49 protein-coding genes, 2 tRNA genes and 1 riboswitch (1 of these 52 running past the window's edge) are annotated in these 57,671 nt (G+C 68.5%); of the genes, 18 read left to right on the forward strand and 33 right to left on the reverse strand.

All coding sequences use genetic code 11. From position 1 onward, the window contains the following. Both L942_RS30395 and L942_RS30400 read right to left on the reverse strand, forming a co-directional pair. A partial coding sequence (locus tag L942_RS30395; RefSeq protein ID WP_037367379.1) for an HU family DNA-binding protein occupies nucleotides 1–252 on the reverse strand: 252 nt, incomplete at its 3' end. A gap of 1,226 nt (nucleotides 253–1,478) precedes the next feature. Then, nucleotides 1,479–2,180, reverse strand: a complete 702-nt coding sequence (locus L942_RS30400; protein ID WP_009074079.1) for an IclR family transcriptional regulator — start codon at nucleotides 2,178–2,180, stop codon at nucleotides 1,479–1,481. Nucleotides 2,181–2,325: 145 nt separating this feature from the next. Between L942_RS30400 and leuC the strand changes: the two genes are divergently transcribed. From leuC to L942_RS30435, 7 genes are all read left to right on the forward strand, one after another. Then, entirely contained in the window at nucleotides 2,326–3,750 is a 1,425-nt protein-coding gene (leuC, locus tag L942_RS30405) for a 3-isopropylmalate dehydratase large subunit (RefSeq protein ID WP_037367154.1), read from the forward strand. 23 nt (nucleotides 3,751–3,773) lie between these two features. After that, nucleotides 3,774–4,376: a 3-isopropylmalate dehydratase small subunit gene (leuD, locus tag L942_RS30410; RefSeq protein WP_037367155.1), complete on the forward strand. Its 603-nt coding sequence runs from the start codon at nucleotides 3,774–3,776 to the stop codon at nucleotides 4,374–4,376. Between the two features lie 242 nt (nucleotides 4,377–4,618). Beyond that, nucleotides 4,619–5,242 carry an HU family DNA-binding protein gene (locus L942_RS30415; protein ID WP_037367156.1) on the forward strand — a complete coding sequence of 208 codons (624 nt, stop codon included), beginning with the start codon at nucleotides 4,619–4,621 and terminating at the stop codon, nucleotides 5,240–5,242. A 731-nt stretch (nucleotides 5,243–5,973) separates the two neighbouring features. Continuing rightward, entirely contained in the window at nucleotides 5,974–7,200 is a 1,227-nt protein-coding gene (locus L942_RS30420; RefSeq protein ID WP_200862975.1) for a quaternary amine ABC transporter ATP-binding protein, read from the forward strand. Continuing rightward, nucleotides 7,193–8,077, forward strand: a complete 885-nt coding sequence (locus tag L942_RS30425; RefSeq protein ID WP_037367157.1) for an ABC transporter permease — start codon at nucleotides 7,193–7,195, stop codon at nucleotides 8,075–8,077. The genes L942_RS30420 and L942_RS30425 overlap by 8 nt, the downstream gene beginning before the upstream one ends. Before the next feature lie 33 nt (nucleotides 8,078–8,110). Then, on the forward strand, nucleotides 8,111–9,019 hold the full coding sequence (locus tag L942_RS30430) for a glycine betaine ABC transporter substrate-binding protein (protein WP_037367158.1): 909 nt from the start codon (nucleotides 8,111–8,113) through the stop codon (nucleotides 9,017–9,019). Between the two features lie 146 nt (nucleotides 9,020–9,165). Then, nucleotides 9,166–9,666, forward strand: coding sequence for a MarR family winged helix-turn-helix transcriptional regulator (locus L942_RS30435; RefSeq protein WP_051166363.1), 501 nt, complete (start codon nucleotides 9,166–9,168; stop codon nucleotides 9,664–9,666). Here the strand turns inward: L942_RS30435 and L942_RS30440 are convergent. Next, a complete protein-coding gene (locus L942_RS30440; protein ID WP_037367159.1) occupies nucleotides 9,663–10,151 on the reverse strand; it encodes a TetR family transcriptional regulator in 489 nt (162 codons plus the stop codon). The two genes, L942_RS30435 and L942_RS30440, sit on opposite strands and share 4 nt — an antisense overlap. A gap of 84 nt (nucleotides 10,152–10,235) precedes the next feature. On the opposite strand from L942_RS30440, the gene L942_RS30445 reads away from it, so the two are divergent. Further along, nucleotides 10,236–11,285 carry an FAD-dependent monooxygenase gene (locus L942_RS30445; protein ID WP_037367160.1) on the forward strand — a complete coding sequence of 350 codons (1,050 nt, stop codon included), beginning with the start codon at nucleotides 10,236–10,238 and terminating at the stop codon, nucleotides 11,283–11,285. 62 nt (nucleotides 11,286–11,347) lie between these two features. Here the strand turns inward: L942_RS30445 and L942_RS30450 are convergent. From L942_RS30450 to L942_RS30460, 3 genes are all read right to left on the reverse strand, one after another. Then, a tRNA-Glu gene (locus tag L942_RS30450) sits at nucleotides 11,348–11,420 on the reverse strand. 90 nt (nucleotides 11,421–11,510) lie between these two features. Continuing rightward, nucleotides 11,511–11,582 (reverse strand) — tRNA-Gln (locus tag L942_RS30455). 49 nt (nucleotides 11,583–11,631) lie between these two features. Then, nucleotides 11,632–12,468: an HAD family hydrolase gene (locus L942_RS30460; protein WP_037367161.1), complete on the reverse strand. Its 837-nt coding sequence runs from the start codon at nucleotides 12,466–12,468 to the stop codon at nucleotides 11,632–11,634. Between the two features lie 1,351 nt (nucleotides 12,469–13,819). On the opposite strand from L942_RS30460, the gene L942_RS30465 reads away from it, so the two are divergent. Further along, complete coding sequence (locus L942_RS30465) at nucleotides 13,820–15,058, forward strand: FAD-dependent oxidoreductase (protein ID WP_037367162.1); 1,239 nt, start codon at nucleotides 13,820–13,822, stop codon at nucleotides 15,056–15,058. Nucleotides 15,059–15,643: 585 nt separating this feature from the next. Here L942_RS30465 and L942_RS30470 read toward each other — a convergent pair. From L942_RS30470 to L942_RS30510, 9 genes are all read right to left on the reverse strand, one after another. Beyond that, on the reverse strand, nucleotides 15,644–16,414 hold the full coding sequence (locus tag L942_RS30470; protein WP_037367163.1) for a fumarylacetoacetate hydrolase family protein: 771 nt from the start codon (nucleotides 16,412–16,414) through the stop codon (nucleotides 15,644–15,646). Between the two features lie 248 nt (nucleotides 16,415–16,662). After that, nucleotides 16,663–18,327, reverse strand: a complete 1,665-nt coding sequence (cimA, locus tag L942_RS30475) for a citramalate synthase (RefSeq protein ID WP_037367164.1) — start codon at nucleotides 18,325–18,327, stop codon at nucleotides 16,663–16,665. Between the two features lie 210 nt (nucleotides 18,328–18,537). After that, a complete protein-coding gene (locus L942_RS30480; protein WP_037367165.1) occupies nucleotides 18,538–19,542 on the reverse strand; it encodes an ABC transporter substrate-binding protein in 1,005 nt (334 codons plus the stop codon). Further along, the gene (locus tag L942_RS30485; protein ID WP_037367166.1) at nucleotides 19,535–20,323 is read right to left on the reverse strand and encodes an ABC transporter ATP-binding protein; all 789 of its coding nucleotides are present in this window, start codon (nucleotides 20,321–20,323) and stop codon (nucleotides 19,535–19,537) included. Before L942_RS30485 ends, L942_RS30480 begins: the two co-directional genes overlap by 8 nt. Further along, complete coding sequence (locus L942_RS30490; RefSeq protein ID WP_037367382.1) at nucleotides 20,324–21,364, reverse strand: iron ABC transporter permease; 1,041 nt, start codon at nucleotides 21,362–21,364, stop codon at nucleotides 20,324–20,326. It lies immediately after the preceding gene. 877 nt (nucleotides 21,365–22,241) lie between these two features. Continuing rightward, nucleotides 22,242–22,367: riboswitch (cobalamin riboswitch) on the reverse strand. 7 nt (nucleotides 22,368–22,374) lie between these two features. Next, nucleotides 22,375–23,415 carry a 3-isopropylmalate dehydrogenase gene (locus tag L942_RS30495; RefSeq protein ID WP_037367167.1) on the reverse strand — a complete coding sequence of 347 codons (1,041 nt, stop codon included), beginning with the start codon at nucleotides 23,413–23,415 and terminating at the stop codon, nucleotides 22,375–22,377. Nucleotides 23,416–23,677: 262 nt separating this feature from the next. Beyond that, nucleotides 23,678–27,010, reverse strand: coding sequence for a S8 family peptidase (locus L942_RS30500; protein ID WP_037367168.1), 3,333 nt, complete (start codon nucleotides 27,008–27,010; stop codon nucleotides 23,678–23,680). A 251-nt stretch (nucleotides 27,011–27,261) separates the two neighbouring features. Continuing rightward, nucleotides 27,262–28,860, reverse strand: a complete 1,599-nt coding sequence (gene serA / locus L942_RS30505; protein ID WP_037367169.1) for a phosphoglycerate dehydrogenase — start codon at nucleotides 28,858–28,860, stop codon at nucleotides 27,262–27,264. Nucleotides 28,861–29,011: 151 nt separating this feature from the next. Next, a complete protein-coding gene (locus L942_RS30510; protein ID WP_200862976.1) occupies nucleotides 29,012–29,401 on the reverse strand; it encodes an SbtR family transcriptional regulator in 390 nt (129 codons plus the stop codon). 270 nt (nucleotides 29,402–29,671) lie between these two features. Between L942_RS30510 and L942_RS30515 the strand changes: the two genes are divergently transcribed. The 3 genes from L942_RS30515 (at nucleotide 29,672) to L942_RS30525 (ending at nucleotide 32,787) form a co-directional block, all read left to right on the forward strand. After that, nucleotides 29,672–30,454 (forward strand): DUF1345 domain-containing protein, encoded by a 783-nt coding sequence (locus tag L942_RS30515; protein WP_235079514.1) that lies wholly within the window; start codon nucleotides 29,672–29,674, stop codon nucleotides 30,452–30,454. Continuing rightward, on the forward strand, nucleotides 30,454–31,800 hold the full coding sequence (locus tag L942_RS30520) for an ankyrin repeat domain-containing protein (protein WP_037367170.1): 1,347 nt from the start codon (nucleotides 30,454–30,456) through the stop codon (nucleotides 31,798–31,800). The genes L942_RS30515 and L942_RS30520 overlap by 1 nt, the downstream gene beginning before the upstream one ends. Before the next feature lie 90 nt (nucleotides 31,801–31,890). Next, a complete protein-coding gene (locus L942_RS30525; protein WP_037367171.1) occupies nucleotides 31,891–32,787 on the forward strand; it encodes a nuclear transport factor 2 family protein in 897 nt (298 codons plus the stop codon). 615 nt (nucleotides 32,788–33,402) lie between these two features. Here the strand turns inward: L942_RS30525 and L942_RS30530 are convergent. The 6 genes from L942_RS30530 to L942_RS30555 all read right to left on the reverse strand — a co-directional run bounded on the left by L942_RS30530 (nucleotide 33,403) and on the right by L942_RS30555 (nucleotide 39,325). Next, nucleotides 33,403–34,434, reverse strand: a complete 1,032-nt coding sequence (locus tag L942_RS30530; RefSeq protein ID WP_037367172.1) for a HEAT repeat domain-containing protein — start codon at nucleotides 34,432–34,434, stop codon at nucleotides 33,403–33,405. After that, a complete protein-coding gene (locus tag L942_RS30535) occupies nucleotides 34,428–35,108 on the reverse strand; it encodes a HEAT repeat domain-containing protein (RefSeq protein WP_037367173.1) in 681 nt (226 codons plus the stop codon). The genes L942_RS30530 and L942_RS30535 overlap by 7 nt, the downstream gene beginning before the upstream one ends. A gap of 412 nt (nucleotides 35,109–35,520) precedes the next feature. Continuing rightward, a complete protein-coding gene (locus tag L942_RS30540; protein ID WP_037367174.1) occupies nucleotides 35,521–35,784 on the reverse strand; it encodes a DUF397 domain-containing protein in 264 nt (87 codons plus the stop codon). A 95-nt stretch (nucleotides 35,785–35,879) separates the two neighbouring features. Next, entirely contained in the window at nucleotides 35,880–36,893 is a 1,014-nt protein-coding gene (gene ilvC / locus L942_RS30545; RefSeq protein ID WP_037367175.1) for a ketol-acid reductoisomerase, read from the reverse strand. Nucleotides 36,894–36,935: 42 nt separating this feature from the next. Then, nucleotides 36,936–37,442, reverse strand: coding sequence for an acetolactate synthase small subunit (ilvN, locus tag L942_RS30550; RefSeq protein ID WP_037367176.1), 507 nt, complete (start codon nucleotides 37,440–37,442; stop codon nucleotides 36,936–36,938). Continuing rightward, entirely contained in the window at nucleotides 37,439–39,325 is a 1,887-nt protein-coding gene (locus L942_RS30555; protein WP_037367177.1) for an acetolactate synthase large subunit, read from the reverse strand. The genes ilvN and L942_RS30555 overlap by 4 nt, the downstream gene beginning before the upstream one ends. A 324-nt stretch (nucleotides 39,326–39,649) precedes the next feature. Here L942_RS30555 and L942_RS30560 point away from each other — a divergent pair, with 324 nt between their 5' ends. Both L942_RS30560 and ilvD read left to right on the forward strand, forming a co-directional pair. Further along, nucleotides 39,650–40,216 (forward strand): PH domain-containing protein, encoded by a 567-nt coding sequence (locus tag L942_RS30560; RefSeq protein ID WP_051166376.1) that lies wholly within the window; start codon nucleotides 39,650–39,652, stop codon nucleotides 40,214–40,216. A gap of 73 nt (nucleotides 40,217–40,289) precedes the next feature. Beyond that, a complete protein-coding gene (gene ilvD, locus L942_RS30565; protein WP_037367179.1) occupies nucleotides 40,290–42,134 on the forward strand; it encodes a dihydroxy-acid dehydratase in 1,845 nt (614 codons plus the stop codon). A gap of 706 nt (nucleotides 42,135–42,840) precedes the next feature. Here ilvD and L942_RS30570 read toward each other — a convergent pair. Both L942_RS30570 and L942_RS30575 read right to left on the reverse strand, forming a co-directional pair. After that, nucleotides 42,841–43,413, reverse strand: coding sequence for a DoxX family membrane protein (locus L942_RS30570; RefSeq protein WP_081655296.1), 573 nt, complete (start codon nucleotides 43,411–43,413; stop codon nucleotides 42,841–42,843). 105 nt (nucleotides 43,414–43,518) lie between these two features. Further along, the gene (locus tag L942_RS30575; RefSeq protein WP_037367180.1) at nucleotides 43,519–44,427 is read right to left on the reverse strand and encodes a 2-hydroxyacid dehydrogenase; all 909 of its coding nucleotides are present in this window, start codon (nucleotides 44,425–44,427) and stop codon (nucleotides 43,519–43,521) included. A 58-nt stretch (nucleotides 44,428–44,485) separates the two neighbouring features. On the opposite strand from L942_RS30575, the gene L942_RS30580 reads away from it, so the two are divergent. Beyond that, on the forward strand, nucleotides 44,486–45,694 hold the full coding sequence (locus L942_RS30580) for a PQQ-dependent sugar dehydrogenase (protein ID WP_037367386.1): 1,209 nt from the start codon (nucleotides 44,486–44,488) through the stop codon (nucleotides 45,692–45,694). Between the two features lie 687 nt (nucleotides 45,695–46,381). Here L942_RS30580 and L942_RS30585 read toward each other — a convergent pair. The 4 genes from L942_RS30585 to gatC are packed head-to-tail and all read right to left on the reverse strand — an operon-like array spanning nucleotide 46,382 to nucleotide 50,216. Continuing rightward, nucleotides 46,382–46,900, reverse strand: a complete 519-nt coding sequence (locus L942_RS30585) for a hypothetical protein (RefSeq protein ID WP_037367181.1) — start codon at nucleotides 46,898–46,900, stop codon at nucleotides 46,382–46,384. Then, entirely contained in the window at nucleotides 46,901–48,406 is a 1,506-nt protein-coding gene (gatB, locus tag L942_RS30590; protein WP_037367182.1) for an Asp-tRNA(Asn)/Glu-tRNA(Gln) amidotransferase subunit GatB, read from the reverse strand. Beyond that, nucleotides 48,403–49,920: an Asp-tRNA(Asn)/Glu-tRNA(Gln) amidotransferase subunit GatA gene (gene gatA / locus L942_RS30595; RefSeq protein ID WP_037367183.1), complete on the reverse strand. Its 1,518-nt coding sequence runs from the start codon at nucleotides 49,918–49,920 to the stop codon at nucleotides 48,403–48,405. Before gatA ends, gatB begins: the two co-directional genes overlap by 4 nt. After that, nucleotides 49,917–50,216, reverse strand: a complete 300-nt coding sequence (gatC, locus tag L942_RS30600) for an Asp-tRNA(Asn)/Glu-tRNA(Gln) amidotransferase subunit GatC (protein WP_037367184.1) — start codon at nucleotides 50,214–50,216, stop codon at nucleotides 49,917–49,919. Before gatC ends, gatA begins: the two co-directional genes overlap by 4 nt. 221 nt (nucleotides 50,217–50,437) lie before the next feature. On the opposite strand from gatC, the gene L942_RS30605 reads away from it, so the two are divergent. After that, nucleotides 50,438–51,091, forward strand: coding sequence for an amino acid-binding protein (locus L942_RS30605; protein WP_037367388.1), 654 nt, complete (start codon nucleotides 50,438–50,440; stop codon nucleotides 51,089–51,091). Nucleotides 51,092–51,351: 260 nt separating this feature from the next. Here the strand turns inward: L942_RS30605 and L942_RS30610 are convergent, their stop codons facing one another. From L942_RS30610 to L942_RS45060, 6 genes are all read right to left on the reverse strand, one after another. Then, the gene (locus L942_RS30610) at nucleotides 51,352–51,780 is read right to left on the reverse strand and encodes a PASTA domain-containing protein (RefSeq protein ID WP_235079515.1); all 429 of its coding nucleotides are present in this window, start codon (nucleotides 51,778–51,780) and stop codon (nucleotides 51,352–51,354) included. Between the two features lie 282 nt (nucleotides 51,781–52,062). Next, entirely contained in the window at nucleotides 52,063–52,557 is a 495-nt protein-coding gene (locus L942_RS30615; RefSeq protein ID WP_037367185.1) for a GNAT family N-acetyltransferase, read from the reverse strand. Then, the gene (ligA, locus tag L942_RS30620; RefSeq protein WP_037367186.1) at nucleotides 52,550–54,709 is read right to left on the reverse strand and encodes an NAD-dependent DNA ligase LigA; all 2,160 of its coding nucleotides are present in this window, start codon (nucleotides 54,707–54,709) and stop codon (nucleotides 52,550–52,552) included. Before ligA ends, L942_RS30615 begins: the two co-directional genes overlap by 8 nt. A gap of 11 nt (nucleotides 54,710–54,720) precedes the next feature. Next, on the reverse strand, nucleotides 54,721–55,431 hold the full coding sequence (locus tag L942_RS30625) for a hypothetical protein (protein ID WP_037367187.1): 711 nt from the start codon (nucleotides 55,429–55,431) through the stop codon (nucleotides 54,721–54,723). Between the two features lie 72 nt (nucleotides 55,432–55,503). Then, entirely contained in the window at nucleotides 55,504–56,538 is a 1,035-nt protein-coding gene (locus tag L942_RS30630; protein WP_037367188.1) for a methionine synthase, read from the reverse strand. Continuing rightward, on the reverse strand, nucleotides 56,531–56,686 hold the full coding sequence (locus tag L942_RS45060) for a hypothetical protein (RefSeq protein WP_200862977.1): 156 nt from the start codon (nucleotides 56,684–56,686) through the stop codon (nucleotides 56,531–56,533). The genes L942_RS30630 and L942_RS45060 overlap by 8 nt, the downstream gene beginning before the upstream one ends. A 73-nt stretch (nucleotides 56,687–56,759) precedes the next feature. Between L942_RS45060 and L942_RS30635 the strand changes: the two genes are divergently transcribed. Then, nucleotides 56,760–57,383, forward strand: coding sequence for a hypothetical protein (locus tag L942_RS30635; protein WP_200862978.1), 624 nt, complete (start codon nucleotides 56,760–56,762; stop codon nucleotides 57,381–57,383). A 104-nt stretch (nucleotides 57,384–57,487) separates the two neighbouring features. Next, nucleotides 57,488–57,671: the 5' portion of an MBL fold metallo-hydrolase gene (locus L942_RS30640; RefSeq protein WP_037367190.1), read on the forward strand. It continues 860 nt past the right edge of the window; the window shows 184 of its 1,044 coding nt (coding positions 1–184); it begins with the start codon at nucleotides 57,488–57,490; its stop codon lies off the right edge, out of view.

The raw sequence follows: 57,671 nt of genomic DNA on the forward strand, positions 1-57,671 counted from the left end.
CGTGGTGCCCGCGCGGAACGCCGGAACGTTCGTCTTCTTCACTCGCACGGCTTCGCCGGTGCGAGGGTTGCGCGCGGTGCGGGCGGCACGAGCGCGCTTTTCGAAGACACCGAAGCCGGTGATGGTGACCTTTTCGCCCTTGTGGACGGTGCGGATGATGATGTCGACGAGACCGTCGACGGCTTCCGCGGCTGCCTTCTTGTCGCCGATGCGCTCCGACAGAGCTTCGATCAGCTGGGCCTTGTTGGCCATTCCAGTTCCTCCAACCAGAACTTGTTTTATACGGCCATACAGGCCGAACGCAGTCATTATCACCCATAGACTTGGCAAGTCCAATCGGGACCTGCCTATTTCGTTGCCGTGTCGGGCAACCGGAGAGGCGGCGAGGGGCCGCGGCGGCCGGATTCTTTCACTGGCCGGAAGACCGGCGAGAGTGCTTGCGGCACCGGAAAAGTCGCATGTAGACACCCGCTGTCCTGCGGTTTTGCCTCTTTTTGAGGTGCTGTGGCGGGCTCGCGCGGGCCTGCCCGGACGACTCGCGAAGCGGCCGGACGGTCTACTGAGGACGATCGAAAACCTCGCGAAAATGACTGCCTCGCACGGGCGTGGCGGGACGCGGGCCGGGGTGGGTGCGGCGGGAGCGGGGTGGGCGGAGGCGTTGCCGGGCGGGGCGGGGAGACGGGCTGTCGGGTGGTGTGCCGGGTTCGCGGTCGGTCAGGCGGTGGGGGTTGTGTTGGAGGAATCGGGTGTGGGGAGGGAAGGCTCGTGGGGGCGGGTTCGGGGTTGGTTGGGTCGGTGGTGTGGTGGCGGTCGCGGCGGAGGAATCGGAGGCGGCGAGGGAACGCTCGCGGCGGAGGAATCGGAGGCGGCGAGGGAACGCTCGCGGGGAGCGCGCGGGTTCGGGCTCGGCGATGGTTGGGGTTCGCTCGCGGAGTGCTTCATGCGGAGCGTGTTCGGTTTGTCGGCGGCGAGGGGGTCGGGGCTGATGCGTTCGGTCGAGGGGCGGTGGAAATCGGGCGCGGGGCACGGGCGCTTGCGGTGCTGGGCTCGGGTTCGGGGCGCGCTTGGGAGTCCGTTCGCGGCGGAGTTCGTTATGCCGGTAGCGGGGATTGGTCGCCTGCCGGGTTTGGGGTTCGGCCGGGTCGGCGGTGGAGGGATCGGGTGCGGGCGGGGCGCTAGCGGTGTCGGGGTCGCGTGGGGCCGGTGGGGGCGGAATTCGTTACGGCGGCGGTGGGGATCGGCCGCTCGCCGCGTTGGGAGTTGATGGGTTCGGTTGGACCGGTGGTGCGGCACCGGAGGAATCGGGCGCGGAGGCGCTGACGACGCGGTGCTCCCGTTGAGCGGCGTGGCGCGTCCAGGAGAGGCGTGCGTCGAGCCGGTTGTGAAGCCGGGCAGGGAACCGGGGGTGCGAAAAAGGCCGCCTCCCGCCGGGGTGGCGGAGAGGCGGCCTGGGGTTGGCGCGTGGTGGGAGCGGGACGTCAGAGGCGTTCCTGGAGCGCGTCGGCGGCGGCGAGGAGGTCGGCCGCCCATCGGGCGCCGGGCTTGCGCCCTATGCGTTCGATCGGACCGGACACCGAAACCGCGGCCACGACGGTGCCCGAGGAATCGCGCACCGGCGCCGAAACGCTCGCGACGCCGGGTTCGCGTTCGGCGACGCTTTGCGCCCAGCCGCGGCGGCGGACTTCGAGCAGGGTGCGTTCGCCGTAAACCGCGTCGGCGAGGATCGTCCGCTGCGTGTGCGGATCCGACCACGCGGCAAGGACCTTCGCGCCCGAGCCGGCCGTCATCGGCAGGCGCGAGCCGATCGGAACCGTGTCGCGCAAACCGCTCGGCGGTTCCGCGGTCGAAACGCACACGCGCTGCACGCCGTCGCGCCGGTAAAGCTGAACGCTTTCGCCGGTGATGTCCCGAAGCTTCGGCAGCACCGAACTCGCCGCGTCGAGCAACGGGTCGGTCGAGCCGCCGGCGAGTTCGGCGAGCGCGGTGCCCGGCCGCCAGCGCCCGTCCGGCCCCCGCCGCAGCAGGCGATGCACTTCGAGCCCGACCGCGAGCCGGTGCGCGGTCGCGCGCGGAAGCCCGGTGCGCGTGCACAGTTCCGCCAGCCCGCACGGGTCCTCGGCGACGGCCTGCAGCACGGCCACGGCTTTGTCCAGTACTCCGATACCGCTATGCTGTCCCACGACGCGATACTATCTTCCCGCACTGTGGGAAGTCCAGAATCTGGGAAAAACGAAACCCGGAGCCGCGGACAGCCGCGGCTGCCCCCTCCTCACCGGCATCGTCCGGGTTCCGTGCTCCCGGCCGATCCCGAGGAAGGAGCCGGAGATGACCAGCCCCACCGGCAAGGCTCGCACGCTGGCGGAGAAGGTGTGGGACAGCCACCTCGTGCGCCGAGGCGAAGGCGCCGAACCGGATCTGCTCTACATCGACCTCCACCTGGTGCACGAAGTGACCAGCCCGCAGGCGTTCGACGGACTGCGGCTGGCCGGGCGGAAGGTGCGCCGCCCCGACCTCACCATCGCCACCGAGGACCACAACGTCCCCACGGTGGACATCGACCTCCCGATCGCGGACCCGGTGTCCCGCACCCAGGTCGACACGCTTCGCCGCAACTGCAAGGAGTTCGGCGTCCGGCTGCACCCGATGGGCGACGCCGAACAGGGCATCGTGCACGTGATCGGGCCGCAGCTCGGGCTGACCCAGCCCGGCATGACCGTGGTGTGCGGCGACAGTCACACCTCCACGCACGGCGCGTTCGGCGCGATGGCGTTCGGCATCGGCACTTCCGAGGTCGAGCACGTGCTCGCCACCCAGACGCTGCCGCTGCGGCCGTTCAAGACGATGGCGATCAACGTCGACGGCACGCTGCAGCCGGGCGTCACCGCGAAGGACGTGATCCTCGCCGTGATCGCCAAAATCGGCACCGGCGGCGGGCAGGGCTACGTCCTGGAGTACCGCGGCAAGGCCATCGAGGCATTGTCGATGGAAGCCCGGATGACCATCTGCAACATGTCGATCGAGGCGGGCGCGCGCGCCGGCATGATCGCGCCGGACGAAACGACCTTCGCCTACCTCAAGGGCCGCCCGCACGCGCCGAAGGGCGACGAGTGGGACGCCGCCGTCGCCGCCTGGCGCGAGCTGCGCACCGACGAGGGCGCGGAATTCGACGCCGAGGTCCACCTCGACGCGGACCAGCTGACGCCGTTCGTGACCTGGGGCACCAACCCCGGACAGGGCCTGCCGCTCAGCGAATCGGTGCCCGACCCGGCCGCCATCCCGGACGAGAACGCGCGCGTCGCCGCTGAGAAGGCCCTGTCCTATATGGATCTGAAGCCGGGCACCCCGCTGCGCGAGATCGCGGTCGACACCGTGTTCCTCGGCTCGTGCACCAACGGCCGGATCGAGGACCTGCGCGCCGCCGCCGAGGTGCTGCGCGGGCGGAAGGTGGCCGATTCGGTCCGGATGCTCGTCGTGCCCGGTTCGATGCGGGTGCGCAAGACCGCCGAGGAGGAGGGCCTGGACAAGATCTTCGCCGAGGCGGGAGCCGAATGGCGGCAGGCCGGCTGCTCCATGTGTCTCGGGATGAACCCGGACCAGCTCGCCCCCGGCGAGCGCAGCGCGTCCACCTCCAACCGCAACTTCGAGGGACGGCAGGGCAAGGGCGGGCGCACGCACCTCGTCTCGCCGCTCGTGGCCGCCGCCACCGCCGTGCGCGGGACCCTGTCCTCGCCCGCCGACCTGCCCGCCTGACTTCCCCGAGAGGAGCCACCCCCATGGAACCGTTCACCCAGCACACCGGGATCGGGGTCCCGCTGCGCCGGTCCAACGTGGACACTGACCAGATCATCCCGGCCGTCTACCTCAAGCGCGTGACCCGCACCGGATTCGAGGACGGGCTGTTCGCCGCCTGGCGCGCGCAGGAGGACTTCATCCTCAACCAGGAGCCGTTCAAGAACGGATCGGTGCTCGTCGCCGGGCCGGACTTCGGCACCGGATCGTCGCGCGAGCACGCTGTGTGGGCCTTGATGGACTACGGCTTCCGGGTCGTCATCTCGTCCCGTTTCGCCGACATCTTCCGCGGCAACTCCGGCAAGGGCGGCCTCGTCGCCGCGCAGTGCGAGCAGTCGGATGTCGAACTGCTCTGGAAGCTGCTGGAGAACGAGCCCGGCACCGAGGTGTCGGTGGACCTCGAGGCCAAGACCGTGCGGGCCAAGGACTTCACCGCGCCCTTCCAGATCGACGACTACGTCCGCTGGCGGCTGCTCGAAGGGCTCGACGACATCGCGCTGACCCTGCGCCACGCGGGGGACATCGACGCGTTCGAGTCCCAGCGGCCCTCCTGGAAGCCCGCGACCTTGCCGGCCGCGGCCTCCTGACCTGCGCCGCCGGGGCCGGATTCCCTGCTCGGAAAGGGAATCCGGCCCCCGCGGGCCCCCTCTTCGCCCACGCCAAACGGAGCCTCCCGAACCCGGAATCGGGTCCGTCGGGAGGGCGGAACCGTTCCCGTCGCAAGGGAAAATTTCGCCTGCCGTTTGGAATTTGTGCTGTCTTGGTAATACCGTGTGCGTTAGCCGGCCGACCTGGCCGTGGACGAAGAGTTCTTCTTGGAGGGACTGGAATGGCCAACAAGGCCCAGCTGATCGAGGCGCTGTCGGAGCGTCTGGGCGACAAAAAGGTTGCTTCGGAGGCCGTCGACGGTCTCGTCGACATCATCATCCGGACGGTCAACAAGGGCGAAAAGGTGAACATCACCGGCTTCGGGGTGTTCGAGAAGCGCGCTCGTGCCGCCCGCACCGCGCGCAACCCGCGCACCGGCGAAGCCGTGCGAGTGAAGAAGACGAACGTTCCGGCGTTCCGCGCGGGCACCACGTTCAAGGACGTCATCTCCGGCTCCAAGAAGCTGCCGAAGGCGACGGCCGTGAAGCGGGCGACCGCCAGCACCGCGAAGGCGACCGCCACCCGCGCCACGGCGACGACCACGCGCAGCACCCGTGCCACCGCGGCCAAGCCGGCCGCCACCCGCACCCGCGCCACCGCGGCCAAGGCTCCCGCCAAGGCCACCGCCGCGAAGGCCACCACCACCCGCGCCAAGGCGACCGCCACCAAGGCCACCGCGGCCAAGGCGGCCCCGAAGGCCACCACCACGCGGGCGAAGGCCGCCGCCAAGCCGGCCGCCAAGAAGACCACGGCGACCGCGAAGAAGGCTCCGGCCAAGCGCACCTCGGCCGCGAAGAAGAAGTAACTCCGGTTTTCCGGAACATCCGACAAGCCCCGCCCGGCTTCTCCCCGGGCGGGGCTTGTCGCATCTCTGCCCTTATCCTCCCCGCCCGCGCGGGCCCGCCTCCGGAGCGGACGCGGCACCCGCGCCGCTGATTTCCGAAGCGGCAGCACACCGTTCGGCCGACCGCCTTCAAGATCCGTTGGCCCGCTTGCCCGTCCGGCCTCGCGGACCGCGAAGCCGTCACCCGGGTCTCAAGGGCGGGCATTGTCCCCGCGGGATCGCATCCGCGCAGCGCGAAGGAAATCGAGGGGCGGCCCCGCCGTTTCCCTGAGCCCACCGGTCATCTCGCATCCGCGGCCAGTCGATCACCTGTTCCCCCAAGCAACTGCGCGCGCCCGCGCGAAGCGTTTTCTTGCCGTGTCCGGTCCGGCACCATGCGTGGCCACTGGGTGTCCGCGATCACCCAGGCCACGCACGGTCCACAACAGACTTTCGGGTTGTTATGCGAACGTGACAACCACGCACCGTGGCCGCCGGTAATCCAGTCGGGCGAACAGTCGAATCCGGACTGGTTTCGCCAGCGCACACCCTCTTTTCCCCGCTGCCGCACCGGCGTCTCGCGCCCGCGCGCACGGCGCCGGCGAAAGTGGGGGCCGGGCCACGAAAACCGGCCGTCGCCGGTGAACGGGTCGCGCGATCGGCTCCGATCAGTGTTGGTCTATGCAATCATGTCGCCCGGCAAAGGACCCCGAATGCGAGAACATGAGACGACTGTGCCGATAGTTCGTGTGGAGAAGCTGTACAAAGTGTTCGGCCGCCGGGCGGAAGAAGCGGTCGGCAAGCTCGAGAACGGCGCCGACCGCGCCGAATTGGACCTGCCCGGCGTGACCGCGGCGGTGATCGACGCCTCCTTCACCGTGGAGCGCGGCGAAATCTTCGTGGTGATGGGACTGTCCGGTTCGGGCAAGTCGACCCTGCTGCGCACGCTGAACGGATTGCTCCCGGCCACGTCCGGCCGGGTCCTGGTGGACGACATCGACCTCACCGACAAGTCCGCGGCGCAGGTGCGCGAGCTGCGCCAGCGGCGGATGAGCATGGTGTTCCAGCACTTCGCGCTGTTCCCGCACCGCACGGTCGCGGAGAACGTCGCCTACGGCCTGAGCGTGCAGAACGCGCCGCGCGACCGGCAGCGCCAACGCACCGCCGAAGCGCTGGAGATGGTCGGCCTCACCGGATGGGAGGACCGGTTGCCCGGTCAGCTTTCCGGCGGGATGCGCCAGCGCGTCGGCCTCGCCCGCGCGCTGGCCGCGGACACCGAGATCCTGCTGATGGACGAGGCGTTCAGCGCGCTGGACCCGTTGATCCGCAAGGAGATGCAGGACCAGCTCCTGATGCTGCAGCGGCAGCTAGGCAAGACGATCGTGTTCATCACGCACGACCTCAACGAAGCGATGCGCCTCGGCGACCGGATCGCGATGATGCGCGACGGCCGCATCGTGCAGGTTTCGACCGCGCAGGAGATGCTGACCCGCCCGGCCGACGAGTACGTCGCGAAGTTCGTCCGCGACGTCGACCGCTCCCGGGTGCTCACCGCGTCCGCCGTGATGGCGCCCGCGGAAGTCTCGTTCACTTCGGCGACGACCGTCGCCGAAGCGCTGGAAACGATGCGCCGGAACGAACTCCCCGGAGTGCTGGTGACCGAGGACGGCAAGTTCGCCGGCGCGGTCGACCGGCGCGCGGTGAGCGAGGCCGCCGACCGGGGCACGGAAACGATCGCCGAACTTGTCGACCGGTCCGCCGCGCGCACCGGCCCGGAAACCCAGATGGCCGAACTGTTCGGCCACGCCGCTTCCGCGCCCGCGCCGCTCGCGGTGGTCGGCGCCGACGGCGTGCTGCTCGGCGCGGTGACCCGCGAGGCGCTGCTGAACGCGCTGAGCAATGGCGAAAACGACGCGCAGGAGGCGAGCGCCCGTGGCTGACAACGTCCTCGTCGGCGACCTGCCGCAGGTTCCCGTCGGCACCTGGTTCAAGGCGATCATCGACTGGCTGCAAGGCAACATCGGCCCGTTCTTCGATTTCGTCGACAAGATCGTCAACGGCGCGGTCACCGGGCTCGCCTCGGGGCTGACCTGGCTGCCGTGGCCGGTGCTGCTCGTGGTGTTCGCCGGGCTCGGATGGTGGCTGCGCGGCTGGAAATTCGGCGTCGGCTCGGCGATCGGCTTCGCGCTGATCGACAGCATGCGCGAATTCCCGTCCGCGATGCAGACGCTTTCGCAGGTGCTGATTTCCGGCGTGGTCGCGGTGGCGATCGCGGTGCCGGTCGGGATCGCGGCCGCGCGCAACGAAACGGTGAGCCGGATCGTGAAGCCGGTCCTGGACTTCATGCAGACGCTGCCCGCGTTCGTCTATCTGATCCCGGTCATCTTCTTCTTCTCGATCGGCCCGGTGCCGGGCGTGGTGGCGACCGTCGTGTTCTCGCTCCCGCCGGGCGTCCGACTGACCGAACTCGGCATCCGCCAGGTCGACCCGGAAATGGTCGAAGCCGGCGAGGCGTTCGGCTCGCCGCCGCGGCGGATCCTGCGGGAGATCCAGATCCCGCTCGCGATGCCGTCGATCATGGCGGGCATCAACCAGATCATCATGCTGTCGCTGTCCATGGTCGTGATCTCCGGCATGGTCGGCGCCCCCGGGCTCGGCGCCGAGGTCTACGCCGCGGTCACGAGCCTGAAGCTGGACCTCGGTTTCAACGCCGGTCTCGGCGTTGTCGTGCTGGCCATTTATCTCGACCGGCTCACTTCCTCGCTGGGGGCGCGCTCCGCGGTGGGCCGCGCCCTCCGCCGGGCCGACGCGGCCTGATCCACCTCCACCGCAACGAGAAAGGACGAACGAGTGCGCACTTCGAAACGGCTCAGCCGGATCCTCGCCGTGGGCGCCGCCGTGACGGCCCTGGTCGGCCTCACCGCGGCGTGCGGCGGCCGGGAATCCCAGTCGAACAACAGCCAGCAAGCCAAGAGCGTCACCATCGGCTACATCAACTGGGACGAGGACGTCGCCCTCACCAACCTGTACCAGGCGGTGCTGGAGGAAAAGGGGTACCAGGTCAAGACGCAGATGCTCGACGTCGGCCCGATCTACGCGGGTCTCGCGAAGGGCGACGTCGACCTGTTCCTCGACTCGTGGCTGCCCGCGACGCACAAGCAGTACTGGGACCAGTACCAGAACCAGGTCGAAGACCTCGGCGTCTGGTACGACAACGCGACCCTCAACCTCGCCGTGCCCGACTACGTGAGCGACGTCAACAGCATCGCCGACCTCAAGGACAAGGCGAGCATGTTCGGCGGCAAGATCACCGGCATCGAGGCGAGCGCGGGCGAAACCGGCATCGTGCAGAAGACCGCGATCCCGCAGTACGGCCTCGACGGCGCGATGACGCTGCAGAACTCGTCGACCACCGCGATGCTGGCCGCGCTCGACAGCTCGATCAAGGCGAAGAAGCCGATCGTCGTGACGCTGTGGCACCCGCACTGGGCGTACTCGCGCTACCAGCTCAAGGACCTCAAGGACCCGAAGGGCGCGATGGGCAAGGGCGAGCAGCTCCACGCTCTGGGCCGCAAGGGCTTCGGGAAGGACTTCCCGGCGCTGGCCGCCGTGGCCAAGAAGCTGAAGATGTCCGACGCGGACCTCGGTTCGCTCGAGGACGCGATCCAGAAGGCTCCGAAGGGCCAGGAGAAGACCGCCGCCAAGCAGTGGGCGGATCAGCACAAGCAGTTCGTGGACCAGGCTTTCGCCGGTCTCTGAACCAGCTTCGGACGACCCCGCCTCCCGTTCGCCGGGACGCGGGGTCGTTTCTTTTCCCACTGGCGAGACAGTGGAGGCGGCCCGATTCCGCCTCATTCGTTGGCCAGCACCCGGAATCCGCCGCTCGATTACGGCACACTGGACCCATGTCTCGCGCGCCGATCTCTGCCCGCACCGACGGACCCGACGACGTCGACGCGGTCACCGAAGCCGTGCTCACTGCTTCGCGACTGCTCGTCGCGGTGTCCGCGCGGTCCATCGCCTCCGCGGGCGACCTCATCACGGTGCCGCAATTCCGGCTGCTCGTGGTGCTGCATTCCCGCGGCCCGCTGAAACAGGCCGCACTCGCCGAGCATCTCGGCGTCACGCCGTCCACCGCGAGCCGGATGATCGATCGCCTGGTCGCCGTCGCACTGGTCGCCCGGTTGGGCAATCCGTCGTCCCGGCGCGAGGTTGTCATCGAACTCACCCGGGAAGGCGACCGGATCGTCCGCACCGTCACCCAGCGGCGGCGGCGCGAAATCGCCTCCATCGTGGAGAAAATGCCCGAATCGGCGCGCCGCGGCCTGGTCGACGCGCTGACCGCGTTCGCCGAAGCCGGCGGCGAACCGCCGGCCGGAAACCCGGACGACGCCGTCTGGGTCTAGAGTTCCGCCGCTACCGCACGGATGCCGTCAGCCACTTCCTCCGCCGACGGGGCCTCCTCCGGGTCGAGCAGCCACTGCACCATCAACCCGATCACCAACGCGCTCTGCACCGCGCCGCCGACGCCGGCCCGAGCCTCCCGCAGCCCCTGTACGAGATGCCGCCGCACGTCCGCTGAGCGCTCCGCCTGCACGAGCGCCTCAAGCTGCGCGACCCACAACGCCCGGTGCTCGCCGAAGCTGTCGATCAGCCGCTTCAGCCCGTCCTCGGACAGGTCGAACGAAGAATCCGCGACCTGACCACCCAGCTCGTCCACCGCCGCGACGAGCGCCTGCGTCAGCAACGCGTCCCGCGACCCGAAGTGGTACCCGATCGCTGCGTGGCTGACGCCCGCCGCGGCTGCGATGTCGCGCACCGTCGTGTTGCCCCAGCCCCGTTCGGTCAAGCAGCGCTTCGCCCCGGCCAGCAGATCCTCGCGATTGCCCATGGCGCACACCCTAGCCGACGTCTTGCCCAGATGGTTTATCCAAACGGTTTGACCAAATGGACAAACACTGGCTACGTTCTCCCCATGAACGTCCTGATCTCCGGCGCCGGCGTGGCCGGCACCACCCTCGCCGAACTCCTCACCCGCTCCGGCCACCGCGTGACGCTCGTCGAACGCGCCCCGGCCCTCCGGCACACCGGTTATGCCGTGGATTTCCGCGGTGCCGCCTTCGAGGTCCTCGCCGAACTGGGCATCCTCGACGACGTCCGGCAGCACGACACCGAAATGACCGGAACCGCCCTCGTCGACCGCGACGGCGTCCAGGTGGAGCTGCTGCCCGCCGAGGCTTTCGCGGGCGAGCTGGAGGTGCCGAAGCACGTCCTGAACGAGCTGCTGTACGACGTGACTGTCGATCATGTCGAGTACCGCTTCGGCACCTCGATCACGTCGCTGAGGCAATCTGAGGACGCCGTGACCGCTGAATTGACCGACGGCTCGACGGAGACCTACGACCTGGTCTTCGGTGCCGACGGCGTGTACTCGAAGGTCCGCCAGCTGGCCTTTGCCCCGCACTCCGCGGTGCTGCAGCACCTGGGCCTCTCCGGCGCGGGCTTCACCATGCCGAACTTCCTGGGCCTGGACCACAGCGGGCTCCTCCGTGCCTCCGACGGCACCGCGAGCTACCTCTTCAGCGCAGCTGACCCGGACCGCATGACCGTCAGCCTGACCTTCGGGACGACCTCCGGAGCCCTGGACCGGCTGCCGCGAGCCGACCAGGAAGCAGCGGTGCGTGCCGCTTTCGCCGGTGACGCTTGGCACACGCCTCGGCTGCTGGAGGCGATGTCGGAAGCTTCGGATTTCTACTTCAGCTCGAGCACCCAGGTGCGGGTGGACCGCTGGTCGACCGGCCGGATCGCCCTCGTGGGAGACGCCGGATACTGCGCCGCGCCCACGGCGGGCATGGGCACCTCGCAGGCCCTGCTCGGCGCTCGTGCGCTGGCGCGGCATCTGGCGGACGCGGCGTATCCGGAGGCTTTCGCCGAGTACGAGGCCGAACTGCGGCCGTATGTGACGGAAAACCAGGCGAATGGCCGTTCGGCGGCCGCGATGTTCGGGGGCGTTCAAGAGGATTGATCGTTTCCCCGCCGAATACAACAAAGCCCGGTCGATCCGGAAAAGATCAACCGGGCTGGCTGTACCCCCGATGGGATTCGAACCCACGCTACCGGCGTGAGAGGCCGGCGTCCTAGGCCGCTAGACGACGGGGGCTTAGGAACTTCCCCGTTTCCGGGGCTTTTCTTGCGAGAGAGAACTTACCAGAAGCGATTTTCGCACTTCCGAGAGGGGTCCTCTCTGCAGCTGGGGTACCAGGACTCGAACCTAGACTAACTGGACCAGAACCAGTCGTGCTGCCAATTACACCATACCCCAGTGAGGTACTTTCCCGGTTGCCCAGGTCAGTGCCGCACGAGAAGAAATACTAGAACATCCCGCCGCGGACCGTCGCAGCGGGGGTCCCCGCCGCGCGCGGGGCGGGCACGCCGACCGTCGCGTACTCCGAAACCAGCAGCTCAGGAAGCTCGTCGAGCCCGGTCACGGTATGCACCCCCTCGGGCGCGCGCTCGCCGGTGCGCCCGGTCCCGTCGCGGTCGAGCCAGACCGCGCCGAGCCCGGCGTCGAACGCGCCGATCGCGTCGGTGTCGAGCTTGTCGCCGACGTGCACGGTGCGCTCCGGCGGGCAGTCGAGCGCGAGGCACACCGAGTGGAACATCACCGGATCGGGTTTCGCGACCCCGACCTCGCCCGCGATCGCGACGTGGTCGAAAAGCGGCGCGAGCCCGAGATCCGCGATTTTCCGCCGCTGATGAACTCCTGAGGCGTTCGTCACGGCAGCGATCCGAAGCCCAGCGGCGCGCAGCCATTCCAGGCACGGAAGAACGTCGTCGAACAACCGCCAGGACCGCGCCAAAATCTCCCGCCGGCGCGCCTCGAAGGCACTCACCTGCGCGGAGTCCCCGAGGATCCCCAACTCGGCGAGGAAACATTCGGTGCGCCGGTGATGCATCACGTCGTAGCCGAGCTTCCCGGCGACCACGAGCGCGACGTGCTCCTCGGTGATCAAATCCCACAACGGCCAAAGATCGTCGCGCCCGGTGAGCGCGTGCAGAGTCCGGCGGATCGCGGCGGTGCAGTCGATCAACGTGTCATCGATGTCGAGGCAGACCAGGCTCAGCTCAGGAGGCGCCCACGGTTCACGACCGGCAACGGCCGGCGGGGCAGTACGAGCACGCGACAGAGCGGCCGGGGCGAAATCCACCCCGTGAGGCTAGGACACTCGCCGCGTTCGCAACGCGGCCAAAAAGGTGATTACCGCGAAGCCGTTGCCGCTGACCGGCTCTACTGCCGGTGCGCAAAGTGTCCGCGCGGTGACGTTCACCACCGCCAGAGAGGGCCGAGCGGATGAAGCGCCCTTACTCCACGCTCCCCGCCAACCTTGCCAATTCCGAACGATCTCCGCCGCCGTTCACCCAGCTGGTTCTTCCCGGTGCCGCCGAGAAACCCTGGTGCCACAAGCCTTTCCCGCCCCCGAGCCTGAACCTCCCGACCCGCGCTCTCCTCACGCAACAACAACCACGCATAAGTTCCGCCGCAGAACTAACCACCCGAAATCCTTTCCGGAAAAATGCCGCCACTCCACACTTTCCGACCGGATGGCGGAGTCCTGCCCGAGATCCACCTACGTGAACTACGCGCCATTACGCGAACTCCACATTCTGGTCCCGGCGGGGCGAGATCGACTCCGCTGCCGGGACCAGCCAGTCGGACTTCCCGCTTCTTGATGCCCCCACCAAGCCTTCCAGCGGTCCCCGGCGGGCGACTTGCTCACGAGGACTCCTTTGCTGCCCTTCTCTTCGGATCCGTCCCGCCCGCGCTCGCCCCTCGGCGTCTCACCCGCCCGCACACTTCGCCTCCCGGACCTCACCCGCCCGCGCACCCCGACTCTCCGGGCCGCATCTGCTCCGCGCACTCCGTTTCTTGGGGCCTCACCTGTCCCGCGCACTCCGCCCCAAGCCTCGCCCGCCCCGCACACTCCGTCCGGCCGGGCCGTGCCGCTCCTCCCGCTCCCCCACTTCTGCGAGCATCCTCGCCCCAGGCGGTCCCGACATCCCTTTCTCCACCTCACTCGCCCCGGCACTCCCTGTTTCTCCGTCCCCGTGCCCGGGCTTCCGGGTCCAGCCCGCCCCACGCACCAGGTCTCCCGCACCTGGCCTCCAGCCCCACTCACTCCCCCCCTGCCGACCTTCCCTTGCCCTCCCACCGCCTTCCACGCTCCCGGCTTCGACCCACCTCCCCCTGTACCCCCGGACGCTCGCTGCCCTCCTGCCGCAGCCCGGCACCCCGAATTCCCGGTTCCCACTGACCTCGCCAGCCCTCCGCACCCCAGGCCCACGCACCAGCTTCTCTCGAGCCGGAACCTCTCCCACCCCACCCATTTCCACCACCCCGCCTCACCAGCCGCCCGCAGTCCTCCCCGCAGTGCCCACGCGTGCCCGCTCATCCCGCCCCGGAACCACGACCCACCCCATCGGCCGACTTGACGCACCCTCCGCCCAAGGTGCATCCTCAGGTTATTCAACATGCGATGAATAAGAGGGGAGCTAGGGAAGATGACCGAGCACACGAGCTGCGTCATCGTCGGCGGCGGACCGGCTGGCATGGTGGCGGGCTTGCTCCTGGCCCGAGCGGGCGTAGAGGTGACCGTGCTGGAAAAGCACGCGGACTTCCTGCGCGACTTCCGCGGCGACACCGTCCACCCGTCCACCCTCACGCTCCTGGACGAGCTGGGTCTCGGCGAGAAGTTCGAAGCCCTGCCGCACACCAAGGTGACCACAGTCGGAATCCCGACCCCAGACGGCGACGCGCTGACCATCGCCGACATGTCGATGCTGAAGGTCCCGCGCCCCTACGTTGCGATGGTCCCGCAATGGGATCTCCTGGACCTGCTCGCCGAGACAGCGCATAAAGAGCCAACCTTCACCCTGCGGCTCGAAACGGAAATGACCGGTCTCCTCCGGTCGGGCCGCCGAGTCACCGGTGTGCGCTACCGCACCGCCGACGGCACCGAAGGCGAACTCGAAGCCGACCTGGTCATTGCCGCCGACGGCCGCTGGTCTCTGGCCCGCCGCTCAGCCGGCCTCACCCCGCGCGAGTACTACACCCCGTTCGACGCCTGGTGGTTCCGTCTCTCCCGCAAGCCCGAAGAGCAGGACGCCACGTTGATGCCAAGGATGCGCAACCACCGCTTCGCGGTGCCGTTGCCGCGCAATGGCTACTACCAAATCGCCTACCTGGCACCGAAAGGCAAAGACCTCAACGCCGCCGGCCTCGAGAGCTTCCGCCGCGACGTCACCGAGGTCTGCCCAGAATTCGCCGACCGGGTGCACGAACTGAAGTCCATGGACGACGTCAAATTCCTGAACGTCCGCCTCAACCGCCTGCACCGCTGGCACGTCGACGGTCTGCTGTGCATAGGAGACGCCGCCCACGCGATGTCCCCAGTCGGCGGCGTCGGGATCAACCTCGCAGTACAAGACGCAGTCGCCGCCGCGAGGCTACTGGCCGGCCCGCTCCTCCGAGGCAGGCCGACCGAAAAGGACCTCGCCGCAGTCCGCAGCCGCCGCCTCTTGCCGACCGTTGCCGTCCAAGGACTGCAACGCCTTCTCCACCGCCAGGTGATGGGCCCGGTGATGACCGGCCGCGCCGACGGTCCCCCGCCGCAACTGATCGCCCTGCTCAAGCGCTTCCCGAAACTCTCCCGAGTCCCGGCCTACCTCATCGGCGTAGGCATCCGCCGGGAATCCGCACCAGCGTTCGCGCGTCGCCCCGCGGAACCGGTCAGCCGCTGACCCATCGCCGATTCGCCACCGAACACATCTCCCCATGCCCACCGGCAAGCCCCGCCGGTGGACGATGCCCGACAAAGCGACCCGGTCTCGCCGCCACCCGGCAACAACACCGCCGACCACCCGGCGACAACCCGCGTCGCCATCAAACGGCAACCCGAGCCGCCCCAACAGCTGAACTCCCCGCCACTAAACGGCACGCTCCCCACCGCTCAGCAGCCAAGTCCACGTCGTTCGCCACTCAGCGGCAACAACGCCCTGCCACCACCTGCTGAAGCGGCAATCACCTGTCGCCACTCAGCGGCAACGACGTCGTCAGCCCGCCAGCCGAACGCCGAGCCGCCTTTCGCCGCTAAACGGCAACAGCGCCGACCGCGCTCCGCCGAAACGCCAGCCACCATTCGCCACTGAACGGCGAGACCACCAACCCGGCACTAGCTCACCGTCCGACGGCAACCGGCTCGCAGCAACCGCCCGGAACCACCCCGAGGGACCATAAAACCGGCCCCGACCAGAGATTCGCCACTGAACGGCAACACTCGAACCCACCGGCCAAACCGCTGTCGCCGCAAAACGGCAACGGCCAGCTCAGAGGTCCTGAACCGGATTCGTCAGAGTCCCGATGCCGTCGATCGTGATGGACACCGACTGCCCGGCGACGATCGGCCCGACCCCCTCCGGCGTGCCGGTGAGGATCACGTCGCCGGGAAGAAGCGTCATCACCCGCGACACGAACTCGACCAGGTCGGGCACCTTGTGCACGAGGTCCGAAGTCCGGCCGTCCTGCTTCAGTTCGCCGTCGACCTCGCTGCGGAGCGCCAAGTCGGACGGGTCGATCGACGTCTCGATCCACGGACCGAGCGGGCAGAAGGTGTCGAACCCCTTCGCCCGGCCCCACTGGCCGTCGGACTTCTGCAGGTCGCGCGCGCTCACGTCGTTCGCGACCGTGTAGCCGAGGATCGCGCTGGCCGCACGCGCCGCGGGCACGTTCTTGACCGGCTGTCCGATGACGATCGCGAGTTCGCCCTCGAAGTCGACGCGCCCGACGTCCGCCGGACGGCGGATCGGAGCGTTCGGCCCGACGACCGTCGTGGACGGCTTGATGAACAGCATCGGCTCGGACGGCACCTCGTTGCCGAACTCCGCCGCGTGCTTCGCGTAGTTCCGGCCGACGGCGATCACCTTCGACGGCAGGATCGGCGCGAGCAGCCGGACATCGGCGAGCGGCCAGCGCTTGCCGGTGAAGTTCGGCTGGCCGAACGGGTGTTCCGCGATCTCCAGGACCTGGGCATCGTCGCCGTCCCCCTCGATCGAAGCGAACGCGACACCACTGGGATGAGCAATACGAGCTAGACGCACGACACCAGTCTACGTACCCCCATCGACAGTCGCGCACCCCGAGCGGGCACGACAGTCCCCCTCGCTCCATTCCGCACGGACGGACCCCCTCGCACCAGCTGACCGGTCACGACCGGCCTCGCCCGACGGGCCCCTTCACACCAGCCGGAAACACCCGCGCGAACACACGACCAATCGAGCCGCACTACCCACCGCACGAAGCACACCGCGCGCGACTGTCCCAACGCAGCGCTCCGGTAAGGCCGGAATCACCCGCCCACAGCCGACACCTCCAGCCCAGGCACCGCCTGCCCGGACGCGACCGCCAGGCTCTTGTGGACCAGCGCGTCACACAACGCCAGCCAGCTCGCCTCGACGATGTTGCCGTGCACGCCCACCGTCGTCCATTCGTGTTCGCCGTCACTGGACTCGAGAAGCACCCGCGTGACAGCGTCCGTCCCGGGGTTCGACGGCAGGATCCGCACCTTGTAATCGGCCAGCTCCACGCTGTCCAACCAGGACAGATACGGCGTCAACGCCTTGCGCAGCGCCGCGTCGAGGGCGTGCACCGGGCCGTTCCCTTCCGCCGTCGTGATGACTCGCTCGCCCGCGACGTGCACCTTCACCGTCGCTTCGGAGACGACTTCGCCGTCCTGCCGGTGGTCCAGCACCACCCGATACGACTCGAGCTCGAACGGCGGCGGATCCGACTTCTCGCCGGAGTCCTCCTCGACCTCCCGGCGGAGCAGGAGCTCGAGCGAAGCGTCGGCCGCTTCGAACGACCAGCCCTCCGATTCGAGTTCTTTCACCTTCTGCACCGCGTTCGTCAGTGCGTCGGGCCGGCCGGCAAGGTCGACCCCGAGTTCACGTCCCTTGAGCTCGAGGCTGGCCCTGCCGGCCATCTCCGTGACCAGTACCCGCATGCCGTTGCCGACGGAAGACGGATCGATGTGGTTGTACAACAACGGATCCACCTTGATCGCACTCGCGTGCAGCCCCGCCTTGTGAGCGAAAGCGGACGACCCGACGTAAGCCTGGTGGGTGTCGGGCGCGAGGTTGGCGATTTCGGCCAAAGCATGGGAGACGCGAGTGAGCTCGGCGGCTCCTCCGGTCGGGAGGACGTCCATTCCGAGCTTGGTCACGAGGTTTCCCGCTACGGCGAACAGGTCGGCGTTGCCCGCCCGTTCCCCGTAGCCGTTCGCGGTGCACTGCACGTGCGTCGCACCGGCCTGCACCGCGGCGACCGAGTTCGCCACGGCACAGGAAGTGTCATCCTGGCAATGGATCCCGAGCCGGAATCCGGTCTTCTCCTTGATTTCGCCTACGGTTTCGGCAAGCCCCAACGGCAGCTGGCCACCGTTGGTGTCGCACAGCACGAGAACGTCCGCGCCAGCGTGCGCCGCGGCGTCGAGCACCCGCAGGGAGGTTTCGGGAGAGAAGGCATAACCGTCGAAGAAGTGCTCTGCGTCAAGGAAAACACGGCGACCCTCGCCGACGAGAAACGCGACTGTGTCCCGCACCATCGCGCACGCCTCGTCGATGTCCACTCGCAACGCCCGCTCGATGTGCCGCAGGTCCGATTTGGCCACCAGGGTGACGACCGGCGCCTCCGAGTCCAGAAGCGCGCGGACCTGCGGATCTTTGTCTGCCGCGGTCCCCGCCTTGCGCGTGGACCCGAACGCGACCAGCGCGGCGTGCTTGAGCGGCAACTCTCCCTTCGCCGCACGGGAAAAGAACTCCGTGTCCTTCGGCAAAGCACCCGGCCAGCCGCCCTCGATGAACCCGACACCCAGCTCGTCCAGCAGCCGCGCGACGGCCAGCTTGTCCGTGACGGAGTACGTGATTCCTTCGCGCTGAGCACCGTCGCGCAACGTCGTGTCGTAGAGGTGGAAGGCATCGCCGAGCGGCGTGCCAGCGGGTTCCGTGCGGGTCACGGTGTTCTCCTTGTGGCGGGGCAGAACCTGGTCCAGGCAACAAAAAAACCTCCCGCATGGGTGCGAGAGGTTGCGCGCCGGTAGCTCTTGTGGAGCGTCTATCCGGCGCGCAAGGCAATAATGACGGAGATGGCGGTCATGTCGGCCATCATGCCACAGCTTCGCCCGGCTTCCAAGCGCCGGGCGAAGCATCCCACTTTCTGGGAGCCGTCAGCGGGGAAGGCTTCCCAGGTAGCGGCTAAATTCTTCGACCGCGGCCGCGTTTCGCGGCCCCTCCACCAGAGCCGCGTACGGCAGGGCGAAGAAGCGTCCTTGCTTCACCGCCGGGATGTCGCGCAGACCGGGACGCGAGCGGAGGAAGTTCTCCTTGTCGGCGACGCTGCCGACCTCGCCGCCGTAGTCGTTGATGAGGATGACGTCCGGCGCGCGCTGGATCACGGCCTCCCAGCTGACGGTGGTCCAGCTGTCGTTGAGGTCCGAGAAAATGTTGGCACCACCCGATTTGGTGATGATTTCGTCCGGCCCCGCGTTGCGTCCGGAGGTGAATGGCTGGTCACGGCCGTCGTCGTAAAGGAACACCTTCGGCTTCGGCCTCCCCGCGGGCACTGCGTTCGTGACAGCGGCGACCCGTGAGCGGTACTCTGCGATCAAACGTTCTGCACGATCACTGATTCCAAAGATTTTCCCCAGATTGCGCACATCTGTGTACAGCGCGTCGAGCGGTCGCATGATGCCCCGTTGCTTGCCATTGCCGTTTCGGCAGGCTTCGGTGAGCAAATAGCTGGAGATGCCCAGCTTCGCCAGGGAGTCCGGGGTGAACCCGGTCGCCTCCGAGAAGCCGTAGTTCCAGCCGGCGAACACGAGGTCCGCCCCCGCGCCCTGCACCACCTCACGGTTGATCTTCTCCGCGAGCTTGGGCACCTTGGCGAAATCGGCTTTCCACGGCGACGAGGCGACGCCGCCGGACTGTCCTTTGTCGACCACGTAACCGGCCATCCGGTCGCCCAGGCCGAGCGCGAACATCAGCTCGGTGATGCCGATGTCATTCGTAACGACCCGAGAAGGAGGTTTGGACACGGTCAACGGCGAGCCGCAATTGGTCACCGTCACCGGATATCCGGCTGCGGCCGCTGCACTGTCCCCTTCGGACACTTGAGCGCCGCATCCAGTGGCGACGAGGGCGACCGTCAGGATCGACGCGACTGTTCTACGCATGACTGTCCTCCGAGGACTCGAGCAGGTCGAACAACAACTGCGGACGCCCCGTAGCGGGGTGCGGCACCACATGCCCGCGCACCCCGAACACGTCGGCGAGCAAAGCAGGTGTGAGCACCTCGGCCGGTGTCCCGCTCGCGACCAGGCGGCCGCGGTCAAGCACGTGCACCATGTCGCATACGGCGGCGGCCAGGTTCAAGTCGTGAACCGCGGCCAGCACGGTCGGCCCGCTGGCGCGAGCGAGCGCAAGGACTTCAAGCTGATGGCGGATGTCGAGATGGTTGGTCGGCTCGTCGAGCACGAGGATCCGGGGCTGCTGCGCGAGTGCGCGCGCGATCAGCACGCGTTGCCGTTCGCCGCCGGACAAGGTGAGCACGCCCCGGTCAGCTAGATGCGTTAAGCCGACCTGAGCCAGCGCATCGGCACACAACCGACGGTCGGCCGCGCTCATGCGGTCGAGCAGGCCGTGATGCGGCATTCGCCCCATCGCCACCACTTCGGTGACGGTGAAGTCGAACTCCGCGTGCGATTCCTGCGCGACTGCGGCGATCGCCCGCGCCCGCTTTCGCGGGGCCATGCCGTCTACCGGATGGCCGTCGACCAGCACGGCTCCGGCTGACGGCTTGAGCACCTGGTAGACGGCGCGCAGAGTCGTCGACTTTCCGCTGCCGTTCGGACCGAGCAGTCCGACGAATTGGCCTTGCCGAGCTTCGAGGGTCACATCGTCGACCAGTTTGCGACCGGCCGCAGTCACGGTGACGCCGTTGAGCGAGAGGTCCATTCACGCGCCCCCGAACACGTAGGCGCGACGACGCATCAAAAACAGGAACGCCGGCACCCCGACCGCGGCGGTGAGCACCCCGATCGGCAACTCCTCAGGTGCGGCGAGCACCCGCGCCGCGACGTCCACCCACACCAGGAAAACCGCACCGGCAAGCGGTGCCACGGCAAGCACCCGGCGATGATCGGCACCGACGACCAGCCGCACCAGATGCGGAAGGATCAGCCCGACGAATCCGATCGCTCCGCTCACCGCGACCAGAACGCCCGTCATAGCAGCGCAAACGATGAACAGGAGGACCCGCAGCTTCCCGACGTCGACGCCAAGAGTCGTCGCCGCTTCGTCGCCCATCGCGAGTGCATTGAGCCGACCGGCCAGCGCCAGCAACAGCAAAACTCCACCGACCACCACGACCGCGGCGATCGGCAGCGTTCCCCAATTCGCGCCTGCGAGACTGCCAAGCAGCCAAAACAGCGCCGACCGCGCGGCCTCGCCGTTCGGTGCCTGGAAGACAATGACTGTGGTGATCGCGAAGAACCCGTAGGACAACGTCGTTCCAGTGAGCACCAGGCGCAACGGCGTAAGCCCTTGCCGCGTACGGGCGACAAGATAGACGATCAACGTCGCGGCAAGCGCAGCCACAAACGCCCCGACCGACAGCGCGTAGATCCCGAGCGACGCGAAGACACCGAACAACGTCACCGCTGTCGCCCCCACGGACGCACCAGAAGAAATCCCCAGCACATATGGCTCGGCGAGCGCGTTGCGCACCATCGCTTGGATCGCGACGCCAACAGTCGACAGCCCAGCGCCGACGACCACCGCGAGCAGAACGCGGGGAAGCCGAAGGTCCCAAATGATCCGGTACTGCCCGACCTCGTCCGGTCCGATCGTTCCGCCGAACAACCCAGCGCGGAGAAAGGCCCACGTGTGAGTCACTGGCACCGCCACTGTCCCGACCCCGACCGCGATGACAATCGACCCGAGCAACGCCACGGCGAGCCCGAGCAATACCGGCGTCAACGGCCGTCGCCGCTGAATGGCAACGCCTCCGACCTGGGATTCGCCACTCAACGGCGACGCGTCCGACAGGTCCTGCGATGTGCCGACCCGCACCGACGCGACCCTGTTCCCCTGCGATGCGCCAGCCCGCGGCGACGTGGCTCGATCGGTCTGGGATTCACCACTCCGCGGCGAAACGTGCCCACCGGCCGAGGATTGGTCGTCGAACGGCGAGACATCACGAGCGTCGGAGCCAGGCAGGTCAGGGCTAGCCGAGTTGTCGGGCCGCAGCTCGCCAGCCGTCGGCTCGCCGCGGTGCGCCGTGTTGCCGCGAAGTGGCGAATCCGCCCTCGCAGCAGAACCAGTCTGTCGACTCGAGCCGCGCGTCCCGCTGTCGCCGTTGGATGGCGACTCACCCGCACCGCCCTCGTCATTCAGCGGCGAAAGATCCGAGACACCACCAGCACGCGAACGTGGACCGCTCCACGCGCGCTCGCCACTCAGCGGCGAAACATCAGGAGCACCGTCACCACTCGATGGCGAACGGCCAACCGCGTCCTCGCCACCGAAAGGCGATGGGCCAGAACCACCCGCCAGCGAGTCACCGTCACCGGGCAGCTCCGGAGCGCTCTCGCGATCTAGCGGCGAAGGACCCCCGAGAACCGCTGACGCCCCCTCGGCAGGAGGCGGCGAAACCCCGCCAGAACCAACCTCGCCAAAAACTGGCGAATCCCCAGCCCCTCCGACCGCGGGTCCAGAACCGGCAGAAGGCCCTTCCGACGAAGGCGAGGGCGAGGGCGAGGGCGAAGAAGAAGACACCACCAGCGACGACCCAATCGAGACATTGGGCCCGCAAAAGACGGCAGCCGCCGGCGGCGGGAGTGTCGTCTCCCGCAGACCACGACGGGAGGGGACGAGGTTCCAGGAACCCCCCGCCGGTATCGGGCTCGCCTTCGGCTCCGGAGTGGGAGCCGAAGGCCTACCGTTGCGGGTCAGCGCCGGAATTCGACCGGCTTCCGCGGCGGGGGTCCGAAAAACTCAGGACGGAGTCAGCCGACCTGACGTGCGTTGGACGAGACCAGCGCCGCGAGGCGGTCGCCGATCGCCTGGGTCGCGCCCGGCGACGACTGGTCGCGCGTGGCGAGATCGAACGCCACCGAGGCCTCGATGCGCCGCGCCGCTTCCTTCTGGCCGAGGTGGTCCAGCAGGAGCGACACCGACAGCACCGCGGCCGTCGGGTCGGCCAAGCCCTGGCCGGCGATGTCCGGCGCGCTGCCGTGCACCGGCTCGAACATGCTCGGGTTCCGGCGTGTGATGTCGAGGTTGCCGCTGGCCGCGAGGCCGATGCCGCCGGTCACCGCGGCCGCGAGGTCGGTGATGATGTCGCCAAAAAGGTTGTCGGTGACGATCACGTCGAACCGCGACGGGTCGGTGACCAGGTGGATCGTGGCAGCGTCCACGTGCGAGTACGCGACGGTGACGTCCGGGTGCTCCAGCGAAACCTCTTCGACGATCCGCGACCACAGCGAACCGGCGTGCTCCAGCACGTTGGTCTTGTGCACGAGCGTGAGGTGCTTGCGCGGCCGCTCCTCGGCGCGGTTGAACGCGTCCGCGACCACGCGCCGCACGCCGAAGGCCGTGTTGACGCTGACCTCGGTGGCGATCTCGTGCTCGGTGTCCTTGCGCAGCAGACCGCCGTTGCCCGCGTACGGGCCTTCGGTGCCTTCGCGCACCACGACCATGTCGACGTCCCCGGCGTCGGCCAGCGGGCCGCGCACTCCGGGGTACAGCCGCGCCGGGCGCAGATTCACGTGGTGGTCCAGTTCGAACCGCAGCCGCAGCAGCAGGCCGCGCTCGAGAATGCCGCTGGGCACCGTCGGGTCGCCGACCGCGCCGAGCAGGATCGCGTCGTGCTGGCGCAGTTCGCCGAGCACCGACTCCGGGAGCAGCTCCCCGGTGGCGTGCCACCGCGAGGCGCCGAGGTCGTAGTTCGTGATCTCCGCCGCCGGTGCTACCTCACCGAGCACCTTGAGCGCCTCGGAGACCACCTCGGGCCCGATCCCGTCCCCTGGGATCACCGCGAGCCGCATCCACACACCTCCGTAGCCCAGGCCACCGGGCGCACCGATGGCCCATTCGCACAAAAACGCCAGCAGCGGAAGGTTACCGGCCGTAGACAAGGTGCCGTAGCCGCACCACCCTTATGCCGCATCCTCCCACAGGGTGAGACACCCGTTCGGGCGAACGGAAACGGGGGCTTGCCCAGGCCGGACAGCCTGGGCAAGCCCCCGCGTCTCGCTATGCGGCCACTTTCGCAGCAGCTCTCAAGTTCCCCTCAACGGGTGAACCAGGTCAGCCGCGCGGCACCTCCGATTCGATCCGCACGACCGAGGCGCGCTGCCCGGACGCGTTGTGGTGCTCGATCGCCAGCAGGCCCTTTGCCTTGTCCCCGGCGACCGCGGCCTTGTTGCGGTTGACCACCAGAGCCGTGCCCGGCTTGGCGACGTAGCCCAGTGCCGCGTCGCCGCCGCTCTGGACCGAGTACGCCGGCGCGAGCACGTCGAACGACAGCGGAGTGCTGACCTGGTCGATCAACCCGTTCGAGGTACCCGGCGCGACGTAGTACCCGGCGGTGCCGACCGTGTAGCTGATCCGGTGCGACGTCTCCTTCGGGTCGATTCCGAGCGCGGCGATGCTGACCGGCAGCACCATCACGTTCGAGTCGAACACGTTGGTGTCCACGTCGCCGAGTTGCCCGTTGATCGCCTGGAGGTCCACCGACGGGTTGCCCGGCTTGGTCAGCGACACCGTGTTGACGAGCAGCACGTCCGACCCGGTCGCCTTCGTGACGAAGGTTTCGAAGTCCGGCTTGCCGTCGCCGTTGGTGTCGATGTCCACGAACGGCACCGTGTTGCTGCCCAGGTTAGCGAAATCGCTCCAGGTCGTGATGCCGAACGCCAGCGTCGCGTTCTCCGGATCCCCTTGTGCCTTGGCGAGCGGGGCCGTCGACGCCGCGCCGATGTAACGCAGGTCGCCGCCCTTCGCGGTGCGGTTGAGGGTGCAGTCGGACGTGACGTGCGAGTCGCATTCCGGCAGCTGCGGCGATTCGGCCTGCAGTTCGAGCACGCTGATCAGCGAGCGGTACCGCTGGGAGCCGCTGCCCTGGTCGATGCCCTTGCCGCCGAGGTTCAGCACGGCCTGGTCGGCGTTCGCGCCGAAGCGCACTCCGCCCGGGGCGGTGATCGCCGAAACCGGCTTCGGCGCCGAGTACACGGCCACCCGCAGCGGAACGGTCGCGCCGTTTTTCGGGGTGAACGCGACCCGGCCGGAGGCGTCGGCCACGAACTGGCGGGCGAGCCCGGCCTGCGAAGCGGCCATGGTCGGGTCGAGAACCTTGCGCAGCGCCTTCGGGTCGGTGATCTTCAGTGTCACCTTCACCGTCGCGACCCCGCGCGGGTTCAGCTTCACCGAGCTCTTGTCCACTGTGTACTCAACGCCGGGCAGGCTGTTGACCGCCTCGTAGCCCACCGAGTACTCGGCCGCCTTGACGCCCTTGTTGACCACCTTGATCGTCTTGCTCAAAGTGACCGGACCAGCCGCCTCGACGGTGCCGAACGTGACGCTCACCGCGCCCGGATCGTCCTGCACGTACGCGAGAACCTGGTTGTCCAGCGCGGCTTTCGCGTCGATCCGGCCGGCCCCGACGCGCTGCGGGCCGTAGGTGTGCCCAGCGCCGTCGGTGATGTCGTGCACCGCGGTGCCCACGACGTCGGCCTTGACCTCCTCGACGCTCCAGTCCGGGTGCGCCTGGCGGACCAGCGCCGTGATGCCCGACGTGTGCGGCGCGGCCATCGACGTGCCCGAGAGGACCAGCCGCCCGTTGCCGCTGCCGCGGAACGCCGACGTGATCGTGTCCCCCGGCGCGGCGACGTCCGGCTTCACCGACGGACCGCGTCCGCCGCGCGAGGTGAACGAGCTGGGCGTGTCCACAATGGACTGGTCGTAAGTCTGCAGCGTGGTCCGCCCTGCTCCGTACAGCCGCACGGTCAGCGTGCCCGCGGTCAGCCCGGCCCGCACAGCCTGGGTGGCCTTGCCGGTGAGCTGGAACATCGGAACGGCCGCGTTGCCCGCGATGCCCGCGCCGAAATGCTCCACAGTGGACGAAAGCAGCACGCCCTTGGCGCCCGCGGCCTGCGCGTTGTTGGCCCGCGCGGCTGAACCGCACGGCCGGGTGGCGTCGTTGTCGTCCCACTCCAGCCACACGATCTTGCCCGCGGCCTTCGCCTTGTCCTCAGCCGAATAGGCGGCGCAACCGGCGTTGTTGCCAGCCGAAATCGGCACCACCGGAGCGGTGAGGTCGAGAGTGTCGTAGCCGGTGTACTCCTGGCTGTACTGACCCGGCTGCTGCCCCGCGGTCGGCGTCTTGACCTCGATCGCGTCGCGCAGTTCGCCCGCGTCGCGGCTGCTGGCCACGGTGAGCGCTTCCGGGGTGTTGCCCGGCGAACCGGCGATGTCGTTGATGTCGCCGCCGTTGCCCGCCGAGATCACCGGCAGCACGTTGTTCTGCGCGAGCTTGCGCACGAACAGCGAGTCCGGGTCGTCCGGCGCGCCGAAGTCGCTGCCCAGCGACAGGTTCACGACGTCTAGGTGGTCGGTGAAGTCGCCGTCGCCGTCCGGGTCGAGCGCCCAGTCCAGCGCCTGCGAGGTGACGTTCGTGGAACCCTTGCAGCCGAACACCTTGATCGCGTAGAGCAGCGCCTTCGGCGCGGTGCCCGGCCCGATCCGCATGGCGTCCAGGGTCTTCTTGTTCAGTTTCTGGTAATCGCCGGTGAACGTGCTGCCGTCGGCGTTCACGCCGAAGCCGCCGATCGTGCCCGCGACGTGCGTGCCGTGCTCGCCGCACGCGATCGGGTTGGGGTCCGGTTTCGGCGTCGGCGAACCGGTCTTGCCCGCAGAGTCGTAGTCGTCGCCGACGAGGTCGGTGCCGCCGACGACCTTGGCGCTCGGGAACAGCGGCGACGGCTTGGTGCGGTCGACCGCCTGGTACGCCTCCGGCGTGCCTGGACCGCCGAAGTCGGCGTGGGTGTAGTCGATGCCGTCGTCGATCACGCCGACGCGGACGTTGTCGCCGAACTTGCCGGTTTTCTGCCAGCTGGCAAGCGTGTTGGTGAGCTGTTCGGCGCTCGCGTTGGTGCGGTTCTTCGGCACGACCGTGCGCACCGAGACGACGTCCGGCCGTTCCGCGAGCTGGCGGATCTTGGCCGCGTCCGCGGTGACGACGGCGCCGGGCACCGCGTTGGCCGTCTGCGTGACCAGCTTCGTGGCCGCGTCCGCGGACCGCAGCTGCCCGACGACGGAGCTGACCGCGGCGGCGACGTCGGCCTTGGCCGCCTTCGCTGCCTGCTTGGCCTTCTCCTTGCCCTTGCCCTGCTCCTCCTTGAACGCGTCCACCGCGGGTTTCTTGGCCAGCTCGACGAACGCGGTGATCTGCCCCTGCGCCGCGCTCAGCCTGGGCGAAAGCTTGCCCTGGACCTTGCTCGCGTCGACCTTCGCCGGAGCGACCGGCTCGGCCAGCGGCGCGCCCTCCGCGGACGCCGCGGGCACCGCGACGGCCGCCGCCAGCACCACCGCGGACCCCACGACCACCGAGCGGGCAGCCCACCCGGGCAACCGGGTTCTGCTCATGAGTAACCCCTTCTCGAGGCCCGGATCACGAACCTGCCCGCGCTTCCCATTCGCACCCCCGACGGTGAGCACCGGCGCCGCGCCGTGCTCTCACGGCGCGTGGTTCAGCCTCGCGGCAAGAACCTAGCTGTCCGAAACCCCTACTTTCGTGCGGAAAAAGCTCCGTTACCCGAATGTTGCCGGTACGGGCGAACAGCAGAACGACCCCTCCCCCGGAGTCCGGGAAAGGGGCCGTTCGGCGTGCTCGGGGACTAGCTGAAGTCGACGGCGCGGATGGTGTGCGCGCCGATGGTGGCTCCGATCGGCTCGAGCACGTTGCTGTCCACGTGCCGGTCGACGCGCAGCAGCATGATCGCGTCGGACCCGTCGGTGCTCTGGCTGATCTGCGCGGCCTCGATGTTGATGCCCGCCTCGCCGAGCAGCGTGCCGACGCGGCCCATCACGCCGGGCCGGTCCGGATATTCGATCACCAGCACGTCGCCCTCGGCGCGGAGGTCGAAGTGCCGGCCCTTGACCTCGACGATCTTCTCGACCTCGTCCTTGCCGGTGACCGAACCGGACACGGTCAGCGTCGCGCCGTCGCCGTGCACCGCGCGGAGCGTGACCAGGCTGCGGAACTTCGGGCTCTCGGTTTCGGAGACCAGCTCGGCCTGCACGCCGAGTTCCTCGGCCAGCCGCGGCGCGTTGACGAAGGTGACCTGGTCCTCGACCACGCCCGCGAACAGCCCGCGCAGCGCCGCCAGCTTCAGCACGGCGGTGTCTTCGCTGGAGATCTCGCCCTTGACCTCGACGGTCAGCGACGTCGGGGCCTTCGGGTTCAGCGCGGTCAGCACCTGGCCGAGCTTCTGAGTGAGCGAGAGGTACGGCCGCACGTACTCGCCGACCGAGCCGCCGCCGGACACGTTGACCGCGTCCGGCACGAAGTCGCCGCGCAGCGCCAGCAGCACCGAACGCGCCACGTCCGTGCCCGCGCGGTCCTGCGCCTCGGCGGTGGACGCGCCAAGGTGCGGCGTGACCACGACGTTCGGCAAGTTGAACAGCGGACTCTCGGTGGTCGGCTCGGTGACGAACACGTCGATGCCCGCGCCGCCGACGTGACCGCTGCGCACCGCGTCGGCCAGCGCCTCCTCGACGATCAGCCCGCCGCGGGCGGCGTTGACGATGATCACGCCCGGCTTGGTCTTCTTGAGCGCCTCGGCGTCGATGAGGCCCTTGGTCTCCGGCGTCTTCGGCAGGTGGATGGAGATCGCGTCGGCGCGTTCCAGCAGCTCGTCGAGGGTGACCAGCTCGATGCCCAGCTGGCCGGCGCGCGCGGCCGAGACGTAGGGGTCGTACGCGATGAGCTTCGCCCCGAAGGCGGCGAGCCGCTGGGCGAACAACTGGCCGATCTTGCCCAGCCCGACGACGCCGACCGTCTTGCCGTTGATCTCGACGCCGGTGAAGGAGCTGCGCTTCCACTCGCCGCCGCGCAGGCTCTGGTCGGCGGCGGGAACGCGGCGGGCGACCGCGAGCAGCAGCGCGACCGCGTGCTCGGCGGCGGAGACGATGTTCGACGTCGGCGCGTTCACCACGAGCACGCCGCGCTCGGTGGCCGCCGGGACCTCGACGTTGTCCAGTCCGACCCCCGCGCGGGCGACGACCTTCAGCTGAGTCGTCGCCCCGAGCACCTCGGCGTCGACCTTGGTGGCGGATCGGACCAAGAGCGCGTCGGCGCTCTTCACCGCCTCGAGCAGAGCGGGACGGTCGGTGCCGTCCATGTGCCGGACCTCCACCTCGTCACCGAACACACTCAGCACGGAGGGCGCGAGCTTCTCCGCGATGAGGACTACGGGTTTGCTGGGCTTGGTCACGATGCGGCTCCCACTATCTGGTCACGAAATCGAGGACGCTCTCTCGCGGCGCACGTCGTTGTGCCCGGACTCGCGGGAGTTTAACGCGGTGCGCTGACGTACCGCTGCCCACGCTGTTCACTCGTTCGTAATCCAGTGAAAACAAGTGTCATCAGCCGCTCTGTACCACCTTCTCCCGGAAGGTGGGATCCGGCCAGGAAGCACCGTGCAGCAACAAAAGCAGCTCCCGGACCGTCACATCGGCACGGAAAACACCGGCCGCTTGCGCCCGGTCCACTAGGTGAGATGCAGCTTCCCGCATCGCTTCGCTGGTCGCGTGCAGCCGCGACTCCGGGTCGTCGAACGCGTCGGCCAGCATCTCGGTAAGGCCACGGTAAACGGCGGAGGTCTCGCCGAAGCCGATCAGCCAGGTGTACAGCCCGTCGAGCGGGTCCTCGGCGAGCAGCAGCTCGCGCGCCTTTTCGGCCTGGGTGCCGAACCGGTCCCGAAGCAGCGTCTCGATCAGGTCTTCCTCCCGAGGATGCCAACGAGTCCGAACCACGCCGACCTACAGCTCGCCGACGCTCTCCCCGGACGCGGAAACCCCAGCTCACCACGGATTCGCCACTGAGTGGCGAATCCGCCCACCTCCTGCATACGGCCACTTTCCGTCCCCCGCGGGCAAGCCGGTCTTCCACCTCCGCCCCAGCCATTCCCGGCGAACGCTTCCCCTGACCGAGCGACCCCGGTGGGACTGTTTCGCCGTCCAGCGGCGACAACCCGCTGTTATGTTCGCGAGACGCCTCGCCCGCGTTCGCCCCGGGAGCCGCCGGTGTTCACGAACCTCGCCATTGCCGCGGCCCGGACAGTCGAACTGGTCCTGCTGGTGCTGGGGATCGCCACCCTCGTCCAGGACGGCAACGTTCTCGTCCTTCTCTCCTGGGATCTGCTCGCGCTGATCTACCTCGGCATCCGGATCGCACGGGTGTCCCGCAGCCGGAAAATCGACCACACCGACGCCCGGTGGCTGAAAGGCGTTCTGGGCCGTCGGCTCGGACTGCTCTTCACGGTGCTGACCAGCCTCGTCGGCGTGACTGCCGGCCTGTCGATCGTCTTGCCGGAAACGGCGGGCATCGACCCGGCCGACGCGAAACTCGTCGGCGTCCCCGCGGTCCTGCTGGCCTGGGCGATCCTGCACTTCGGCTACGCGGAACGCTACGCCCAGACGTACTACGACAGCCTCCCGACGCAACACTTCCGCTTCCCCGAAACCGAACGTCCCACGCTGGCCGACTTCACCTATTTCGCGTTCACGATCGGAACGAGCTTCGCGGTCTCGGACGTCGAGACCCGAACGACTTCGATCCGTTCCCTGGTGCTCGCGCACAGCGTGCTGTCGTTCACGTACAACACGGCCACGCTCGGCATCGCAGTCAGCGTCATCACCGGCGGACATTGCCCTCCTGAGTTACAGTGTTTTTTGCGCGGCAGGGGCCGCGTCCTGTCCGCGGAAAGGGCTGAGCCCACCCCCGTACCACGAGTTGCCGAGCTTTCCTTCTTCCCTGCCCGGTGCCGGCGGACCACGGGGCGCGCAAGGGAAGGAAGGACTCCCTGATGCCGGCTTTGCCCGCCAAGCCCGACCTCGGCCAGCTCCGCAAACAGGCGAAGGAACTCGCCCGCGCCGACTCAGTCGCACTGTCGGAAGCTCAGTTCCGCCTCGCCCGCCGCTACGGATTTCCCAGCTGGCCCCAGCTTCAGGCCTACGTCCGCCGAATCGCCGAGCACGGACCGGACGTCCAGCACGCCTACCACCCGGACGTCGAGTACTACCGAGACCGCGCCGTCGGCCTCCTCGCCTCAGCCGAAGACGGCACCCCGGACGCCCGCGCCGCCTTCGACCGCCACGAGCAACCGCTGACCCGCACCGGTGCGCTGACCGTCATCGCTCGCGAGCACGGTTTCCCGACGTGGCGGGCGTTGAAGACGCATGTCCAGGATTTGCCGAGAAACGGCGAACCCTTCGCCCGGGCCTATCAGCTGATAGAAGCCCGCGACGTCGACAGCCTGACGACTCTGCTGACCGAAGCCCTGCATCTGCCCCTCGCCCGGGGCACCAACGGGAACGATCTGCTCGGCATGGCCTCCGCGACCCATGACGAACGCCTCGTCCGCGTCCTGCTCGCTCACGGTGCCGATCCCGCGCGAGCCAACGCACACGGTTGGACTGCCTTACATCAAGCCGCCTACAGCAACTTACCACTGATCGCCGACATGTTGATCAAGGCTGGCGCGCCACTGACCGTTTCAGGTCGCGGCGACGGCGGAACTCCGCTCATTGTGGCTCTGTTTTGGGGAAACCGCGCTGTTGCCGAAAAACTGGCAACGCACGAACGGTCCCCTCGCAACCTGCGCGTCGCAGCCGGTCTCGGCGACGAAGCACTACTGGATGAACTCGTCAGTCCAAAGGGGACTCTTTCGCCAGCGGCGGGCGCACACCGTGAATTCTACCGTCCACACAGCGGTTTTCCGTTCTGGCAGCCAACCAACGACCCCGCAGAGGTCCTTGACGAATCACTCGCCTGGGCCGCCCGCAACAACCAAGCAGCCACGCTCCGCACCTTGGCGGCGCGCGGCGCGAACCTGGACGCCGACGTCTACCGCGGCACCGCCCTCACCTGGGCCGCGGCATGTGGCCACTCAGCGGCAACAGAGGCACTGCTGTCTCTCGGCGCGAACGTCAACCAGGTCGGCACCTTCGGCGGCCCCCGCCACGGCGTCGGCATCACGGCACTGCACCTGGCCGCCGAAAGCAACCACCTGGACGTCATCGAACTCCTCGTAAACGCCGGTGCCGACCTGACCGCCCGCGACGCCATCTGGGACAGCACGCCGGAAGGCTGGGCAGAAGCCTGCGACAGCGCCGCCGCTCAAGAGTTGCTGCGCCGCCTCAGTCGCCACTGATCGGCAACTCCCGACGGTAGACAACCGGAGTCTGCAGTCCGTATCGTAGCGGACTGCAGACTCCGGTTAATCGCCTTGCGGAGGTTCCTCATGCCCACTCCACGCGAGCTGTTCGACCAGCTCTCCACCGGAATCACCGACGGCCGCTTCGCCGACCTGGCCCAGCTCTACGCCGAAGACACCGTCGTGGAACACCCCACCGCCGTCCCCAGGCCTGGACGCACAGAAGGCCGCGCCGCAGTGCACGACCGTTTCGTCAGCGGCCTGGGCCAGCCCCTTCGCCTCAGCCGCCACGACGTGACCATCCACGAAACCGCGGATCCCGAGGTCATCGTCGCCGAATACCAGTACACCGCCGAATCGCGCAAAACCGGCCGGACGACCGAAACGGCCAACATCCAAGTCCTCCGCGCCCGCGACGGACTCCTCGTCCACACCCGCGACTATCACGACTACCTGCGCTTGGCCGCCGTCCAAAACGCAACCACCGGCTTAGCCGAGGCGTACGCCCAAGCGCCTGCTTACGAATTTCGCCCCATCACGCCGCGACCCGCTGAGCTCTTCTCCCCGACCAGCCGTGAAGGCGTATTCCAACGAGTCGTCTACGGCGTCGCCGACGGACGCTGGTCCGAACTCCCCGACCTCTATGCGGCAAAAACCGATGTCCGGCACCCGTTCCTGCCCGGCGCCCCGGTCCTGCGCACCCGAGACGACCTGCGGGCCCACTTCGCCTCCGGTGCCGCGGCAGCCTTCCGCATCGAGGTAACCGACCTGGTGCTCCACCTGAGCACCGACCCGGAAGTCATCATCGGCGAATCGACCTACGCAGGCGAAACCAGCTCGGGGACCCCGTTCCAGGTGAACAACATCTTCGCCATGCGCATCCGCGGCGGAGAAATCGTCGAATCCCGCGATTACGGCGACCACCTCGCCCTGGCCGCAGCCACCGATCGCCTGCCGGAACTCCTCGCCCGCGTCGCCGAATAGCGGCAACGCGTCCCTGCTGTCGCCGCTCAACGGCAATACCGCATCCGACGCCCGGACGCCCTGGCCGCTCAATGGCAATCGAGCGCGTCGTCGCCACTTAACGGCAACTACCGCCCACCAGGCGGGCCGCCATCACAGCGACGGCCCAGCCACGACGTCGCCACTCAACGGCGAATCGACATACGCCGGCCGACCACAGCCAAGCGACCATCAAAGCCCGTCGCCGGTCAGCGACAACATCCGCCGCGGCGGCCTCGCCGTTCAGCGGCAAAACCGCAGCAACTCTCGTCGCACCGAAGTGGCCAACCACCGCCCGTCCCAGCCGCACAGGCAGCACTTAGCCAAACCGTCGCCACCAAGCGGCAAACGCCCTACCCCGAACATGCAACGGCGACGACCACCCTCCGGCTCTCGCCGTTAAGCGGCGAACAGCCGTCACCAGTCGGCGGCCATCCCTACGGCTTTCGCCACCGAACGGCAACTCACCCAACCAACCCCACGCCGGGCAACCCCGTCGCCGCCGAACGGCAACCGCCCAACGCAACTTTCGCCATTAACTGGCAAATACCCCTGACCAGCACCAATACCCGAACCTGTGCCCGTCACCCGCGGTGCCTAGGTCCGTTCAGTGCCGTCTCCGTCGATGCCCTCACGTTCTTCAACAACCTTCACAAGCGCCGAAGCCACCAACGCCACTGCTCGATCCCCATCCCCCGCCAACCGCTGCAGCGCACCGTGCGCGAGCGTCCCTGGCATCTCGGCGAGCGCCTGCGTCAACCGGATCCGCACCGCGGAATCCGCAGGATGCGCCGCCAACGCATCGACCAACGCGCCGACAATCCCGCCCGCACCCCCGTCCGCCAGCGCGCTCAGAACCTCAGCTGCCTCGACGTCGTTTCGCCCCTCGACGACCATTTCGACCAGAGTCGGCACCGCCTCCTCGACACCTCGCGCCCCGAGGGCGAGCGCAGCATGTCGACGGACCACAGCGTCCGAACCGGTGAGAGCGTCCTTCAATACCGCAGTCGCCTCGTCGCCGGGCAACTCGATGAGCGCCAAGATCGCGCGTCGACGGATGTCCGCGTCGTCCGAGCGGAGACCGGAAGCCACCTTCGCCACCCCGTCGCCGTCGGTGCGGGCGAGGGCCCATCGCAGCGCGCCAGCGACGTTCGGGTCGGATTCGGCGAGAATCGCGCGAGCCAGTACCTCGGCAGGGACCGGCACGTCGTCGACAGGTGCTAGGACGGTCTGCTGCCGACGCGCCGCACCCGGCGAATTGAGTCCGCGCAGCAACTCGACGATGCGCAAGGCACCCTCCCAACCGGACGGTGCCGAGGCATCGACCGCGCGCAGCCGGTCGAGCAACTCCTGTTCTCGCCGCAACCGGTCTTCGGTGCGCCGGATGAGGTCGCCGACCAGTTCCGACGGCACGAACGCGGGATCCTCCAGCGCTCGGTCGATTTGCCGCAGAGACATTCCGAGCGACCGCAGGCTCTCCACGTGGAAGATCCGGCGGATGTCGTCCGCGGAGTACTCGCGATAGCCGCCCACGGTGCGACCGGTCGGCCGCACCAGCCCGAGGGCGTCGTAGTGCCGGAGCATCCGGGTGCTCACCCCCGAGCGGCGGGCGACCTCGCCGATCAGCACGCGGCTTCCCGAGCCCGCTCCGGGCCGAGCGCGACGATTCGTTTCGCCTCGTCTACGGCCTGGTCGAAACCGGTGTCCGGGTCGCGAAGCAGCCGCTCGGTGGCGACGGCGTGCGCCCGAACGGCTGGGTCGGTGCTGTTCACTGCGTCCTCCAATACCGCCTCGACCACGGGGCCGAGCGCGACCAGCGCCCGGCTGAGGCTGAGCTGCACGGTCCGGTCGCCCCGACCGAGCTGTGTCGCCAGTTCAGCCGCCAGCCCGGCCCTCTCACCGTCTGGCACCAGGACGACCGCTGCTCGCCATGCACTTCTCGCGACCTCGTCGTCGGCGTCGCGCAGCAACGATCGGGTGATCGCTGGCCACACGTCCGGTTCGCCGATTTTCGACAACGTGTGCAGCGACTGGCTCCGGGCCTGCGCCACGGGAGACCGCAGCTCCGCGAGAAGCCGCGGCACCGTGTCCCCCGCCGGAAACCGGGTCAACGCCCAGGTGAGCATGTCGCGCACGTAAAAGTCCGGCTCGATCGCGCACCGTGCGACGAGCGCCTCGACGAGACCAGGGCCGTCCGGGTGCGTTCCGATCGCGAGAGCGGCCTGCAGCCGCGTCGACGAGTCCCCGGCGCCCAAAGCCTCGATCTGCCGTGTGAGCTGGTGGTTCGTCTGTGTCGAGTTCATCTGGGATCACCTCCGCCGACCAGTGAAGACCTTGTCACGATGTCAAGGTCAAACCCGGCAGGCAGAGGGGACTGTCGCCGCTCAGCGCAAACGCGCACTGGACGCGATGCGGCATCCCGGCCAGACATCCGTCCACATCGAGAAGGGGTACCGGAGAAGCCGCCAACCGCGATGACAGCCGCCCGCCGAGCTACTCAGCACCGGACTTCCAGACGACCTTCCAGGCCACCGGACTCATCGCGACGCTCGGAGCCATCTCCCCCGGGCAACCGAGGCCAGCCTCAAACCCGCCCCGAAGAAGCGAGCCTCTGACCTGGGCAATCGCGCGCGAACTCCGGATTCGCCACTAAACGGCAAAAGCCCGCCAAGGGGCAACCAGCCCGGATCGGCCAGCCAGAAAGCTCCCCAAGAGCTACGACTCCGGCAAATCGAACTCGCCGTCCCGCACCCCGCGCGTGAACGCGTCCCACTCCGACGGCGTGAACACCAGCACCACCCCGTCCGGGTCGGTCGGCTGCCGGATGGCCACGTAGGTCACCCCGTCCGTATGCGGCACGAACGCGTACTCCGCACAGTGCTCCAGGGTGACGCCCGCCGGTTCGGCACGGATCCAGGTCGCGCCGGAGAGGTCGAGTTCGTGCCGGATGTGCGCCTTGTCGTCGGTCGGGCCGCTCATCGGCACAGCGTATCCGCCATTCAGCGGCAACGCCTTGAAACGAAAAGAGACCCCGCCGTCCGGCGAACGGACGACAGGGCCTCCTGGGAAACCGGTCAGGCGGTCTCGGTGATCGGCCGGTCCACCCACGACATCAGGTCGCGGAGCTTCTTGCCGGTCTTCTCGATCGGGTGCTGGTTGCCCTGCTCCTCGAGCTTCGTGAAGTTCGGCCGGCCGGCCTCGTCCTCGGCAACCCATTCGCGGGCGAAGGTGCCGTCCTGGATCTCGCCGAGGATCTTCTTCATCTCCTCCTTGACGGCTGGCGAGATGACGCGCGGGCCGCGGGTCAGGTCGCCGTACTCGGCGGTGTCGGAGATGGAGTAGCGCTGGCGCGCGATGCCGCCCTCGTACATGAGGTCGACGATCAGCTTCAGCTCGTGCAGCACCTCGAAGTAGGCGATCTCCGGGGCGTAACCCGCCTCGGTGAGCACCTCGAAACCGGTCTGCACCAGCGCGGACGCGCCGCCGCACAGCACGGCCTGCTCGCCGAAGAGGTCGGTCTCGGTCTCCTCGGTGAAGGTCGTCTTGATGACGCCGGCCCGCGCGCCGCCGATCGCCGCGGCGTAGGAGAGCGCGAGCGCCTGGGCGTTGCCCGAAGCGTCCTGCTCGACCGCGATCAGGCAGGGCACGCCCTTGCCGTCCACGAACTGACGGCGGACCAGGTGGCCCGGGCCCTTCGGCGCGACCATCGCGACGTCGACGTTAGCCGGCGGCTTGATCAGGTCGTACCGGATGTTGAAGCCGTGGCCGAAGAAGAGCGCGTCGCCGTCCTTGAGGTTGGCCGCGATGTGCTCCTCGTAGATGAAGCGCTGCTTCGTGTCCGGCGCGAGGATCATGATCACGTCGGCCTCGGCGGCCGCCTCGGCGACCGACAGCACGCGCAGGCCCTGTTCCTCGGCCTTCGCCCGGGACTTGGACCCCTCCTGCAGGCCGATCCGGACGTCGACGCCCGAGTCGCGCAGGCTGAGCGAGTGCGCGTGGCCCTGGCTGCCGTAGCCGATCACGGCGACCTTGCGACCCTGGATGATCGACAGGTCGGCGTCGTCGTCGTAGAAGATTTCCACTGCCATGGGGGGTACTACTTCCTTCCGTACTTACACGAAATCTGAGGTTCAGCGGGGAGAAGCGGCGGTGATCGAGCGGGCCCCGCGGCCCACCGCGACCATGCCGGACTGGACGAGTTCGCGGATGCCGTACGGCTCCAGCATCCGCAGCAGCGCGCCGATCTTGTCCGACGTCCCGGTCGCCTCGACGGTGAGCGCCTCCGGCGAGACGTCCACCACCTTGGCGCGGAAGAGCTGGACGGTCTCGAGGACCTGGCTGCGCACGGTGGCGTCCGCCCTGACCTTCACGAGCAGCAGTTCGCGCTGCACCGCGCTGCCGGCTTCCAGCTCGACGATCTTGATCACGTTCACCAGCTTGTTGAGCTGTTTGGTCACCTGTTCGAGCGGTAGCTCTTCGACGGCGACCACGATCGTCATCCGGGACACCTCGGGGTTCTCCGTGGGCCCGACAGCAAGGGACTCGATGTTGAAGCCGCGGCGGGAGAACAGTCCGGACACCCGGGCGAGCACCCCGGGCTTGTTCTCGACCAGCACGCTCAGCGTGTGGACGCTCATGCTTGCTCTCCCTCCGCGGCCGCGGCCTCGGCAGCTTCCTGCGAAACCTCGTCGTCGTCGAACAGCGGCCGGATGCCGCGGACGGCCATGATCTCGTTGTTCCCGGTGCCCGCGGCGACCATCGGCCACACCTGGGCATCCTTCCCCACGACGAAATCGATCACGACGGGGCGGTCGTTGATCTCCATCGCGCGTCGGATCGTCGCGTCGACGTCTTCCTTGGTCTCGCAGCGCAGGCCGGCGCAGCCGAGCGCCTCGGCCAGCAGCGTGAAGTCCGGGATGCGGTGCTTGTGCGTGCCGAGATCGGTGTTGGAGTACCGCTCGGAGTAGAACAGGTTCTGCCACTGGCGGACCATGCCGAGGTTGCCGTTGTTGATCACGGCGACCTTGATCGGCGCGCCCTCGATGGCGCACGTGGCGAGTTCCTGGTTGGTCATCTGGAAGCAGCCGTCGCCGTCGATCGCCCACACCTGCGTGTCCGGCAGGCCGAACTGCGCGCCCATCGCGGCCGGGACGGCGAAGCCCATGGTGCCGAGCCCGCCGGAGTTGATCCAGGTGCGCGGCTTCTCGTACTTGACGAACTGCGCGGCCCACATCTGGTGCTGCCCGACGCCCGCGGCGTACACCGCGTCCGGGCCGACCAGCTCGCCGATCCGCTCGATGACGTACTGCGGCGAGAGCGAACCGTCGTCGGGCCATTCGTAGCCCGCCGGGTAGTCCTCGCGCCACGAGTCGACCTGCGTCCACCAGTCCGTGAGGTCGGGACGGGCGCGCTCGAACTCGGTCTTCACCGCTTCGATCAGCTCGCCGATGATCTCCTTGCAGTCGCCGACGATCGGCACGTCCGCCTTGCGGTTCTTGGAGATCTCGGCCGGGTCGATGTCCGCGTGGACGATCTTCGCCTCAGGCGCGAACGACGACAGCTGGCCGGTGACCCGGTCGTCGAACCGGGCGCCGAGCGCGACCAGCAGGTCCGCGCGCTGCATCGAGGCGACCGCGGCGACGGACCCGTGCATGCCGGGCATGCCGACGTGCTGGCGGTGCGAATCGGGGAACGCGCCGCGCGCCATCAGCGTGGTCGCGACCGGGATGCCAGTCAGCTCGGCGAGTTCGCGCAGCTGCTCGGACGCCTCGGCCTTGATCACGCCGCCGCCGACGTACAGCACCGGCCGCCGGGCCTGCGCGATCAGCTTCGCGGCCTCGCGGACCTGCTTGCCGTGCGGCCGCAGCGTCGGGCGGTAGCCGGGCAGCCGCAGTTCGGGCGGCCAGGAGAACGAGGTCATCTCCTGCAGCACGTCCTTGGGGATGTCCACCAGCACCGGGCCCGGACGGCCGGTCGCGGCCAGGTGGAACGCCTCGGCGATCGCCCGCGGGATCTCCGCCGGGTCGGTGACGAGGAAGTTGTGCTTCGTGATCGGCATGGTGATGCCGCAGATGTCGGCTTCCTGGAACGCGTCGGTGCCGATCAGGCCGCGCGACTGCTGCCCGGTGATGGCGACGACGGGAACCGAGTCCATGTTGGCGTCGGCCAGCGGGGTGACGAGGTTCGTGGCCCCCGGGCCCGAGGTGGCCATGCAGACGCCGACCTTGCCGGTGGCCTGCGCGTAGCCGGTCGCGGCGTGCCCGGCGCCCTGCTCGTGGCGGACGAGGACGTGCCGGACCTTCGTGGAGTCGAGCAACGGGTCGTAGGCGGGAAGGATGGTGCCACCCGGAATGCCGAACACGACCTCCGCGCCGACCGCCTCGAGCGAGCGGACAAGCGACTGCGCGCCGGTGACGCGCACCGGCGTGCCCGCCGGCGGGGCGGGCTTCGGACGTGCTCCGGGGACACCGGGCGCGGTCGGCCCGGGCTTCGCGTCGCTGCGCGACGTGGCACTGGTCATCGGTTCTGCCTCGTGGGTTCTCGGTGTCACTCGTTCGGGTTGTCTGGGCCGTACTTCCGGTCGGGGAACCGGTTTCACGCAACAAAAAACCCTCGCCGACCGTAAGGTCGCACGAGGGTCGCGCGTCGACGCAGAGGACTCTTCCTAAGCGTCGGCGCGCTTGGGAAGTACGAGACCGGTCTGCGTAATCACGGCCCCGACGTTAGTCGCGCGCCCGGGCGAGTGTCAACTCTACGGGACGGCGGTTCCGCATCGTGGACGGCCAGTACTGCCGCCGCGCGACCCGGACGCAGGTCACTCCCGGCGTCGGTGCACCATTCCTTCGTGGCCAAGAAACAGCAGGACCAGCGCGCGGACGAGGGCCGGAAGGCCGTGTTCCGGATTCCGACCACGGCGTATCTCGCGATCGGTCTGCTGACCGTCTGTGTGACCCCTGTCGCACTGGGCGAGATCGGCGGATTCCAGTGGCTGTACGTCTTCCCGCTCGCGCTGCTCGTGTTCGTCGCGCGCACGCGCACCGTCGCGACCCGCGAAGGACTGCACGTCCGGACCGTCTTCGGAAGCCGCGACCTGCCGTGGTCGTCGCTCAAGGGCCTGGCGATCACGAACAAAGCCCGCGTGCGCGCAGTCCTCGGCGACGACACGCAGGTCAGCCTTCCCACAGTGCGGACGCGGCATCTTCCGGTACTGGCGCTGGTGAGCGAGGGCAAGATCAAGGACCCGTCGGGCGTGCTGAGCGACGAGGAGCTCACCGGGCAGAAACCGGCGGCCGAAACCGCGCCGGATGCTGCCGGGAAGCCCGCCCCGGAACCCTCTCCGGAGCCCGCCGAACCGGAGCCCTCGGCCGACGCGGAACGGACCGGCGGCGGCAACGGCAAACCAGCCGAGTAGAATTGGTAGGACCAGTTTGCGGAGCCGTAGTTCCCCTCCGCCTGGGTCCAGCCTTCTGACCTGGGAGAATGCCGTGCCGCACCTCCGTTCCCGGACCACCACCCACGGCCGCAACGCGGCGGGCGCACGCTCGCTCTGGCGTGCGACCGGAATGACCGACAGCGATTTCGGCAAGCCGATCGTCGCGATCGCCAACTCTTACACCCAGTTCGTGCCCGGCCACGTGCACCTCAAGGATCTCGGCGAGATCGTCGCCGAGGCGGTCGCCGAGGCCGGCGGCATCGCCCGGGAATTCCACACGATCGCGGTCGACGACGGCATCGCGATGGGGCACTCGGGCATGCTCTACTCGCTGCCCTCGCGCGAGATCATCGCCGACTCGGTGGAGTACATGGTCAACGCGCACCAGGCCGACGCGCTGGTGTGCATCTCCAACTGCGACAAGATCACGCCGGGCATGCTCAACGCCGCGATGCGGCTCAACATCCCGACCGTGTTCGTCTCCGGCGGTCCGATGGAGGCCGGCAAGGCGGTGGTCGTCGAAGGCGTCGCGCAGGCTCCGACCGACCTGATCACCACGATCGCGGCGTCCGCGAACTCCGCGATCGACGAGGCCGGCCTGTCCGAGGTCGAGCGTTCCGCCTGCCCGACCTGCGGTTCGTGCTCCGGCATGTTCACCGCGAACTCGATGAACTGCCTCACCGAAGCGCTGGGATTGTCCTTGCCGGGCAACGGCTCCACGCTCGCGACGCACGCGGCCCGGCGTGAGCTGTTCTCCAACGCCGGACGCACGGTGGTCGAACTGTGCAAGCGCTGGTACGGCTCCGATGACGAATCCGCGTTGCCGCGTTCGATCGCCACGAAGTCGGCGTTCGAGAACGCGATGGCGCTCGACATGGCCATGGGCGGGTCGACGAACACCGTGCTGCACATCCTCGCCGCCGCGCAGGAGGGCGAGGTCGACTTCACGATCAGCGACATCGACGCCATCGGACGGCGGGTGCCGTGCCTGTCGAAGGTCGCGCCGAACTCCGATTACCACATGGAAGACGTCCACCGGGCCGGCGGAATCCCCGCCATCCTCGGCGAGCTGTACCGCGGCGGACTGCTGAACACCGACGTGCACGCGGTCCACGCGCCGGACCTCGCCACGTGGCTGAACGAGTGGGACATCCGCGCCGAGTCCCCGTCGGAGAAGGCGCTGGAGCTGTTCCACGCCGCGCCGGGCGGGGTCCGGACGACGCAGGCGTTCTCGACGGAAAACCGCTGGTCGTCCCTGGACACCGACGCCGCCGGCGGCTGCATCCGCGACATCGAACACGCCTACACGAAGGACGGCGGCCTCGCGATCCTGCGCGGCAACCTGGCCGAGAACGGCGCCGTGATCAAGGCCGCGGGCATCGACGAGGACCTGTGGCACTTCCAAGGCCCGGCGCGCGTGCTGGAGAGCCAGGAGGAAGCCGTGTCGGCGATCCTCAAGAAGGAGATCCAGCCGGGCGAGGTGCTGGTCATCCGCTACGAGGGCCCGGCAGGCGGTCCCGGCATGCAGGAAATGCTGCACCCGACGGCGTTCCTCAAGGGTTCGGGCCTCGGCAAGAAATGCGCCCTGATCACCGACGGCCGCTTCTCCGGCGGCTCCTCGGGCATCTCGGTCGGCCACATCTCGCCGGAAGCCGCCGCGGGCGGTCTGATCGGCCTGGTGGAGAACGGCGACCAGATCGTCCTGGACGTCCACGAGCGCCGGCTCGAACTGCTGGTCGACCCTGAGATCTTGGCCGAGCGGCGGGCGAAGATGGAAGCCTCGGAGCGTCCGTGGCAACCGAAGGACCGGCAGCGCCCGATCACCTCGGCCCTGCGGGCCTACGCCCGGATGGCCACGTCGGCCGACACCGGCGCGGTTCGGGATCCGAACCGCTGATTCCTGCTGCTTCGGGGAAGGGCCCGCACGTGGTGTGCGGGCCCTTTTCCGTGTCGCGGTTAGAGGGTTCGACCGCTGGCACCTCGGGTGTGCTGCCGCCGAATGCCGGTCGACGCGATTCGCCATTCAACGGCTAACCGTCACAGCGGCCTGCTCGAGTCCCTCCGGCTTACAACATTCGCCGCTCAACGGCGAACGGCCCAAGTGGCCTGCTCGAGTCCCTCCGGCTCCCAGCATTCGCCGCTCAACGGCGAACGGCCCAAGTGGCCTGCTCGAGTCCCTCCGGCTCCCAGCATTCGCCGCTCAACGGCGAACGGCCCCAGCGGCCAGCTTGCGTCCCCCGGCTTCCAGCGTTCGCCGCTCAACGGCGAACGCTCTCTACGGCCAGCCCAAGACACCATTCGCCGCTCAAGGGCGAACAGGTATCCCCGGGTCAGCCTGCGCCTCCGAACGACCCCGGTTAGCCGTTGAACGGCCACCGCCCGCCCGCCGCGAGTCGAGCCCCGCACCGCGGCCTCGCCAGGGTCTACCGCCGCCACTCACGAGCCGCTCCGGCCAGCGCTGAATCCCCGGAACATGGCCCTGACCAGGCATTCGCCACTAAACGGCAACACGTCGACGACCTGGTCGCCGACCGGAGCCGCCACCAACCAACCCCATCGCCTCCAGCCGAGTCCGCAAGCTCAGCACGCAGGCTCCAGCGGGGTCAGCGAGTCAAAACGATGACCACCACAGACGCAGCCGCGGCCAGCAGCAACGAGATGAGACCGAGCGGCAACGGCCGCTTCCGCCACGGAGTGTTCCGCTCCAGCGAGACGGAGCCCGCCCCGGTGAAGATCAGCGTCAGCGCGCACAGGCCCAGCAGCAGCTCGTACTCCCAGCCCTGACCGGTGCCCTCGAAGAAGCCGCCGTGGAACTTCGCGTAGACGATGTTCGCGGCCACACCCAGCAGGCCCGCCGCGGCGAGCGGCGTGAACAGGCCGACGATCACCAGCGCGCTGCCCGCGACCTCGGTGATGCCGGTGATCCAGGACAGCAGCGTCGTCTGTTTGTGGTACCCGAACATCTCGAGCACGTGCGCGAACCCGCCGACGCCCGGACCGCCGAATGCGCCGAACAAATGCTGCAGGCCGTGCGCACCCATGATCACGCCGAGCCCCAGGCGCAAGACGAGCAGGCCGAAGCCGAGACCGCCCTGCCGCGGTTCGTCGTAGTCGCCGGCAGAGTCCTCGACCCCGGACAGCACGCTGGTCTGGTAGTCGTCCCCTTGAGTGGTCACGCGGCGAAGATTAGGGGATTCCGCCGTACCCCGCGAGCGAGCACGCCGAGGTCAGGGGCTCTTTCAGGGTTCACCCTGAGTGCCGGGCCGACGTCCGGGAATTGATCAGTATTCGCCGCGCACGAGATTGCCAGGTAGCTCGCCGCCAGCGTACCGGGCGATTTCCGCCGCTGCCACCAAATAAGCGCGCCGCCGGACGCCCCGCACCGCACCGGCTACATGCGGCGTCAGCACGAAACCGGGCGCTTTCCACAGCGGATGGTCGGCTGGCAACGGCTCGGGATCGGTCACATCGAGCGCGGCGCGAAGCCGTCCCGCCGCGAGCTCCGCCGCCAGCGCTTCGGTGACCACGACCGGCCCCTGAGCAGCATTGACCAGCACCGCGTCGTCCTGCATCGCCGCAAGGAAATCGGCGTCGACCATGCCCCGCGTCCGCGACGTGAGGGGGACCATCATGACCACCACGTCGTGGTGCGGCAGCAGTTCCGGTAACTCATCGACACCGTGCACGCCCTCGCGCGCCGACATCCCGACCATCGTGCACCGGACGTCGAACGGTTCCAGCCGCCGGCGTAATTGCCGCCCGACATCTCCCGCCCCGACGATCAATACTCGTTTGCCCTGCAACGTGTCGGACGGCAACTGCTCCCAGCGCCCAGCCCGTTGCGCCGCCGCGTAGACGTCCAGATTCCGGTACATCGACAGCCGGACCCCGACGACCCACTCCGCCATGCTTCCCCCGTGCGCGCCACGGCAAGTGGACAGCAGAACACCATCCGGGACGCGGCCGATCCAGTCTTCCGCGCCGGCGGTCAGGAGCTGCACCAGCTTGAGGTTCGGCAAATCGTTCCAGATGTCGTCGCCCGCCGACTCCATGGCCGGGACGAGCACCTCGGCTTTCGCGGCCTCCGGCGGCAGCGGGCGGCCCCATACGTAGCGCACCGCGTGGACGAGGGGGATTTCGGACAGTACGGCCATGCCCTCGTCGTCCGGAACCAGCACGGTGACTGTCATGATCACCACGGTAACCACTTACCAGTGGCTCACGCCGGGCCACCTAGGCTGGGGCATCATGCGTACCCGGTACCGGTGGTCGGCGCCGCTGGCTCTCCTCGCCTGCGGCGGCCTCGTGCTTTCCGGCTGCGCGCGGTTCGACGACACCGCCGCGGGCCAGACGTTCACCCCCGCGCCGGTGCCGAGCCCGGAGTCTCCGCCGCAGGTCCAAGAGCACGGCGACGGACCCGGCAGCGGTCCTCCCACCGGCCCCGCGCAAGCGCCGCCTTCACCGGTTCCGCCTCCGCAGGGCTGCAAGGACTTCGACAAGGCCGTCATCGCCACGTGCCTGGACACAGTCGCCGCCGTCGCCGGACTTCCCGGCGAGGGATCCGCGCCCGCCGCTCTCGCCGGTGAACGGAAAACCGGCCGCGTCATGCTGGCCAGCTCTGGGCATGACACGACAGCGTTCGCGCAGCTGGACGTCCAAGCCGACGGCGACGGCGGGCTCACCAGCCTGGCGCTGTCGCCCAGCTACGTCGAGGACCAGCTGGTCTTCGCCTATGTCACCACGGCGTCGGACAACCGGGTCGTGCGGTTCGCCAAGGGCCAGACCCCGAAGCCGGTGCTGACCGGAATCCCGAAGGGCTCGACCGGCAACCGCGGCGCGCTGGCCGGCGACGGAAGCGGCGCACTGCTCGTCGCGACGGGCGACGCCGGGAACCCCGCCGCGGCCGCGGATCCGAACTCCCTGGCAGGCAAGGTCCTGCGCATCGACGTGTCCGGTAAACCGGCGAGCGGCAACCCCACGCCCGGATCCGCCGTCTACGCGTCCGGCCTGCACTCCCCCGGCGGTATTTGCCGTTCGTCCGACGGGAAGCGCGCCTGGGTGACCGATCACCCAGCCAACGGCCCGGACGCCGTGTATCGCCTCCAGTCCGGACAACCGCTCAGCACGCCCGCGTGGACCTGGCCGGACAAGCCCACGCTCGGCGGCTGCGTCGATTTCGTCGACGCGAACGGCATCCTCGGCATCGCGTCGTCCACCGGCTTGCAGAACGTGCCGGTCAACAAGGACGGAGCGGTCACCGGCAAGCCGACGGTCACCCTCGACGGCAAAAGCAAGTCCGCCACGACGTACGGCCGGCTCTCCGCGATGAGCATGGTCAACCCGCAGCTGGCCGTCGCCGGAACCGTCAACAAAGACGGCGGCAAACCGGTCTCCAGCGACGACCGGGTGGTCCTGATCGTGGTGAGCGACACGGGCGGCGGTCCGGGCAAGGACTGACACCGAGGGTGCCTTCCGGAGCCATTGCCGGGCTTGAAAGCGCGTTGACCTGCTATTAGCCGTTTAGTGGCGAGAGCCGATCCGGTCGACGCGGCCGGCGGCATCGCAGTCGGTGGCATTCAGCCTTGCGCGAGCTGGCCGTCGAGCATTCCCTGCCAACAGCGAGCTCGGACCAAGTCGCCGCTGAACGGCGAACGCTCACCGAACCGTCCAGCGGCGTCAACCAGGTGCCTCGATGTCGGTACCGCCGCCGACATCGACCTCAAGATCGGTCGCGCCCCATCGCCGTCGCCTCCCAACGGCAACTCCCGCAGGACCCGCCGTTATCGACTCGCCGTCCAGCGGTAAATCTGAATTCCGACGACGACCCGCCTCAAGCATCTTGTCGCCGCTCAACGACGAATCCGCCAAGCCGTTCGCCACCTGATCGCGGCTCGACCACTGTCCCGTGGCGAACCGCTGCTCGACCAAGCAATACCTCGTGGCCGCTCAACGGCGAATCCGCCAAACCCGCAGGTCGGCTGAGAACCTGATCGCCGCCCAATGGCAAATCCGCTCAATGCCGTCCGTCAGCCAGAGGCACCAACAGCAGCGAACCCGAGGAGGCGGGCCAACCGGAAGACTCTCCCCGTCGCCATTGAACGGCGAATGGCCACAAGCTCAGCCAGGAAACACCCGCGTCGCCGTTCAGCGGCGACGACGCGGAGCCCGGCTCTCCGCCCGAGCCGCCCGCATGTCCACGATCGCGAGCACGGCCGACCCGACCGCGAACGCCATCCCCAGGTACCGCCCAATGCCGCCCGAGATCGACACACCCGCGGCGTCCAGGAACGCACGCTGGTCGCTGTCGAACACCCAGTCCAGCGTCGTCCAGCCGATCACCATCAGCAAAACCGTCGTCAGGGCACCCACCAGCCACAGCTGCGGCAGCCCGCTCACCCGTGCCTTGGTGACCTGCCCGAACAACACCACCGCAAGCCCGACCACGGCCAGCAGCAGCGGCGGACCCCATGAGAAGAGATCCGAATGCCACGCCGTACGCACGACGTCGCTATGCGGCAACGTCTTGAACGCGTCGCGGACGTCGGAGGTCGCGGTGTCCGCCGACAACACCGTCCAGGGCAAGGCCGTCGACCCGACCGCGAGCAGCCCGGCCGCCAGGCCGAGCCACTCGCGCCAGGTGACGCGTCGGAGCGAGAAAGCCACTCAGGAACCGACGCGCTCGATGATCAGTTCGCGCACGCGCTTGGCGTCGGCCTGGCCCTTGGTCGCCTTCATGACCGCGCCGACGATCGCGCCCGCCGCGGCGACCTTGCCGCCGCGGATCTTGTCGGCGATGTCCGGCTGCGCGGCCAGGGCCTCGTCGACAGCGGTGAGCAGCGCCGAGTCGTCGGAGACGACCTTCAGACCGCGCTTCTCGACGACCTCGCGCGGCGAACCCTCGCCCGCGAGAACGCCCTGCACGACCTCCTTGGCGAGCTTGTTCGTCAGCTCCCCGGAGGACACGAGCCCGATCACCTCGGCGACCTGCGCCGGCGTGATGGCCAGCTCGGCCAGCTCGACCTCGCGCGTGTTCGCTTCCTGAGCCAGCGTGTTGACCCACCAGCCGCGTGCCTCGTCCGGCGTCGCGCCAGCCTCGACCGTCGCCGCGACGAGGTCGACGGCGCCGACGTTCAGCAGGTCGCGCAGCGCTTCGTCGGAGAGCTTCCACTCTTCCTGGATCCGCTTGCGCCGCTCCCACGGCATCTCCGGCAGCGTCGCGCGCAGTTCCTCGACCCACTCGCGCGACGGCGCGATCGGCACGAGGTCGGGCTCCGGGAAGTACCGGTAATCCTCCGCGGTTTCCTTGGCACGGCCGGACGACGTGGTGCCGTCAGCCTCCTGGAAGTGCCGCGTTTCCTGGCGGATCGACCCGCCTTCGGCGAGAATCGCCGCCTGACGTGTCATCTCGTACCGCACCGCGCGCTCGACACTGCGCAGCGAGTTGACGTTCTTCGTCTCCGTGCGGGTGCCGAATTCCGTGGCGTCCTTGGCCATCAGGGACACGTTCGCATCGCAGCGGAGCGAGCCCTGGTCCATGCGGACGTCGGACACGTCGAGCGCCCGCAGCAGATCGCGCAGCGCGGTGACGTACGCGCGCGCCACCTCAGGCGCCCGCTCGCCGGTGCCGGTGATCGGCTTGGTGACGATCTCGATCAGCGGCACGCCGGCGCGGTTGTAGTCGAGCAGCGAGTGCTCGGCACCGTGGATCCGGCCCGTCGCGCCGCCGACGTGCAGCGACTTGCCGGTGTCCTCCTCCATGTGTGCGCGTTCGATCTCGACGCGCACGACCTCGCCGTCGTCCAGGGTCACGTCGAGGTAGCCGTCGAACGCGATCGGCTCGTCGTACTGCGACGTCTGGAAGTTCTTCGGCATGTCCGGGTAGAAATAGTTCTTCCGGGCGAACCGGCACCACTCCGCGATCTCGCAGTTGAGCGCGAGACCGATCCGGATCGCGCCCTCGACCGCCTTGCCGTTCACGACCGGCAGCGAACCGGGCAGGCCGAGGCAGGTCGGGCAGGTCTTGGTGTTCGGCTCGCCGCCGAACTCGTTGACGCAGCCGCAGAACATCTTCGTGTTCGTGTTGAGCTCGACGTGGACCTCGAGCCCGAGCACGGGGTCGAACCGCTCGATGACCTCGGCGTAGTCCATCAACTCGGCCACGGCAGTCACTTCGTTCCTCCCAGCTCCGGAACCTGGTGCACGAGCGAGCCGCCGGCAGCGGCGTCGCGCGCGGCCTCGTACGCGGCGCCGACGCGGTACAGCCGGTCGTCGGCGAGCGCCGGGGCCATGATCTGCAGGCCGACCGGCAGCCCGTCCTCGTCGGACAGTCCGCTCGGGACGCTCATGGCGGCGTTGCCGGCGAGATTCGACGGGATGGTGCACAGGTCGGCGAGGTACATCGCCATCGGGTCGTCCACGCGCTCGCCCAGCTTGAACGCGGTGGTCGGCGTCGTCGGCGACACGAGTACATCGACCTTCTCGAAGGCCTGCGTGAAGTCGCGCGTGATGAGCGTGCGCACCTTCTGCGCGGAGCCGTAGTACGCGTCGTAGTAGCCCGACGAAAGCGCGTACGTACCGAGCATGATGCGCCGCTTCACTTCGGCGCCGAAGCCCTTCTCGCGGGTCAGCGACATGACTTCTTCGGCGCTGTGCTGCCCGTCGTCCGAGACGCGAAGGCCGTACCGCATCGCGTCGAAGCGCGCGAGGTTCGACGACGCTTCGCTCGGTGCGATCAGGTAGTACGCAGGCAGCGCGTACGTGAAGTGCGGGCACGACACCTCGACCACTTCGGCGCCGAGAGCGCGAAGCTGCTCCACCGCAGCTTCGAACGACCGCAACACGCCCGCCTGGTAACCGTCGCCGCCGAACTCCTTCACGACGCCGACGCGTACGCCGGTCAGGTCGCCCTTCGCGCCTTCGCGCGCCGCGGCGACAACCGGCGGCACCGGTGCGTCGATGGAGGTCGAGTCCATCGGGTCGTGGCCAGCGATCGCTTCGTGCAGCAGTGCGGCGTCAAGCACCGTACGCGCGCACGGCCCGGCCTGGTCGAGCGAAGACGAGAACGCTACGAGCCCGTAGCGCGACACTCCGCCGTACGTCGGCTTCACGCCCACAGTGCCGGTCACAGCGCCGGGCTGACGGATCGAGCCGCCAGTGTCCGTGCCGATCGCGAGAGCCGCCTCGAACGCCGAAATCGCCGCGGACGAGCCACCGCCCGAACCACCCGGGATGCGCGCGTGGTCCCACGGGTTGTGCGTCGGCCCGTACGCCGAGTTCTCCGTCGACGAGCCCATCGCGAACTCGTCCATGTTGGTCTTGCCGAGGATCACGACACCGGCTTCGCGCAGCTTGCGCGTGACCGTCGCGTCGTACGGCGGCAGCCATCCCTCGAGCGTGCGGGACCCGCAGGTCGTCGGCATGCCCTTCGTGGTCAGCACGTCCTTCAGCGCCAGCGGGACGCCCGCCAGCGGCGACGCCGGCTGCTCCCCCGCGGCCAACTGCTCGTCGACCGCCTTGGCCGCGGCGAGCGCGCCTTCCGTGTCGACGTGCAGGAACGCGTGCACGTGGTCGTCCACCGCGGCGATGCGGTCCAGGTGCGCCTGCGCGACCTCGACCGCGGACACCTCGCGCGCGTGGATCTTCGCCGCCAGCTCGGCGGCGGTCAGCTTGACGAGTTCGCTCACTGTTCTTCTCCCAGGATCCGCGGCACCCGGAACCGGCCTTCCTCGGCGGCCGGCGCGGCGGCCAGCGCGTCCTGCTGCGCGAGGCTGGGCCGGACGGTGTCCTCGCGGAAGACGTTCGTCAGCGGCACGGCGTGCGAGGTCGGCGGGACGTCTTCCGCGGCGACTTCGCTGACCTTCGCCACCGAGTCCAGGATCTGGTCGAGCTGGCCGGCGAAAACGTCCAGCTCGTCGTCGGTCACGGCCAGCCTGGCCAGCCTGGCGAGGTGCGCGACCTCGTCTCGGGAAATGTTGGGCACGCGGGTGACTCCCGGGGTGTGCTGTGCGGGTGCTCTCGGAAGCTGCAAGTCTATGGTGACGGCGTCGGACGGTTCGACCGGGTTATCGGGCCGCGGGTGCCGGGCAGGGCGTCCCGCTTGCCGGACGGCGGGCCCCCGCGGGTACCCGGTCTGTCACAATCGGCGCCCGGCAAGCGCGTCCCACGACAGGGCTGGGACGCCTGAGGCGAGAGGGGCGCGTGGTGTCGTTCCTGATCCGGGTCCAGCTACCGGACTCCCCCGGCACGCTCGGCGCGGTCGCGACCGCGCTCGGCACGGTCGGGGCCGACATCCTGAGCGTGGACGTGGTGGAACGCGGCGGCGGGCTCGCGATCGACGACCTGGTGGTCGAACTCCCGTCGGGCCGGCTCCCGGACGCGCTGATCACCGCGGCCGAGAGCGTGGAAGGCGTCGAGGTCGACGCGGTGCGGCCGTACGCGGGCATCCTCGACACCCACCGCGAGCTGGAGCTGGTCGAGGAGATCGCCGCGCAGCCGAAAGCCGGGCTCGACCTGCTCGCCGAAGGTGTGCCGAAGATCATCCGCGCCGGCTGGGCGGTGATCGTCGAACACTCGGAATCAGGGCCCCGGCGCTTGGCCTCGTCGAGCGCCGCTCCGGAGAACCCGTTCACGGACTTGCCGTGGCTGCCGCTGGAACGCGCGACGGTCTTGGACGGCGAGGACTCGTGGGTGCCGGAGACCTGGAAGGAACTCGGCACCGAGCTGGCCGCTACTCCGCTGGGCAAGCCGGGCAAAGCAATGCTCGTCGCGCGGCCGGGCGGGCCTAATTTCCGCGCCGCGGAGGTCGCGCGGCTGGCGCATTTCGCCGGGATCGTCGCGGTGGTTCTGGACGGGTGACCCAAGTCTTGGGTCAGCTGTCCTGAGTGGTGCGAGAGCGGCAGAGCTGAGCGCCTGGCCGCTTCGACGCCTCCGTTGCCGGTAATCGGCCAAAACCGTCGAACGCCGTAGTCAGCACCAGCTCGAAGCTGGCTCGGTCTTCCCTGTGGCGTTCGAGTTCAGTGGCCAGCAGGTGCCCTCAAGTGCGGACAATCTCCCTCACGAAGGTGCCCTTGCCCGCCGACGGCTACCGATACCGCTGACACGCCCGGCCGAGGCAATCAGCACTTGTCGGCATAGAGGGTGATGACCGCGCCAGCCGAAACCACGGTTCCGGGCTTGGGATCCTGACCGGTCTGACACCAATTCCGGTCGATGATCATCGACCGCTTCTTTCCGGACGAATCGACCTCGCGCAGGTTGTACAGCCCAGCGGCCTGCATCGCATCCTGCGCATTCTGGTGATTCATGCCAGACACGTCAGGGACTTTGATCGTCGCGGTCTGCGCAGCACTGACCGGCGCGCTCACGGTCGCTGTCGCGAACTGGGTTGCCGTCGCAGTCACGGTCTCGGTAGTTGTCGAGGTGCCGCCAGGCTGTGGTGCCGCGTCGCACGCAACGGTCAAGAACGCGGCAACGCCAACAATCGGAACGGCAGCTGGAAAGACCTTCGCCATGATCACGCTTCCTCGATCCGAGTCGTACTTCACGCGTGACAGCTGGAGTCGAAGCCAGACATCCACCCGTTACAACGCATACCCGGCCGAAGCTCGCCAAACCGATGCACTGGACCCCACCAGCGACGGCCATGCTCACTCGCGCCCGAAAGACACTCGCCGCCGGAACCGCCAAGGCATCCCTCCGGTCCCCAGCGAGAGTCCGGGACGAGGTTCGCCAAACCGTCGCCACTCAACGGCGAATACAGGCGGCCAACCCCGCCCAACGCTTTCGCCAAAAATCGGCAAATGCGCCTGACCTGCAAGAACGAGACGTCAGAAGCCGTATTCGTAGGCGATCAGGTTGACCCCCGGATGCGGATGCCAGTCCCGTTCGGGCAACCGCCGGAACCCCATCCGCTCGTAGAGCCGGTGCGCCTTCCGCATCACGTCGAGACTGCTCATCACTACCCGGTCGACGCCGAGTTCCCGGCCACGATCCAGCACCGCCTGGGTAAGCGACTCTCCGATCCCTCGCCCGCGCGCCGCTTCCGCGACCGCCAGCATGCGGAACTCCAACTCCCCCGGCCGGGAAATCTCGGCCAGCTCACTCCCCGGCTGAACGATCGCGACCGAACCCAAGACCTCGCCGCCCGGATCGACCGCGACCAGCAGCTCGGCGTGCTCCGCCCTTCCCGCGGCGTCACGAAGTTTCGCCTCGTACGCGGCGTCGACCTCGAAGAACCCCTCGACCCGGTAAGCCTCGACGGTCACCTCTCCGACCGCGTCGAACTCCTCCCGCCGCGCCGGGCGGATCTCTATCTCACTCATCGCCGTCCTCAGACCCCTCGTCCGCACCCGTGTCGAGCGCCAGTTCCGCAGCGGCTTCCGGGCCACGCTCCAGCAACGCGCGGAACCCGTTCTCGTCCAGCACCGGCACCTTCAGCTGCACAGCCTTGTCGTACTTCGAGCCCGGCGAGTCGCCCACCACGACGAACGCCGTCTTCTTCGACACGGATCCCGCGGCCTTCCCACCGCGAGCCATGATGACCTCTTTCGCTTCGTCACGGGAAAACCCGTCGAGCGAACCAGTCACCACGATCGACAGTCCTTCGAGATTCCGCGGGATGGACTCGTCACGCTCCTCCTCCATCCGAACCCCGGACCGTCGCCATTTTTCGACGATTTCCCGATGCCAGTCGACCTCGAACCATTCCTGCACGGCGTGCGCGATGGTCGGGCCGACGCCGTCGACCTCCGCGAGTTCCTCCTCGCTCGCGTCCTGAATCCGTTGCAGCGAACCGAATTCCCGCGCGAGCGCCTGCGCCGCGGTCGGGCCGACATGCCGGATCGACAGAGCGACGATCACCTTCCACAGCGGACGGTCCTTCGCCGAGGCGAGATTCGCCAGGAGCTTCCGCGCGTTCGCCGACAAGTCGCCCGCCTTGGTGCGGAACAACTCCACCTCGGCGAGCGCATCCTCATTCAGGTCGAATACGTCGCCCTCGTCGGCGACCACCCTCGCGTCGAGCAGCGCGACCGCCGCTTCGTACCCGAGCACCTCGATGTCGAACGCACCGCGACCGGCGAGGTGGAACAGCCGTTCCCGCAGCTGCGCGGGGCAAAACCGGGTGTTCGGACACCGGATGTCCTTGTCGCCTTCCTTTTGATAGGCGAGTTTCGTACCGCATTCCGGACATTCGGTGGGCATCACGAATTCACGCTCGTCGCCGGTCCGCGCGTCGACGACGGGACCGAGCACCTCGGGAATCACGTCACCGGCCTTGCGGATCACGATCCGGTCGCCGATCAGCACGCCCTTGCGCTTGACCTCTTCCTGGTTGTGCAGCGTCGCCCGCGCGACCGTCGAGCCCGCGACCTTGACCGGCTCGGTGACGGCGAACGGCGTGACCCGGCCGGTTCGCCCGACGCCCACCTGGATGTCGAGCAGCGTCGTGATCGCTTCTTCCGGCGGATATTTGTATGCGATCGCCCACCGCGGTGCGCGCGACGTGCTGCCGAGGCGGCGCTGCAGGGCGACCTGGTCGACCTTGATCACCACGCCGTCGATCTCGTGCTCGGCGTCGTGCCGATGTTCACCCCAGTAGGCGATGTGCTCGGTGAGTTCCTTGCCGGTCCGCAGCACACGCGTGTGCGGCGACACCGGCAATCCCCAGGCCGCCAGCGCGTCGTAGGCATGCGACTGCGTGACCGGCTCGAAGCCGTCGCGCTTGCCAAGCCCGTGACAGATCAGCCGCAGCCGGCGCTCCCTGGTGATCTTCGGATCCTTTTGCCGCAGCGAGCCAGCAGCTGTGTTGCGCGGGTTCGCGTACGGAGGCTTGCCCGCCTCGACCATTTTCGCGTTGAGTTCGAGGAAGTCCTCGACGCGGAAGTAGACCTCGCCGCGCACCTCGACGAGCTTCGGCACCGGGAACTCCTCGGTGCCGGTGAGCTGGTCCGGCACCTGGTCAAGAGCGCGGATGTTGAGCGTGACGTCCTCGCCCGTACGCCCGTCGCCGCGGGTGAGCCCCCTGGTGAGCTTGCCGTTTTCGTAGAGAAGGTTGATTGCCAGGCCGTCGATCTTCAGCTCGGCCAGGTACTCCGTGGACCCGATCTCCTTCTCGACGCGTTCGACCCAGGCGAGGAACTCCTCGGTGTCGAACACGTTGTCCAGGCTCAGCATGCGCTCGAGGTGGTCGTGCGCGGTGAACTCGGTGGAGAACGTGCCGCCGACGTTCTGGGTCGGCGAATCCGGCGAGACCAGCGCCGGGTACTCGTCCTCGATCTGCTGGAGGTCGTTGAGAAGCGCGTCGAACTGGCCGTCGGAGATGATCGGCGAATCCAGGACGTAGTACCGGAACTGATGGCCGCGAATCTCCTCGGCGAGCGCGCCGTGCCGCTCGCGCACGTCGGCCGGCACGTCGGTCACGTCCTGGGCGGCCTCCGCGGCCACCTGGTCTGGGGGAAGGTCGGTGCTGCTCACAGGTGGTGAGCCTAGCCGGAGGCACCGACACTTTCGTCCGGTTGCTCCGTCAGCCCGCGGACCAGCTCGCGGAACTCCAGCAGATCGATCGTGCCCTCCGGCGCGGCTTCGGCGGTCTCGACCCGGCGAAGGCGCTCGGCGGCGAGCCGCTCGCCCAGCGTCGCGTCGAGCGGCAGGAAGGTCATCGTGGTTCGCGAGTCCTCGTCTAGGTCCGCGAAAGCGGGATGGTGGACCGCGACGTCGACCACGCCCTCGTCCACCTGAGCGACGACCCGGACGTCGGCCAACGAGATCCGGTGCTCGCCCAGGTTCACCGTCACCTCGGTCGGATCCGGGACCGGGGGCACCGAATCGTGGTACTCCCAGATCGTGTCGTCCGGCGGACCGGCCGCTTTCCAGGCGTCGGTGTACGGGCGCAGCTCCGGGTCTTCCTGCCCGCTGACGACCAACGCGTAAATGGCGGTCCGCCCGCGCTCGAGCGAGAAGTGCAGCCGCGGGTGCAGCGATTCGACCAGCACGCACAGGTCGTGCTCGACGCGATGCGGCTCGCCTTCGCCCAGCGCGGCGCTGACCTCGGGCAAGAGGTCGTACCACCCTTCCCAGAACGCAGCTGCCGCAGCAACGGCATCGGACGGCACGTGCTGCTCAGGCCATGGCGTACGGGGATCTGGCGGCGCGGCTTCGGTGTCGGCTTCCGAGCGGCGGCGACGGAACAAACGCATGATTCGGAATTCCCCCGGTTGTTTCTCTACACCAGCCACGGTACGCGGCGCGGCAGCAGCGCGTCCTCGAAATCACCAGTTCTCGGGTGGCTCCACGAACCCTTTGCCCAGGTCGCGACTGAGAGCGAGGGCGCGGCGCATCCACTCGTTCGTGGCACCGGCAAGACCGCACGCGGGCGTCGGAACAGCACGCTCGGCCAGGATCGAACGGTTGAACCCCAGCCGGTCCACGAGTTTGAGCGCCGGCGACGCGAGGTCCTTCAGCCCCGGAGCCGTCGCCGGGTCCGTGGCGGGTACGAGGCCCAAGAAGAACGAAATACCGCTGTCCCAAGCCTCGCCGATTTCGTCCAAGAGCTCCGCGGACGCCCCGGCGAGCATGCTGATGTCGAACGCGATGGCCCCAGCACCCGCGGCGCGGAAGAGGGCGATCGGCGGCCACGGAGCGCAGCAGTGGACGACGACCGGCTGACCGGTCATCGCGCCGATCCGCTCGATGGTCGTCGACAGCAGCTCCCGAACCTCCGGCTCCGGCACTGCCGGGACGTTGCCGTATCCCGACGGGGTCGGCAGTTTTCCGGCGAGAACCGCAGGTAACGACGGCTCGTCGAGTTGCACGATTACTGGCGCGTCGGTCCTCGCGGTCAGCTCCGCGACGTGCTGAGCAAGCCCGTCGAGCAATGAGGCCGTGTAGTCCCGCAGCGCCCCGCGATCGGTGAACACCCGATGCCCGCGCGCAAGCTCGATCCCCGCGCCGAGTGTCCAGGGCCCGGCGACCTGGGTCTTGAGCACGGTCGGTGCACCGGTGTTCTCGCGGGCGGCTTGGACGGCGTCGAGGTCCCACTGAAGCAGGTCACGCCCGCGACGATGGTCGTGACCAGGCCGCCCGGCGACGCGATAGCCGCTGGGCACGACCTCGATCGCGAGGTCCACCAGCAACGCCGCGGTGCGGCCGATCAGGTCGGCGCCGACGCCGCGAGCCGGCAATTCGGGCACGTACGGGAAGCCGGGAAGCTCTCCGAACACCACGGCTGCGGCCTCGACGGGATCGGTCCCCGGCATGGACCCGATTCCGGTCGCCGCGCCCGCGGGCCAAGGTCGTTCATTCACAGGCCGGATTGTCGCGGAACGGGCGGCCGCCGTCCGCACCGCCCCTGTGGACAAGCTTCACCCGACCGCGCGGCAATAGCCGGACATTCGCCGCATATCCCTTTGCCTGCACCGAATTCGCGGCCACCGCGTTAGTCTGGATCGTCATGACCAGCTCCGCCCCGCCACCGCCCGGCAAAACACCCGGTGACGCATCCGCCCGGGAGCCGCGGCGGGGCAGCATGCCCGGAACACCGGGCCGCCGGGCGTCAAGCCGCTCCTTTGAGCGGACTCTCTTCACTGAGCCGGTCCTTTACGTCGGCCGGGAGGCGAAGCCGACCGCCGTCGGCGACGAGTACGGCGTATTCGACCGCCACGGTTTCCACATTGGCGGGGTCTCCGTCACAACGCCCAGTTTTCTGCGCAGAGTCATTCAGCTTCTGTGGAAATCGGACCAGTACGTCAGCCGCAGGTTCGAGGTCCGGGACGCGAACCAGAGCACTGTCCTCAAAGTCGAGAAGCCCTCGAAGGACCGGTTGGCCCGCTTCGTGGTCACTCGCGCGGACGGGACGCCGATCGGCGAAATCATCCCGACCGAGGCAGGCCGCGTCCGGTTCACCCTGCGCGCCGAAGGCAAGACGATCGCGACCGTCGTCGCCAGCGGCCGGCAACGATGGGAAGTCACGGTCGAGGACCCCGCCGGCGCCGAGGTCGCCCACGTCGCCCACCCGTCGCCGGAGTTCTCGCCGATCAGCGGCAACGCCTGCCGGGTAGAGATCCCGTTGCAGGTCCCCGAGCCGCTGGCCAGCATGCTCATCGCGACAACGTTGACTATCGACGTCGCACTCACCGCGCAACGCGGCTGACCACGTGACCGGCGTCTCAGCCCCGCCAGGTGGACAGCGACCGGAATACGGCCCAATGTAAGGAAAGTCCGGGACGCCGAGGTCCCGCCTGGACGGAGGTCGCCGTGGAGCCGTTGCCCGAAGGCAGTAATCCGAACTGGGCCGATCCCGGGGTCTACGAAGTGGCCACGGGCGTCTACCGGATCCCCTTGCCGTTGCCGAGCGACGCCCTGCGCGCGGTCAACGTCTACGCCGTCACCGACGGCACGAACCTCGTGCTCGTCGATTCGGGATGGGCGCTCGACGAAT

The organism is Amycolatopsis orientalis DSM 43388, from assembly GCF_000411975.1.
GTDB classification, from domain to species: domain Bacteria; phylum Actinomycetota; class Actinomycetes; order Mycobacteriales; family Pseudonocardiaceae; genus Amycolatopsis; species Amycolatopsis orientalis_D.

What these genes read in the sequence shown, in the direction of transcription:
- leuC (WP_037367154.1), top strand. Translation starts at nt 2,326, where the DNA reads ATGACCAGCCCCACCGGCAAGGCTCGCACGCTGGCGGAGAAGGTGTGG.
- leuD (WP_037367155.1), top strand. Translation starts at nt 3,774, where the DNA reads ATGGAACCGTTCACCCAGCACACCGGGATCGGGGTCCCGCTGCGCCGG.
- L942_RS30415 (WP_037367156.1), top strand. Translation starts at nt 4,619, where the DNA reads ATGGCCAACAAGGCCCAGCTGATCGAGGCGCTGTCGGAGCGTCTGGGC.
- L942_RS30420 (WP_200862975.1), top strand. Translation starts at nt 5,974, where the DNA reads ATGCGAGAACATGAGACGACTGTGCCGATAGTTCGTGTGGAGAAGCTG.
- L942_RS30435 (WP_051166363.1), top strand. Translation starts at nt 9,166, where the DNA reads ATGTCTCGCGCGCCGATCTCTGCCCGCACCGACGGACCCGACGACGTC.
- L942_RS30440 (WP_037367159.1), bottom strand. Translation starts at nt 10,151, where the DNA reads ATGGGCAATCGCGAGGATCTGCTGGCCGGGGCGAAGCGCTGCTTGACC.
- L942_RS30445 (WP_037367160.1), top strand. Translation starts at nt 10,236, where the DNA reads ATGAACGTCCTGATCTCCGGCGCCGGCGTGGCCGGCACCACCCTCGCC.
- L942_RS30465 (WP_037367162.1), top strand. Translation starts at nt 13,820, where the DNA reads ATGACCGAGCACACGAGCTGCGTCATCGTCGGCGGCGGACCGGCTGGC.
- L942_RS30480 (WP_037367165.1), bottom strand. Translation starts at nt 19,542, where the DNA reads ATGCGTAGAACAGTCGCGTCGATCCTGACGGTCGCCCTCGTCGCCACT.
- L942_RS30485 (WP_037367166.1), bottom strand. Translation starts at nt 20,323, where the DNA reads ATGGACCTCTCGCTCAACGGCGTCACCGTGACTGCGGCCGGTCGCAAA.
- L942_RS30495 (WP_037367167.1), bottom strand. Translation starts at nt 23,415, where the DNA reads ATGCGGCTCGCGGTGATCCCAGGGGACGGGATCGGGCCCGAGGTGGTC.
- L942_RS30500 (WP_037367168.1), bottom strand. Translation starts at nt 27,010, where the DNA reads ATGAGCAGAACCCGGTTGCCCGGGTGGGCTGCCCGCTCGGTGGTCGTG.
- L942_RS30520 (WP_037367170.1), top strand. Translation starts at nt 30,454, where the DNA reads ATGCCGGCTTTGCCCGCCAAGCCCGACCTCGGCCAGCTCCGCAAACAG.
- L942_RS30525 (WP_037367171.1), top strand. Translation starts at nt 31,891, where the DNA reads ATGCCCACTCCACGCGAGCTGTTCGACCAGCTCTCCACCGGAATCACC.
- L942_RS30535 (WP_037367173.1), bottom strand. Translation starts at nt 35,108, where the DNA reads ATGAACTCGACACAGACGAACCACCAGCTCACACGGCAGATCGAGGCT.
- L942_RS30540 (WP_037367174.1), bottom strand. Translation starts at nt 35,784, where the DNA reads ATGAGCGGCCCGACCGACGACAAGGCGCACATCCGGCACGAACTCGAC.
- ilvC (WP_037367175.1), bottom strand. Translation starts at nt 36,893, where the DNA reads ATGGCAGTGGAAATCTTCTACGACGACGACGCCGACCTGTCGATCATC.
- ilvN (WP_037367176.1), bottom strand. Translation starts at nt 37,442, where the DNA reads ATGAGCGTCCACACGCTGAGCGTGCTGGTCGAGAACAAGCCCGGGGTG.
- L942_RS30555 (WP_037367177.1), bottom strand. Translation starts at nt 39,325, where the DNA reads ATGACCAGTGCCACGTCGCGCAGCGACGCGAAGCCCGGGCCGACCGCG.
- L942_RS30575 (WP_037367180.1), bottom strand. Translation starts at nt 44,427, where the DNA reads ATGACAGTCACCGTGCTGGTTCCGGACGACGAGGGCATGGCCGTACTG.
- L942_RS30580 (WP_037367386.1), top strand. Translation starts at nt 44,486, where the DNA reads ATGCGTACCCGGTACCGGTGGTCGGCGCCGCTGGCTCTCCTCGCCTGC.
- L942_RS30615 (WP_037367185.1), bottom strand. Translation starts at nt 52,557, where the DNA reads ATGAGTGAGATAGAGATCCGCCCGGCGCGGCGGGAGGAGTTCGACGCG.
- L942_RS30625 (WP_037367187.1), bottom strand. Translation starts at nt 55,431, where the DNA reads ATGCGTTTGTTCCGTCGCCGCCGCTCGGAAGCCGACACCGAAGCCGCG.
- L942_RS45060 (WP_200862977.1), bottom strand. Translation starts at nt 56,686, where the DNA reads ATGACGATCCAGACTAACGCGGTGGCCGCGAATTCGGTGCAGGCAAAG.
- L942_RS30635 (WP_200862978.1), top strand. Translation starts at nt 56,760, where the DNA reads ATGCCCGGAACACCGGGCCGCCGGGCGTCAAGCCGCTCCTTTGAGCGG.